Source organism: Thioalkalivibrio sp. ALMg9, from assembly GCF_000380625.1.
Classification (GTDB): Bacteria; Pseudomonadota; Gammaproteobacteria; order Ectothiorhodospirales; family Ectothiorhodospiraceae; genus Thioalkalivibrio; species Thioalkalivibrio versutus.
The window spans coordinates 1-54,720 of sequence record NZ_AQYC01000005.1; the positions used below are offsets into that span (position 1 = coordinate 1).

Annotated in this window: 55 protein-coding genes and 1 pseudogene (1 of these 56 only partly in view); 38 read left to right on the top strand and 18 right to left on the bottom strand. The window is 67.9% G+C overall.

Annotated elements, in window-relative coordinates:
* Positions 1-300 precede the first annotated feature (300 nt).
* Positions 301-1,146: an SDR family oxidoreductase gene (locus tag F792_RS0101230; protein ID WP_018168053.1), complete on the bottom strand. Its 846-nt coding sequence runs from the start codon at positions 1,144-1,146 to the stop codon at positions 301-303.
* Between the two features lie 130 nt (positions 1,147-1,276).
* On the opposite strand from F792_RS0101230, the gene F792_RS0101235 reads away from it, so the two are divergent.
* Positions 1,277-1,684, top strand: coding sequence for a YchJ family protein (locus F792_RS0101235; RefSeq protein ID WP_018168054.1), 408 nt, complete (start codon positions 1,277-1,279; stop codon positions 1,682-1,684).
* Positions 1,681-2,286: a DNA-J related domain-containing protein gene (locus F792_RS0101240; RefSeq protein WP_026305874.1), complete on the top strand. Its 606-nt coding sequence runs from the start codon at positions 1,681-1,683 to the stop codon at positions 2,284-2,286. The genes F792_RS0101235 and F792_RS0101240 overlap by 4 nt, the downstream gene beginning before the upstream one ends.
* Positions 2,287-2,289: 3 nt before the next feature.
* On the opposite strand, the gene F792_RS0101245 is transcribed toward F792_RS0101240, so the two are convergent.
* The 3 genes from F792_RS0101245 to queG all read right to left on the bottom strand — a co-directional run bounded on the left by F792_RS0101245 (position 2,290) and on the right by queG (position 6,948).
* Positions 2,290-3,081, bottom strand: a complete 792-nt coding sequence (locus tag F792_RS0101245; RefSeq protein ID WP_018168056.1) for a ferredoxin--NADP reductase — start codon at positions 3,079-3,081, stop codon at positions 2,290-2,292.
* A gap of 110 nt (positions 3,082-3,191) precedes the next feature.
* On the bottom strand, positions 3,192-5,636 hold the full coding sequence (locus tag F792_RS0101250) for an EAL domain-containing protein (RefSeq protein ID WP_018168057.1): 2,445 nt from the start codon (positions 5,634-5,636) through the stop codon (positions 3,192-3,194).
* Between the two features lie 142 nt (positions 5,637-5,778).
* Positions 5,779-6,948 carry a tRNA epoxyqueuosine(34) reductase QueG gene (gene queG, locus F792_RS0101255; protein WP_018168058.1) on the bottom strand — a complete coding sequence of 390 codons (1,170 nt, stop codon included), beginning with the start codon at positions 6,946-6,948 and terminating at the stop codon, positions 5,779-5,781.
* Between the two features lie 18 nt (positions 6,949-6,966).
* On the opposite strand from queG, the gene F792_RS0101260 reads away from it, so the two are divergent.
* From F792_RS0101260 to hflX, 7 genes are all read left to right on the top strand, one after another.
* Positions 6,967-8,451 carry a bifunctional ADP-dependent NAD(P)H-hydrate dehydratase/NAD(P)H-hydrate epimerase gene (locus F792_RS0101260; protein WP_018168059.1) on the top strand — a complete coding sequence of 495 codons (1,485 nt, stop codon included), beginning with the start codon at positions 6,967-6,969 and terminating at the stop codon, positions 8,449-8,451.
* On the top strand, positions 8,448-8,933 hold the full coding sequence (tsaE, locus tag F792_RS0101265) for a tRNA (adenosine(37)-N6)-threonylcarbamoyltransferase complex ATPase subunit type 1 TsaE (protein ID WP_018168060.1): 486 nt from the start codon (positions 8,448-8,450) through the stop codon (positions 8,931-8,933). The genes F792_RS0101260 and tsaE overlap by 4 nt, the downstream gene beginning before the upstream one ends.
* 191 nt (positions 8,934-9,124) lie before the next feature.
* Positions 9,125-10,429 (top strand): N-acetylmuramoyl-L-alanine amidase, encoded by a 1,305-nt coding sequence (locus tag F792_RS0101270; protein ID WP_051080694.1) that lies wholly within the window; start codon positions 9,125-9,127, stop codon positions 10,427-10,429.
* 120 nt (positions 10,430-10,549) lie between these two features.
* Entirely contained in the window at positions 10,550-12,427 is a 1,878-nt protein-coding gene (mutL, locus tag F792_RS0101275) for a DNA mismatch repair endonuclease MutL (RefSeq protein ID WP_018168062.1), read from the top strand.
* Entirely contained in the window at positions 12,427-13,395 is a 969-nt protein-coding gene (gene miaA, locus F792_RS0101280; protein ID WP_018168063.1) for a tRNA (adenosine(37)-N6)-dimethylallyltransferase MiaA, read from the top strand. The genes mutL and miaA overlap by 1 nt, the downstream gene beginning before the upstream one ends.
* Positions 13,396-13,523: 128 nt before the next feature.
* Entirely contained in the window at positions 13,524-13,784 is a 261-nt protein-coding gene (gene hfq, locus F792_RS0101285) for an RNA chaperone Hfq (protein ID WP_018168064.1), read from the top strand.
* Positions 13,785-13,808: 24 nt separating this feature from the next.
* Positions 13,809-15,149 carry a ribosome rescue GTPase HflX gene (hflX, locus tag F792_RS0101290; protein ID WP_018168065.1) on the top strand — a complete coding sequence of 447 codons (1,341 nt, stop codon included), beginning with the start codon at positions 13,809-13,811 and terminating at the stop codon, positions 15,147-15,149.
* Between the two features lie 81 nt (positions 15,150-15,230).
* Here hflX and F792_RS0101295 read toward each other — a convergent pair whose 3' ends face one another.
* Entirely contained in the window at positions 15,231-16,811 is a 1,581-nt protein-coding gene (locus F792_RS0101295; protein ID WP_018168066.1) for a LysM peptidoglycan-binding domain-containing protein, read from the bottom strand.
* Between F792_RS0101295 and F792_RS0101300 the strand changes: the two genes are divergently transcribed.
* Genes F792_RS0101300 through dnaQ form a run of 3 tightly spaced genes read left to right on the top strand, consistent with a single transcriptional unit; the run spans position 16,810 to position 18,747 of the window.
* Positions 16,810-17,571 (top strand): hypothetical protein, encoded by a 762-nt coding sequence (locus tag F792_RS0101300; RefSeq protein WP_018168067.1) that lies wholly within the window; start codon positions 16,810-16,812, stop codon positions 17,569-17,571. The genes F792_RS0101295 and F792_RS0101300 overlap by 2 nt on opposite strands.
* Positions 17,564-18,025, top strand: a complete 462-nt coding sequence (gene rnhA, locus F792_RS0101305) for a ribonuclease HI (RefSeq protein WP_018145389.1) — start codon at positions 17,564-17,566, stop codon at positions 18,023-18,025. The genes F792_RS0101300 and rnhA overlap by 8 nt, the downstream gene beginning before the upstream one ends.
* 11 nt (positions 18,026-18,036) lie before the next feature.
* Complete coding sequence (dnaQ, locus tag F792_RS0101310; RefSeq protein WP_018168068.1) at positions 18,037-18,747, top strand: DNA polymerase III subunit epsilon; 711 nt, start codon at positions 18,037-18,039, stop codon at positions 18,745-18,747.
* Positions 18,748-19,015: 268 nt separating this feature from the next.
* On the opposite strand, the gene F792_RS14955 is transcribed toward dnaQ, so the two are convergent.
* Together F792_RS14955 and smpB are read right to left on the bottom strand one after the other, a co-directional pair.
* Positions 19,016-19,222 carry a hypothetical protein gene (locus F792_RS14955; protein WP_038084186.1) on the bottom strand — a complete coding sequence of 69 codons (207 nt, stop codon included), beginning with the start codon at positions 19,220-19,222 and terminating at the stop codon, positions 19,016-19,018.
* 295 nt (positions 19,223-19,517) lie between these two features.
* Positions 19,518-19,997: an SsrA-binding protein SmpB gene (gene smpB, locus F792_RS0101315; RefSeq protein ID WP_018168069.1), complete on the bottom strand. Its 480-nt coding sequence runs from the start codon at positions 19,995-19,997 to the stop codon at positions 19,518-19,520.
* A gap of 197 nt (positions 19,998-20,194) precedes the next feature.
* Here smpB and F792_RS0101320 point away from each other — a divergent pair, with 197 nt between their 5' ends.
* Genes F792_RS0101320 through F792_RS0101330 form a run of 3 tightly spaced genes read left to right on the top strand, consistent with a single transcriptional unit; the run spans position 20,195 to position 22,375 of the window.
* Complete coding sequence (locus F792_RS0101320; protein WP_018168070.1) at positions 20,195-21,553, top strand: sodium-dependent transporter; 1,359 nt, start codon at positions 20,195-20,197, stop codon at positions 21,551-21,553.
* Positions 21,553-21,993 carry a type II toxin-antitoxin system RatA family toxin gene (locus F792_RS0101325; RefSeq protein WP_018145393.1) on the top strand — a complete coding sequence of 147 codons (441 nt, stop codon included), beginning with the start codon at positions 21,553-21,555 and terminating at the stop codon, positions 21,991-21,993. Before F792_RS0101320 ends, F792_RS0101325 begins: the two co-directional genes overlap by 1 nt.
* A gap of 28 nt (positions 21,994-22,021) precedes the next feature.
* Positions 22,022-22,375 carry an RnfH family protein gene (locus tag F792_RS0101330; RefSeq protein ID WP_018145394.1) on the top strand — a complete coding sequence of 118 codons (354 nt, stop codon included), beginning with the start codon at positions 22,022-22,024 and terminating at the stop codon, positions 22,373-22,375.
* 41 nt (positions 22,376-22,416) lie between these two features.
* On the opposite strand, the gene F792_RS0101335 is transcribed toward F792_RS0101330, so the two are convergent.
* On the bottom strand, positions 22,417-22,779 hold the full coding sequence (locus tag F792_RS0101335; RefSeq protein WP_018145395.1) for an outer membrane protein assembly factor BamE: 363 nt from the start codon (positions 22,777-22,779) through the stop codon (positions 22,417-22,419).
* A gap of 98 nt (positions 22,780-22,877) precedes the next feature.
* Between F792_RS0101335 and fur the strand changes: the two genes are divergently transcribed.
* Entirely contained in the window at positions 22,878-23,303 is a 426-nt protein-coding gene (gene fur, locus F792_RS0101340; protein WP_018145396.1) for a ferric iron uptake transcriptional regulator, read from the top strand.
* 351 nt (positions 23,304-23,654) lie between these two features.
* Here the strand turns inward: fur and F792_RS0101345 are convergent, their stop codons facing one another.
* On the bottom strand, positions 23,655-24,344 hold the full coding sequence (locus tag F792_RS0101345) for a glutathione S-transferase family protein (RefSeq protein WP_018168072.1): 690 nt from the start codon (positions 24,342-24,344) through the stop codon (positions 23,655-23,657).
* A gap of 106 nt (positions 24,345-24,450) precedes the next feature.
* Here F792_RS0101345 and F792_RS0101350 point away from each other — a divergent pair, with 106 nt between their 5' ends.
* From F792_RS0101350 to F792_RS0101405, 12 genes are all read left to right on the top strand, one after another.
* On the top strand, positions 24,451-24,891 hold the full coding sequence (locus F792_RS0101350) for an RNA-binding S4 domain-containing protein (protein ID WP_018168073.1): 441 nt from the start codon (positions 24,451-24,453) through the stop codon (positions 24,889-24,891).
* On the top strand, positions 24,888-25,358 hold the full coding sequence (locus F792_RS0101355) for an NUDIX hydrolase (protein WP_018168074.1): 471 nt from the start codon (positions 24,888-24,890) through the stop codon (positions 25,356-25,358). The genes F792_RS0101350 and F792_RS0101355 overlap by 4 nt, the downstream gene beginning before the upstream one ends.
* Positions 25,359-25,410: 52 nt before the next feature.
* Complete coding sequence (pcnB, locus tag F792_RS0101360) at positions 25,411-26,850, top strand: polynucleotide adenylyltransferase PcnB (RefSeq protein ID WP_018168075.1); 1,440 nt, start codon at positions 25,411-25,413, stop codon at positions 26,848-26,850.
* The gene (folK, locus tag F792_RS0101365) at positions 26,847-27,392 is read left to right on the top strand and encodes a 2-amino-4-hydroxy-6-hydroxymethyldihydropteridine diphosphokinase (RefSeq protein ID WP_018168076.1); all 546 of its coding nucleotides are present in this window, start codon (positions 26,847-26,849) and stop codon (positions 27,390-27,392) included. Before pcnB ends, folK begins: the two co-directional genes overlap by 4 nt.
* Positions 27,389-28,039, top strand: coding sequence for a deoxynucleoside kinase (locus tag F792_RS0101370; RefSeq protein WP_018144144.1), 651 nt, complete (start codon positions 27,389-27,391; stop codon positions 28,037-28,039). The genes folK and F792_RS0101370 overlap by 4 nt, the downstream gene beginning before the upstream one ends.
* Positions 28,040-28,073: 34 nt before the next feature.
* Positions 28,074-28,868, top strand: coding sequence for a 3-methyl-2-oxobutanoate hydroxymethyltransferase (panB, locus tag F792_RS0101375; protein ID WP_018168077.1), 795 nt, complete (start codon positions 28,074-28,076; stop codon positions 28,866-28,868).
* A 30-nt stretch (positions 28,869-28,898) separates the two neighbouring features.
* Positions 28,899-29,777 carry a pantoate--beta-alanine ligase gene (gene panC, locus F792_RS0101380; RefSeq protein WP_018168078.1) on the top strand — a complete coding sequence of 293 codons (879 nt, stop codon included), beginning with the start codon at positions 28,899-28,901 and terminating at the stop codon, positions 29,775-29,777.
* Positions 29,778-30,099: 322 nt separating this feature from the next.
* Positions 30,100-30,480, top strand: a complete 381-nt coding sequence (panD, locus tag F792_RS0101385; protein WP_018144141.1) for an aspartate 1-decarboxylase — start codon at positions 30,100-30,102, stop codon at positions 30,478-30,480.
* A gap of 68 nt (positions 30,481-30,548) precedes the next feature.
* Positions 30,549-31,709, top strand: a complete 1,161-nt coding sequence (sucC, locus tag F792_RS0101390; protein ID WP_018168079.1) for an ADP-forming succinate--CoA ligase subunit beta — start codon at positions 30,549-30,551, stop codon at positions 31,707-31,709.
* Positions 31,706-32,584 (top strand): succinate--CoA ligase subunit alpha, encoded by an 879-nt coding sequence (gene sucD / locus F792_RS0101395; RefSeq protein WP_018168080.1) that lies wholly within the window; start codon positions 31,706-31,708, stop codon positions 32,582-32,584. Before sucC ends, sucD begins: the two co-directional genes overlap by 4 nt.
* Before the next feature lie 7 nt (positions 32,585-32,591).
* On the top strand, positions 32,592-34,286 hold the full coding sequence (locus tag F792_RS0101400; protein WP_018168081.1) for an NAD+ synthase: 1,695 nt from the start codon (positions 32,592-32,594) through the stop codon (positions 34,284-34,286).
* 320 nt (positions 34,287-34,606) lie between these two features.
* Positions 34,607-34,945 (top strand): P-II family nitrogen regulator, encoded by a 339-nt coding sequence (locus tag F792_RS0101405; protein ID WP_017940393.1) that lies wholly within the window; start codon positions 34,607-34,609, stop codon positions 34,943-34,945.
* A 264-nt stretch (positions 34,946-35,209) separates the two neighbouring features.
* On the opposite strand, the gene F792_RS0101410 is transcribed toward F792_RS0101405, so the two are convergent.
* Positions 35,210-36,052, bottom strand: coding sequence for an outer membrane protein assembly factor BamD (locus F792_RS0101410; RefSeq protein WP_018168082.1), 843 nt, complete (start codon positions 36,050-36,052; stop codon positions 35,210-35,212).
* A 79-nt stretch (positions 36,053-36,131) separates the two neighbouring features.
* On the opposite strand from F792_RS0101410, the gene rluD reads away from it, so the two are divergent.
* The 3 genes from rluD (at position 36,132) to clpB (ending at position 40,719) form a co-directional block, all read left to right on the top strand.
* Positions 36,132-37,091 carry a 23S rRNA pseudouridine(1911/1915/1917) synthase RluD gene (gene rluD / locus F792_RS0101415; RefSeq protein ID WP_018168083.1) on the top strand — a complete coding sequence of 320 codons (960 nt, stop codon included), beginning with the start codon at positions 36,132-36,134 and terminating at the stop codon, positions 37,089-37,091.
* Positions 37,084-37,866, top strand: a complete 783-nt coding sequence (gene pgeF / locus F792_RS0101420) for a peptidoglycan editing factor PgeF (RefSeq protein ID WP_018168084.1) — start codon at positions 37,084-37,086, stop codon at positions 37,864-37,866. Before rluD ends, pgeF begins: the two co-directional genes overlap by 8 nt.
* A 270-nt stretch (positions 37,867-38,136) precedes the next feature.
* Complete coding sequence (clpB, locus tag F792_RS0101425) at positions 38,137-40,719, top strand: ATP-dependent chaperone ClpB (RefSeq protein WP_018168085.1); 2,583 nt, start codon at positions 38,137-38,139, stop codon at positions 40,717-40,719.
* 119 nt (positions 40,720-40,838) lie between these two features.
* Here clpB and F792_RS0101430 read toward each other — a convergent pair whose 3' ends face one another.
* Positions 40,839-41,318: a cupin domain-containing protein gene (locus tag F792_RS0101430; protein WP_018168086.1), complete on the bottom strand. Its 480-nt coding sequence runs from the start codon at positions 41,316-41,318 to the stop codon at positions 40,839-40,841.
* Positions 41,319-41,562: 244 nt separating this feature from the next.
* Here F792_RS0101430 and F792_RS0101435 point away from each other — a divergent pair, with 244 nt between their 5' ends.
* The 4 genes from F792_RS0101435 (at position 41,563) to F792_RS0101450 (ending at position 46,456) form a co-directional block, all read left to right on the top strand.
* Positions 41,563-42,864: an alpha/beta hydrolase gene (locus F792_RS0101435; RefSeq protein WP_018168087.1), complete on the top strand. Its 1,302-nt coding sequence runs from the start codon at positions 41,563-41,565 to the stop codon at positions 42,862-42,864.
* Positions 42,865-42,974: 110 nt separating this feature from the next.
* Complete coding sequence (locus F792_RS0101440) at positions 42,975-44,126, top strand: putative zinc-binding metallopeptidase (protein ID WP_018168088.1); 1,152 nt, start codon at positions 42,975-42,977, stop codon at positions 44,124-44,126.
* A 68-nt stretch (positions 44,127-44,194) separates the two neighbouring features.
* A complete protein-coding gene (locus tag F792_RS0101445; protein ID WP_018168089.1) occupies positions 44,195-45,853 on the top strand; it encodes a BCCT family transporter in 1,659 nt (552 codons plus the stop codon).
* A 318-nt stretch (positions 45,854-46,171) separates the two neighbouring features.
* Positions 46,172-46,456: a hypothetical protein gene (locus F792_RS0101450; protein ID WP_018168090.1), complete on the top strand. Its 285-nt coding sequence runs from the start codon at positions 46,172-46,174 to the stop codon at positions 46,454-46,456.
* Positions 46,457-46,531: 75 nt separating this feature from the next.
* On the opposite strand, the gene F792_RS0101455 is transcribed toward F792_RS0101450, so the two are convergent.
* From F792_RS0101455 to F792_RS0101480, 6 genes are all read right to left on the bottom strand, one after another.
* Complete coding sequence (locus tag F792_RS0101455) at positions 46,532-47,110, bottom strand: hypothetical protein (protein ID WP_018168091.1); 579 nt, start codon at positions 47,108-47,110, stop codon at positions 46,532-46,534.
* 99 nt (positions 47,111-47,209) lie between these two features.
* Positions 47,210-48,202, bottom strand: a complete 993-nt coding sequence (locus tag F792_RS0101460) for an NAD(P)H-dependent glycerol-3-phosphate dehydrogenase (RefSeq protein WP_018168092.1) — start codon at positions 48,200-48,202, stop codon at positions 47,210-47,212.
* Between the two features lie 15 nt (positions 48,203-48,217).
* The gene (gene secB / locus F792_RS0101465) at positions 48,218-48,745 is read right to left on the bottom strand and encodes a protein-export chaperone SecB (RefSeq protein WP_018168093.1); all 528 of its coding nucleotides are present in this window, start codon (positions 48,743-48,745) and stop codon (positions 48,218-48,220) included.
* Positions 48,746-48,856: 111 nt separating this feature from the next.
* Positions 48,857-49,147 carry a glutaredoxin 3 gene (gene grxC / locus F792_RS0101470; protein WP_018168094.1) on the bottom strand — a complete coding sequence of 97 codons (291 nt, stop codon included), beginning with the start codon at positions 49,145-49,147 and terminating at the stop codon, positions 48,857-48,859.
* On the bottom strand, positions 49,147-49,575 hold the full coding sequence (locus F792_RS0101475) for a rhodanese-like domain-containing protein (RefSeq protein ID WP_018144124.1): 429 nt from the start codon (positions 49,573-49,575) through the stop codon (positions 49,147-49,149). The genes grxC and F792_RS0101475 overlap by 1 nt, the downstream gene beginning before the upstream one ends.
* A gap of 28 nt (positions 49,576-49,603) precedes the next feature.
* Positions 49,604-49,939, bottom strand: coding sequence for a helix-turn-helix transcriptional regulator (locus F792_RS0101480; protein WP_026182005.1), 336 nt, complete (start codon positions 49,937-49,939; stop codon positions 49,604-49,606).
* A 74-nt stretch (positions 49,940-50,013) separates the two neighbouring features.
* On the opposite strand from F792_RS0101480, the gene F792_RS0101485 reads away from it, so the two are divergent.
* The 3 genes from F792_RS0101485 to F792_RS0101495 all read left to right on the top strand — a co-directional run bounded on the left by F792_RS0101485 (position 50,014) and on the right by F792_RS0101495 (position 53,161).
* Positions 50,014-51,195: a murein hydrolase activator EnvC gene (locus F792_RS0101485; protein WP_038084196.1), complete on the top strand. Its 1,182-nt coding sequence runs from the start codon at positions 50,014-50,016 to the stop codon at positions 51,193-51,195.
* A gap of 126 nt (positions 51,196-51,321) precedes the next feature.
* Positions 51,322-52,596, top strand: a complete 1,275-nt coding sequence (locus F792_RS0101490; RefSeq protein ID WP_018168096.1) for a S41 family peptidase — start codon at positions 51,322-51,324, stop codon at positions 52,594-52,596.
* A 22-nt stretch (positions 52,597-52,618) separates the two neighbouring features.
* The gene (locus F792_RS0101495; RefSeq protein ID WP_018168097.1) at positions 52,619-53,161 is read left to right on the top strand and encodes a DJ-1 family glyoxalase III; all 543 of its coding nucleotides are present in this window, start codon (positions 52,619-52,621) and stop codon (positions 53,159-53,161) included.
* A gap of 324 nt (positions 53,162-53,485) precedes the next feature.
* On the opposite strand, the pseudogene recG reads toward F792_RS0101495, so the two are convergent.
* A pseudogene (recG, locus tag F792_RS0101500) lies at positions 53,486-54,720 on the bottom strand (ATP-dependent DNA helicase RecG); its annotated part runs 859 nt beyond the window's last position; the annotation flags it as partial.

The window sequence follows — 54,720 nt, forward strand, 5'->3', positions numbered from 1 at the left end:
GTGTCGCCCCGGCGCACAAGTCGCGGCGCGTTACAAAACCCCGGCCCGCGCAGCGGGCCGGGGTCGCGGCAGTCGGGCGTGTTTCTTGGGTACTTCTTTGCACGAGCAAAGAAGCCAGTTTTTGATCAACAACGGGCGCGGTGCGCTCGCGAGAGAGCGCGTGGCAGGCGGCGGACCGGAGGCACCGTAAACACCGGATGGCGAACCGGGACCAGCCACAACAAGGCAGGCGGTGGACCGGAGGCAATGTAGACACCTGAGGCCGAACTGCGCCCGGGCCCGACGCTGCGAGGACCCTGGTCAGGTGGTGGCGATGTGGTCGAGCAGGGCGCGGTAGCCGGTGCGGTAGTCGGGATACTGGAGGCGATAGCCACTGGCATGCAGGCGCTTGTTGCAGCAGCGCTTGCCGGAGACTTCGCCCTCGGGCATCGGCGGTGTGCCGGGCGGATCGATCTCCATCGCCTGTGCCAGCCAGGCGAGCAGCTCGTGGCGCAGGGCGGGCTCGTCATCCACGCCCAGATAAATCGGGTCGGGGTCATCCAGATGGAACAAGTGGGTCAGCAGGCCCACGCAGTCATCGCGGTGGATGCGGTTGGTCCAGACCGGCGCTTCGTGCTGACCACGCACGCCCTCGCGTACCTTGCGCAGGTGGTACTCGCGGCCCGGGCCATAAATGCCGCCAAAGCGCACGACCACGCCGGGAAACGGACTGTCGGCGAGCAGCTGCTCGGCTTCCCGCAGGGCGCGCCCGGAGAACCGGGTGGGTTCGGTGGGGCTGGCCTCGTCCACCCAGCGGCCGTCGTCGGCGCCGTACACCGAGGTGCTGGAGACGAATACAACGCGGCGCGGCTGCTGGCTGGCCCGTTCCAGGGTGGTCAGGGTGTTGCGCAGGCCGTCAACATAGGCGCGACGATAGGCGGGCTTGGTGAACTCGCCCGGGGTGGCGATGAAATAAACGGTGTCGAGCGCCGGCGGCAGCTCCGGCAGGCCGTCCGCGACGCCGAAGTCGCCGGCCAGGGGCTGGATCGGCTTGGGGATGTGCTCCGGCCGGCGGCGCAGGCCCCAGACGGAGTGTCCGCCGTGGGCAAGTTGCTGGCCAACGGCACCGCCGAGATCGCCGCAGCCCATGATCAGGATGTTGGCCATTGTTCCCTCCGGGATCGTGATTCGCACGCTACCGATTTCGCTGGCGAAAGACCAGTGCCAAAATGAGGGTTCGACCGTGGGCGATAGCTCGGGCATGCTGACTGGAACGCAGATGAACGGGAGATGGGGCTTGGGCAAGGCGAGCCGAAAGAAGGTCGACACGTGTGTCTGCGGGTCCGGGCAGGACCGTGCCGCCTGCTGTGGGCCGTATCTGGATGGTACGGCCTCGGCGCCCACGGCGGAGGCGCTGATGCGCTCGCGTTATGCCGCGTTTGTGGAAGGGCGTGAGGACTATCTGCTGGCGACCTGGGCGGCCGCGACACGCCCGGCATCCATGGAGCTGGACCCGGAACAGCGCTGGCTGGGGCTCGCGATACGTGCGACCGAGGCGGGTGGGCCGGACGACGAGTCAGGCTGGGTCGAGTTCATTGCCCGGTCACGGGTGCGCGGTCAGGGCGTACGCCTGCACGAGCGTAGTCGTTTTCGCCGCGAAGATGGGCGCTGGGTGTATGTCGACGGGGAGTTTCCGGGCGCATGACAGCCGCTTCGGATGCGGTCGCGTCACCGGTCCATCCGGCATTGCTGGATCGGGTGCTGGAGTGCCTGCGCATGCAGTCGGACGGGCTGACCGAGCACGCCCTGATCACGCAGTTGCGCGACGCGGGCGTGGAGCCGTTTTCCGGGGCGCGGCTGCAGGAGCCCTTGAGCCTGTTTCAGGCGCACTTTGTGCTGTTCCACTGCCTGTACCGGCTGCGCGACCGCCTTGCGGAGGGCGGCGAAGGCTTGCGTATCCACTGCCTGGATATCGGGGTCGAGCCGCTGCGGGAAGGTGGCGCGGTGGATGGGCTTCTGGCGATGCACGATCCGTTGCGCGCCTATTACCTTGACCTGGCGCAGCTGGAAACCATGGATGCGGCGGCGGTGGAGGCGCTTCTGGGTGAGTTCTGGTCGCAGCTGGGGCGTGACCAGCAACGCGAGCAGGCGCTGGAGGTGCTGGAGCTTGCGGACCCGGTGGATGCGGATACGATCCGCCGACAGTACCGCCGGATGGCGCAGCGCCACCACCCGGACCGGGGTGGCGACACGGCCAAACTGCAGCGGATCAACGCGGCCCGCTGGATCCTGCTGGTCCGGGGCTGAGGTTCAGTCGTCCGAGTCCGACATGGTGGTCACGAAGGCCTGTTCCACGGTGAAGGTACCCACGCCCTTGTAGTTGGTCTGGGTCCAGCCGTGTTCGGTGAGCCACTCGCTCATCTCGCGGTTCATCGCCGGGTTGCCGCACAGCATTACGCGGTCGTGTTCCGGATCCGCGGGCGGCAAATCGAGGATGCGGCTTAGCTCGCCGGAGCGGAACATGTCAGCGCCACGCTGGTTGTTGTCGTAGGGCTGCTGCGCGATCGGGCAGGCGAAGTCGTGGTTCTCGCGGGTCACGGTCGGCACGTAGCGCAGGCGGTCGCTGATGCGCGACTCGATCTCCTGGCGGTAGGCCAGTTCCTCGACGGTACGAACGCTGTGTACCAGCACTGCATTGTCGAAGTGCTCGAACAGCTCCGGGCTGCGGATCAGCGAGATGAACGGGGCGAGCCCCGTGCCGGTGGCCAGCATGTACAGGGTGCGACCCGGCTGCACGTAGTCGAAGGTGAGCGAGCCGGTGACCTTGGTGTTGATCCAGATCGAATCACCCGGTCCAGCCTCGGCCAGGCGGCTGGTCAGGGCGCCATCCGGCACGTGGATGCTCAGGAACTCCAGTTCCTCGGCCTCGGGTTCGGAGACGATCGAATACGCACGCGGAATCAGCTTGCCCTCGGGGCGCAGCCCCAGGGTCACGAACTGCCCGTTCTTGAATTCCAGACCCTCCGGGCGCGTGGTGGTGAAGCTGAAGGTCTTGTCCGACCAGCGGCGCGTGGAGGTGATGCGTTGTTCCGAATACGGCATAAGTGCGTGGTTTTCCGATTATTGTTCGGTCCTACGCTAGCAAGTCCTGGTGCCGGAAGCGAAAGCGCCGGCAAAAACCAAGGAAAACACTCGGAAATGGGTGCCGCTCGTCAGTGGACGTTGCTGTCGATGGGCGTGAGGTGTTGCTCCAGCGGTGCCGGTTCCGACAGGTAGAAGCCCTGCACGAAGTCCAGGCCGATCTCTCGCAGGCGGTCCATGGTCGCGGCTGATTCGACACACTCGGCGATGGTGCGCAGGCCGAGGACATGACCCACGCGATGAATGGCCGTGACCATGGCCGAGTCCACCGCGTTGTGGGCAATATCGCGCACGAAGCTACCGTCGACCTTGATGAAGTCCACCGGCAGGTTCTTCAAGTACCCGAATGACGACAGACCGCTGCCGAAGTCGTCCAGGGAGAAACGACAGCCCATGTAGCGCAGGGTGCGGATCAGGCTCTGGGCACGTTCGTGGTGGCTGATGGCTGCGGTCTCGGTGATCTCGAAGATGATGCAGCGCGGCGGGATCGCGTAGTGCTGCAGGCGCTCGGTGACGAACTCCAGCATGCTCTCCTGCGCCAGCGACTGGCCCGAGAGGTTGATCGCCAGGGTGGGGTCGCAGTGGGAGGGGTTCTCGCGCGGCGCACGATGCCGGGCGAGCATGGCGAAGGCGTTGTCGATGATGTGGCGGTCGATATCCGGCATCAGGTGGTAGCGCTCCGCGGCCGGGATGAAGCTGCCCGGCGGGATCAGCCGGCCATCCTCGTCGCGCAGGCGCATCAACACCTCGACATGGGCAAGGTCCGGGTCGACCGGGCCCAGCGGGTGGACGGCCTGGCCGAACAGCGCGAAGCGCCCTTCCTCCAGCGCCGAGCGGATGCGGCCGACCCATTCCATCTCCCCGCGTCGGCGGCGCAGGGCCTGGTCGCTGGGCTGCCAGACGTAGACCTGGTTGCGGCCGTTTTCCTTGGCGGCGTAGCAGGCGGAGTCCGCCTGGCTGAGGATCTCGGGCAGGGTCTGTTCCGGGCCGCTGACCGGCACCAGACCGATGCTGACGCCGACATCGAAACGCCGGCCCTCCCATGCGAAGCGCAGGGACTGCACGGTCTCCAGCATCTTCCGGGCAATCGCCTCGGCGCGTTCGGGCGGGCAGTGGCACAGCAGCACGCCGAATTCGTCGCCACCTAGTCGAGCCAGGGTGTCGTTCTCGCGGATCAGGTGCCGCAGGCGCTCGGAGAGTTCCCGCAGGAGCTCGTCGCCGGCCTGGTGACCGCAGGTGTCGTTGATGATCTTGAACTGGTCGAGGTCCATGTAGAACACCGCATGCGGCGTCTCGCCCTCCTCCTGAATGTGCAGGGCCTGGTCCAGCCGCCGCTCGAATTCGCGGCGGTTGCACAGGCCGGTGAGGTCGTCATGGGTCGCCTGATGGTTGAGCTGCTGGGTCATCTGCCACAGCTCGGTGTGGTCGTGCAGCACGACCACCACACCCTGGGCCTCGCGGTTCGGGCGTTGCAGGGGCGAGGCCAGCATGCGCACCACGCGGGTTTCGCCGTCGGCGCGATGCAGTATGCGTTCGGGCGATTCCACGGTACCGCCCAGGTTCAGGCAGTGTTCCACCGGGCGGAGCACGCTGGTCCCCGTCCGGGTGTCTTCCAGGTCCAGCAGTTCGTCCACCAGGCGGCCCTGGGCGCTGGTGGCATCCAGCCCCAGCAGTACCTGGGCGGCGGGGTTCAGGTAGGTCAGGCGCCCGTGGGTGTCTGCGGTGATGACCCCGTCGCTGATCGATTGCAGCGTGGTTAGCAGGCGGTCCCGTTCGGCACCCGTGGCGGCCTCCGCGGCCCGCAGCGAGGTGACGTCCCAGGCCACGCCGAGTACGCCTGGGCGGCTGGATTCGCCATCGGTCAGCGGCATCCATGAGACGCGTAGATGGGTGTCACCAATACGGACCTCGTCGTCGAAGCTATCCCCCCTCAGAGCGCGTTCCACGGCATCGATCACGTTGGGCTGGTCGGCGTAGACTTCCCGGGCGTCGCGGCCCAGGACATCGCCTGGCTTTAATCCCAGGGTCCGGAGGCCGGCTCCCTCCGATAGCGTGAAGCAGCCTTCAGCATCTAGCGCGAACAGGATCAGCGGGGCATGGCGAATGGTCGCGCCCAGCTGGGTCTCCAGGCTCTTCAGCGCCTGCTCCGACTGACGCTCGCGGGTGATGTCGCGCACGGTCGCGAAGACCTCGAGCTCGCCGTCCGTGCGGATCGCGTTGATGTGCACCTCGGCCGGAAATTCGCCACCGTCACGGCGCCGGTAGCGGCTCTCGAAGTGCGCGGGGAGGCGCTGTTCGGGGTTGGAGTGGGCCTGGTCCACGTCGTCCTGAGTGGCCTGCAGGTCCAGCTCGGTGATGTGCACGCCGCCGGTCAGTTCGGCGCTGGTATAGCCCAGCAGTTCGCAGGCGGCGTAGTTGGCCGCGACGATCCCGCCCTTGCGGTCGAGGACCAGATGAGCCTCGGGCGCCTGTTCGAAGATCCGCTGATAGCGCGTGGTGTCCGGGTGATCGGGCATGGCGGCGGGCTGAACCTTTGGTGGCGGGCCGGGCCCCGCGTCGGGGCGTGATTCGGCACCGGAGTGTCGCCGGTTGCGTCGGCACTGGCAACCTTGGGAGGTGCGGATTTGCCTCTTCCGCGGCGGTTTCTGCTTGCCCGGCTTACCCGGGCGCTTGGGTGAGCCGGGACAGGTTTTCCGTGGACAGGGGCGCGCTGGGCGGGGGGTTGCGCAGTTGTTCGCGCGCCCAGGCGGCGTGTTCGCGCACCAGCTCGGAAGGGTGCTCGGCGCGGGCGGCCAGGGCTGCGTCCGCCTCGGGTGTGGCCGGACCGTTGCCGAGGGCCACAGCGAGGTTGCGTAGCCACTGCGCATGGCCGATTCGGCGAATGGCCATGCCCTCGGTGCGGGCGAGGAAGGTTGCCTCGTCCCAGGCGAACAGCTCGACCAGGCTGGCGCTATCCAGACCGTGGCGGGCGATGAAGTCGGGTTCCGCCGTGACCTCGGCAAAGCGGTTCCAGGGGCAGACCAGCTGGCAATCGTCGCAGCCGTAGATGCGGTTGCCGATCAGCGGGCGCAGGTCCTCGGGGATCGCACCCTTCAGTTCGATGGTCAGGTAGGAGATGCAGCGGCGGGCGTCCAGGTCGTATGGCCCGCGGAACGCCCGGGTCGGGCAGACATCGAGACAGGCGGTGCACTGGCCGCAGTGCTCGTCCACGGGTTCATCCAGTGGCAGTGGCAGGTCGGTAAACAACTCCCCGAGGAAGAACCAGGAGCCGCTCTCGCGCGCCAGCAGATTGGTGTTCTTGCCAATCCAGCCCAGCCCGGCGCGGGCGGCCAGGGCCTTTTCCAGGATTGGCGCGCTATCGGTGAAGGCGCGATAACCGAACGGCCCGACCTCCGCCTCGATCCGGCGCGCGAGGGTGGTCAGGCGCTTGCGCAGCAGCTTGTGGTAGTCGCGGCCCAGGGCATAGCGCGAGACATAGGCGTGATCGCGTTCGGCCAGCTGGATCGCCGGGCGCCGGGTGGCCGGCGGGAAGTAGTCCATGCGCACGCTGATGATGCGCTGCACGCCGGGCACCAGGGCATCCGGGGCGTGGCGCAGGGGGGCGCGGTCGGCCATCCAGTCCATGTCGCCGTGTGAGCCCTGGGCCAGCCAGTCGTCCAGATGCCGGCGATCCGCCTCGGGCACCTCGGCGGGGGCGATGCGCACGGCCTGGAAGCCGAGCTCGCGTCCCCAGTCGCGGATGCGTTCGGCAAGCTCGATGGATTGGCGTGGATCGAGGCGCTGAGGCACGATTTCGGCTTCCGCGACGGAGGTGATGGCGTGAATCATGAACCCGACCCACAAGCATTGACCAGCGCACTGTTCGATAACGCGGGCATGCGGGCCCTGGATGCCGCCGGCCTGGCCCTGCCGGGGATGGCTCCGGGCGAGCTGATGGAGCGTGCCGGGCAGGCCCTGTTGACGGTGGTGCGCCGCGACTGGCCGCAGGCCCGCCGCATCGGGATCCTGTGCGGGCCCGGCAACAACGGCGGGGACGGCTACGTGCTCGCGCGGCGGGCCGCCGAGGCCGGGCTGGAGGTCCGGGTTCATGGCGGCCCTTCGCGGGCGCGCCCCGAGTCCGATGGTCGCCAGGCCCATCGGCGCTGGCAGGCGGGCGGCGGCGAGGTCCATGCCCTGGAAAGTTTCGACCCGGCGGCCGCGGACCTGTGGGTGGATTGCCTGTTCGGGATCGGCCTGGAGCGGCCGCTGACCGATGCCTACGGCGCGGTGATCGAGTCGCTGAACGCGAGTGGGCGACCGGTGCTGGCGGCCGATGTGCCCTCGGGCGTGGATATCGATCGCGGCCGGGTCCTGGGGGAGGCGGTCCGGGCCAGTCACACCCTGACCATGATCGCCGACAAGCTGGGCCTGCATACCGGGGCCGCGGTCGACCGGGTTGGTCGGGTGGAGGTGGCCCCGCTCGATCTCCCTGCCTCGGTGACCCATGGCATCGCGCCGGTTGCGCGTCGGATCGGGCCAGCGGACTGGCGGCAGCGCCTGCCGGTGCGGCGCCCGGGGGTGCACAAGGGCGACTGTGGGCATGTGCTGATCGTGGGCGGCGCGCCCGGCTACTCGGGGGCCGCGCGGCTGGCGGCGACGGCCGCCCTGCGCGCCGGGGCCGGCCGTGTGACCCTGGCCACGCACCCCGAACACGCGGCCTGGGCGAACCTGGAACGACCCGAGTTGATGGTGCGTGGCGTGGCGGATGCCAGCGAGTTGCAGGCCCTGATGCGTCGCGTCGATGTCGTCGCGGTGGGGCCGGGATTGGGACAGGACGCCTGGGGTCGTGGCCTGTGGCTGGCGGTGGCGGATGCCGACCTGCCCCGGGTGGTGGATGCCGATGCCCTGAACCTGCTGGCCGAGGCCCCGCGCCGGGGCGAGGACTGGGTGCTGACCCCGCACCCAGGCGAGGCCGCCCGTCTGCAGGGGCAGGATGTGGCCACCATCGAGGCCGATCGCCCCGGGCAGGTGCGGGCGCTGGCCGCGCGCCTGGGTGGAGTGGTGTTGCTGAAGGGGGCGGGCACGCTGGTCGCCAGTTCGGGTGCGGAGCCGCTGGCCTGTGTCACCGGCGGCCACCCCGGTATGGCCACCGCCGGCAGCGGGGACGTGCTGACCGGCATCATCGCCGCGCTGCGCGGGCAGGGCGCGGATGCGCGCAGTGCCGCGGAGATCGGGGCCGCCTGGCACTGCGCCGCAGCCTGCATCGCGCGTGATCGTCTGGGCGGGGCGCGCGGGATGCTGGCCGGGGATCTGGCCGAAGCCCTGCCGGCCGCGGCTGGGGGTGGGGCATGACGGTAGCAGCGGCCCCTCTGATCCTCCCGCACCTGGAGGCAACCGAGGCGGCCGGGGCCGCGCTGGCGGCGCTCGACGCCCCGCATATCGTGTTCCTGGAGGGTGATTTGGGTGTCGGCAAGACCACCTGGGTTCGGGGTCTGCTGCGCCGGCTCGGGCATGAAGGCGCGGTCCGCAGTCCGACCTACACCCTGGTGGAGCCGTATGCGCTGGCGGGGCGCGAGGTCCTGCACTTCGACCTTTACCGCCTGGGTGATCCCGAAGAACTCGAGTACCTGGGGGTGCGCGAGGCCTTCGGGGGCGATGTCCTGTGGCTGGTGGAGTGGCCGGAGCGCGGTGCGGGCTGGCTGCCGGCGCCGGATCTGGTGGTGCGCCTGGCGCATCGCGAGGGCACAGCCGAAGGCCGGGAGCTGTGGCTGGAGGGGCCGCTGGCGGCGGCCTACCACCGGGTGCTTCGGGGCCAGGAGATCGTGACAGGGTGACACGCCGGGGCTGCCCCGGAGTTGGCCCGCCACGCGCACAATGCGCGATATCTCGCTCATAAAGAAAGAAAATTGCTATTGCTTTTCCAGAAAAAGCGTCCACAATGTAGTCAGAACCCCTGATTACAAAGGGAAACGCCGTGGGCCAATCAACATCGCCGGATCTGCGCCGCCGCCAGCTGCTGCGCGCCATGACTGCCCTCGGGCTGGTCGGGGTGCCTTTGCCGGCCCTGGCTCGCACGGACGTCCGGCGCGTGCGCATGTCCGTGGATGGCGGAACCACCCGTCTGGTCTTCGACATGGACGGCGAGGCGGAATACTCCATGTTCCACCTGCAGTCTCCCGACCGCCTGGTGGTGGATCTGGAGAACGCGCGGGCCGTGGAAGACCTGACCATCAGCGATAACCCGCGCTCGGCGATCAAGGCCGTGCGCCATGCCGCACGCAATGGCTCCGATCTGCGCGTGGTGTTCGACCTGCGCAAGCCGGTGGAGCCGAGCAGTTTCGTGCTGATGCCGGCACAGGGTGCGCCGCACCGCCTGGTCCTGGATCTGGCCAGCGGCGAGGCACCCGCCGCGCCGCGCTCGGCGGAGAACAACGGCTCCCGCCGTGGGCGCTCGCAGGAGGACCTGCGCGATGTCGTGGTCGCCATCGATGCCGGTCATGGTGGGCATGATCCGGGTGCCATCGGCCCCGCCGGCACCCGCGAGAAGGACGTGGTCCTGCAGATCTCGAAGCGTCTGGCCGAACGCGTGAACAGCGAGCACGGCATGAAGGCCGTGATGACCCGCAGTGGCGACTATTTCCTGCCCCTGCGCGAGCGCATCGAGCGGGCGCGCAAGGCGGACGCCGATATCTTCGTGTCCATCCACGCCGACGCGATCGCCAATCGCAGTGTCCAGGGTTCGTCGGTGTACATGCTGTCCGAGCGCGGGGCCTCCAGCGAGGCGGCGCGCTTCCTCGCCCAGCGCGAGAACCAGGCGGATCTGAGCCTGGGCGGGGTGCCGATCAACGGCAAGGACGATTCCCTGACCAACGTGCTGCTGGATCTGGCCCAGAGCGGGAGCCTGGAGGCCAGCAACACCCTGGCCGAGCGGATGATCGCGGAGCTCCACCGGGTGGGCAAGGTGCGCAAGCCGGAGGTAGAGCGCGCGAACTTTGCGGTCCTGCGCTCGCCGGACGTGCCGTCGGTCCTGGTCGAGGCGGCCTTCATCTCCAATCCCTCCGAGGAGCGCAAGCTGCGCAGCACGACCTTCCAGAACTCGCTGGCGGACGCCCTGCTGACCGGGTTGCGGTCGTACTTCTCCACCCATGCCCGTCCGGGCACGCTGATCGCCGACGGCCAGCCCGACCAGCACATCATCCGCCCGGGCGAGACCCTCTCCGGGATTGCCGATCGCTATCGCCTGTCGCTGGCGGACCTGCGTTCGGCCAACGATGTCCGCGACGACCGCATTTACGCCGGCCAGGTCCTGCGTATCCCCCGCGACTCCTGAGCCCGGCACCTCCGGGCAGCCCGTCACGTCTTGCAGGCGTTGTTCGGCCGCCGGCTAGGCACTCCGGCGCTGCCCCGGTTAGGCTAGGCACCCGGTTCTCGTCTCTCCCAGGTGTCGCGCGTGGCGATCGCAAAGCTCTCCGAACAACTGATCAATCAGATCGCCGCCGGCGAGGTGATCGAGCGTCCGGCCTCGGTGGTCAAGGAGCTGCTGGAGAACGCCCTGGATGCCGGGGCGACGCGGGTGGATGTGCGCCTGGAGCAGGGTGGCATTCGACTGATCCAGATCAGCGACAACGGCAGCGGGATTTATCGCGACGAGATGCCGCTGGCCCTGTCGCGCCATGCCACCAGCAAGATCGCCTGCATGGACGATCTCGAGGCGTTGCATACCCTGGGCTTTCGCGGCGAGGCCCTGCCCTCGATCGCCTCCGTCTCGCGGCTGTCGCTGACCTCCATGGTGGCGGACGAGCGCAACGGCTGGCGCCTGACCGGGGATGGCTCCGATATCTTCCGCGAGGCCGCCCCGGCGTCGCATCCGGTGGGCACGACCGTCGAGGTCCGCGACCTGTTCTTCAACGTCCCGGCGCGGCGCAAGTTCGTGCGTACCGAACGCACCGAATACAACCACTGCGAGAACGTCATCCGCACCCAGGCGGCCGCCTGTCCCGAGGTCGCCTTCAGCCTGCGCCACAATGACCGCGTCACCCTGGACCTGCCGGCGGCCGACGACCCCGGCGAGCGGGTGCGGGCGCTGCTGGGCGATGCCTTCCTGGAGCATGCGACCCCGGTGGACGAACAGCGCGCCGGGCTGGCGCTGTCCGGCTGGCTGGGCTCGCCGACCCAGTCGCGGGCGCAGCCCGATCAGCAGTTCTTCTTCGTCAACGGCCGCGCGATCCGCGACCGCGTGCTGGCGGCGGCCGTGCGCAAGGCCTATCAGGACGTGCTCTACCACGGGCGGCATCCGATGTTCGTGCTGGACCTGGAGCTGGATCCGACCCAGGTGGATGTGAACGCGCATCCGACCAAGCAGGAGGTGCGCTTTCGCGAGTCGCGCATGGTTCACGACTTCATCTTCCACAGCCTGCACAAGGCGCTTGCCGCGTTGCGTCCGGGGGATTCCGGGCATGCCGCGGCGGTACCCGACATGGGTGCGCCGGCCCCCTCCGGTCGCCCCATGCCCATGCCGGCGCAGGCGGATCGGCCGCTGTCCGGGCTGGGTGTGCCGGGTGCGGGCGGTGGGTATGCGCCCCCTCGCGAACCGCGACTTGAGCCGGTCGGGCGCGATCCAGGCTTTGGTGCGGCCTGGGCCGAGTTCCGCGGGACGTCTGCGGTGGCCGAGGTGCGGCCCGCCGCTTATGACACCCCGATGCCATCCGCCACGTCCGGTGCGCCCGCAGCGGACCCGGACGGCATGCCGCCCCTGGGGTTTGCCCTGGGGCAGGTAGCCGAGACCTTCATCCTGGCCGAGAGCCCCCGCGGCCTGATCGTGGTGGACATGCACGCGGCCCACGAGCGCATCACCTATGAACGTCTGAAGCGCGAATGGGAGGGGGCACGGGTGACCTCGCAGCCCCTGCTGGTGCCGGAGACCCTGGACGTCACCCCGGCCGAGGCCGAACTGGCCGAGGAACGCGCGGACCTGCTTGGGGAACTCGGCTTCGAGCTCGACCGCGCCGGCCCCGAGACCCTGACCCTGCGCGCGGCGCCTGCGTTGCTGCGTGGCCAGGACACCGCGCAGCTCGTGCGCGATGTCCTGGCGGACCTCGCGGCCGATGGCTACAGCCATCGGGCCGAGGGGGCGATGAACGCGGTACTGGGAACGATCGCCTGCCACGGTTCCGTGCGTTCGGGGCGACGCCTGACCCTGCCCGAGATGAACCAGTTGCTGCGCGACATGGAGGCCACCGAACGTTCCGGCCAGTGCAACCACGGGCGCCCGACCTGGGTGGAGCTGGACCACTCGGCGCTGGACCGGCTGTTCCTGCGAGGACGCTGATGGCCGGACTGGATGGGGACCGGCCGCCGGTCATCCTGCTGGCCGGTCCCACCGCGAGCGGCAAGACCGCGCTGTCGCTGGCGCTGGCCGAGGCCCTGGACGCGGAGATCGTCAGCGTGGATTCCGCGCTGGTCTATCGCGGCATGGACATCGGCACCGCCAAGCCGGACGCCGCCGAGCGTGCCCGCGCCCCGCATCACCTGCTGGATATCCGCGACCCGGAGGACACCTACAATGCCTCCGACTTTGCCCGCGATGCCCGCGCCGCGATCGATGCCATTCATGCCCGCGGCCGGGTCGCCCTGCTGGCGGGCGGCACGCTGCTCTACCTGCGCGCCCTGCTGGACGGCTTCGATCCGATCCCGCCGGTACCGGATGCGGTCCGCGAGTCCGTGCGTGCCCGTCTGGAACACGAGGGCGCCGTGGCCCTCCATGCCGAGCTGGCCACCGTGGACCCGGAGGCCGCCGCGCGCATCCACCCGAACGACCCGCAACGCATCCTGCGCGCCCTGGAGGTGTACGCGGCCAGTGGCCAGCCATTGTCGGGCTTCCAGAGTGGCGCGGCCGCGACGGTCCCGGCGGGCTGGGTGTCGCTGGCCCTGTGGCCGGCGGATCGCGAGCGCCTGCGTACCCGCATCGCCGACCGCTTCGATGCGATGCTGGAGGCCGGCTTCGTCGACGAACTGATGACCCTGACCCGTCGCCCCGGCCTGACCGCGGAGCACCCGTCGCAGCGGGCGGTGGGGTATCGCCAGGGCTGGCAGTGGCTGGCCGGCGAATGCGACTTTGCGACCTTTCGCGAGCGGGCCATCGCCGCGACTCGCCAGCTCGCAAAACGCCAGCTCACCGGGCTGCGGCGCTTCCCCCTGCATGCCCGGTTGAACGCCGAGAACGCGGATTTGTCGCAGGCTCTGCGGGCAATCCAGGCTGCACGGATGGCGGCCCCCGCAGCGGCGACGTCCGAATAACGCCCGGTGTACGCCTGGAGCGGCGCCGCGAAGCCGGTATGCTACGCTTCAACCTGACCGTGCGGCGGGCCGAACTCGAGCCGCCGGCGCGGGTCGCGAACCAATAATAACGATCAAGGAACGCACCGATGGCCAAAGGGCAAACGTTGCAGGAACCCTTCCTGAATGCGCTGCGTCGGGACCGGATCCCGGTCTCCATCTACCTGGTGAACGGGATCAAGCTGCAGGGGCAGATCGAATCCTTCGACCAGTTCGTGGTGCTGTTGCGCAGTACGGTCTCGCAGATGGTCTACAAGCACGCCATCTCCACGATCGTGCCGGCCCGTCAGGTGAACATGAATCTCGAGGGCGAGGCAGCGGCCCCCGCCTCCGCCGAGGCCGAGTCCTGAACATGAGTGGAGGTCTCTGCCAGCTTGTTTGAGCGTCCGGAGAGTGCCGGCGACGAGCGCGTCGGCAATGGTGCGGTCCTGGTCGCGCTGAATGTCGGGGACAACCCCGATATCGAGGCCCAGGTCCAGGAATTCGACGAGCTCGTGCGCTCCGCCGGGGCCGAGATCATGGCGGTGGTGCGCGGCTCGCGCGACCGGCCGCACCCCAAGCTGTTCGTCGGCGCCGGCAAGGCCGACGAGATCCGGGATGCGGTGGAGGCGTCGGGTGCCGACGTGGTGATCTTCAATCACGCCCTGTCGCCCAGCCAGGAACGCAACCTCGAGGCCCACCTGAAGGCCCGGGTGCTGGATCGCTCCGGCTTGATCCTCGATATCTTCGCCCAGCGCGCCCGCTCCCACGAGGGCAAGCTGCAGGTGGAGCTGGCCCAGTTGCGCCATATGTCCACGCGCCTGGTGCGTGGCTGGACCCACCTCGAGCGGCAAAAGGGCGGGATCGGCCTGCGCGGTCCGGGGGAAACCCAGCTGGAGACCGACCGCCGCCTGCTGGCCGGGCGCATCAAGCACATCGAGCGGCGTCTGGAGAAGGTTGAACGCACCCGCGAACAGGGCCGTCAGGCGCGCCTGCGCAACGAGATCCCCACGGTCTCGCTGGTGGGCTACACCAACGCCGGCAAGTCGACCCTGTTCAATCGCCTCACGCATTCCGACGTCTACCAGGCGGATCAGCTGTTCGCGACCCTGGACCCGACCCTGCGCCGTCTGGACCTGGCCCCGCACCAGTCGCTGATCCTGGCCGACACCGTGGGCTTCGTGCGCGATCTGCCGCACGAGCTGGTCGCCGCGTTCAAGGCGACCCTGACCGAGACCCGCGAGGCGGCGCTGCTGCTGCACGTGATCGACGCCGCCGACCCGGAGCGCGAGGCGCGCATCCGCCAGGTCGAGGAGGTGCTCGAGGAGATCGGCGCCGAGGACGTCCCCTGCTGGCGGGTGTACAACAAGATCGACCAGCTGGAGAACCCGGCCGAGGACCCGGACGACCGTTTCGGAATGGCGGACGATGCCTTCTGGCTGTCGGCGCATACCGGCGAGGGTGCGGAGCGCCTGGAGCAGCGTCTGGCCGAGACCTTCACCGAGTCCATGACCCAGGGCTGGGTCGAGCTCCCGGCCTCGGCCGGGCGCCTGCGCGCCCAGCTCTACGAGGAGAAGGCCGTGGAGGCCGAGCAGACCACGCCGGATGGGTCGATCCAGTTGCGCCTGCATGTGCCGAAGCGGCGTTTCGAGCAGCTCTTCCGGGCGGCCGGGCTGGACCCCGAAACCGTCCGCCTGCAATCGGAAGCACCGGGGGCGGCGGCCGCCGACCACTGAAGCCGGCCGCGGCTCTCTTGCGCACGAAAAAGGCCCCGGGTTCAACCGGGGCCTTTTTCGTGGCGTCGATGTCGTCGCGGTTCAGGCGTCGCTCTGGGCGATCGCCTCTCCGTCGGCGCTGGCCAGGTACAGGGTCAGGGTCTCTCCGGCTCGGATGCCGTCGCCGTTCAGCCCGTTCCAGCGCCGCAGGTCGCCGATGCTGACCTGGTGGCGGCGAGCGATGGTCGACAGCGAGTCGCCGGGGCGGACCTCGTACTCGACGCGCTGGCCGTCGGGCCCACGGTCGGGATCGGCGCGCACCACCTTCAGGGTGTCGCCCGGGCGGAGGATCGCGTCCGGGTCCAGGTCGTTGGCGGCGCGCAGGGCGCCGATGGACATGCCGGTGCGCTGACTGATGTGCCACAGGCTGTCGCCAGCCTGCACCTGATAGTCCTCCGCTAACTGGCTGTTGTCGCCGGCCACCTGCAGCGGAGCCTCTTCGCTCGGGGCGGAGGCCGGCAGGCGCAGGGTCTGACCGGCGCGGATCATGTCGTCGTCGAGGTTGTTCATGTCGCGCAGCACGGCGACGCGGGTGCCGGCGCGCTGGGCAATCTGGCCGAGGTTGTCGCCCGAGCGCACGGTGTATTCGCGGAACCGGAGCAGCGGTTCATCGTTGCGGGTCTCCAGTGCCGCCTCGAGGGTGGGCAGCGCCTCGCGCGGGACGAACAGGTGCTGGGCGCCGCCGGGGTGGGTGGCATGGCGGTGGTAGCCGGGGTTGAGCTGTTTGAGGGTCTCGGTATCCAGGTCGGCGAGCTCCGCGATTAGCGAGAAGTCCGCCTGCTGGCCGGGTTCGATCATCTCCAGCGCCGGTTCGTTGGCGATGGGCGCGATGGCGATGTTGTGGGCATCGGGGTCCAGGAACAGGTGGCGCAGGGCCAGCAGTCGCGGGATGTACGCGGTCGGCTCGGACGGCAGGTCCAGGCTCCAGTAGTCAGTGGGCTCGCCGCGGGCGGCATTGCGGTCGATCGCGCGCTGGATGTTGCCCTGGCCGTAGTTATAAGCGGCCAGGGCCAGGTACCAGTCGTCGAAGCGTCGATGCAGCGCCTGGAGGTAGTCCAGCGCGGCGAGGGTGGATTTGTAGACGTCGCGGCGGCCGTCGTACCAGTGATCGCGCGACAGATCGAAATAGTCGCCGGTGGCGGGCATGAACTGCCAGATCCCCGCCGCGCGGCTGCGCGAGGTCGCCTGGGCGACGAAGCCGCTCTCCACGATCGGCAGCAGCAGGAGCTCGGCGGGCATGTCGCGCGCCTCGATCTCGGACAGGATGAAGTAGGCGAACGGCTCCGCGCGCCGGGTGCTGTACTCGATGATCCGTGGATGGTCACGGTAGTGCCTGATATAGCGATCCACGCGTTCGTGGTCCAGCGCGTCGTTGAAGCCGAAGCCCAGGCGCGCGCGCTCCCACAGGTCGTCGGTCTCGGCGGCACGTTGCGCGGCGTCGCGCTGCTGGCGTTCCATCGCGGCCTGCACGTCCTCGGTCGTGCGCGGTTCCACGATCGGCCGATCCGCCGCCGAGGTGTCCAGCGTGCGCTCGGAGTCGTGTAGGCTACAGGCAGAGGCGAAGATCGCCGTCAGGCCGAGAATCAGGGCGGTGGTCAGTCGTGTGCGGAGGCGTGGTGTCATGGCGCTGGAGGATAAACCAGAGATGGGGGATCACCAAGACCCATTCCTGACTTGGTTGGCGCACTGGTATGCCCAGCCGCAGGGGCGGAGGGTCCGCGAGCGCTTTCTGGAACGCATTCGGCGCTATGGCGATCCGGGCCCCGGGGGGCTGGCGGTGGAGCTGGCGCCGGTGCCGATCCTGGAGGACAGCGATGCCCTGCAGGCCCCGCTGATCCGGATCGCCTCGGCGCGCCCGGCGCTGCGCATGGACCCCGAGGCCTGGCCGCTGGAGTCCGGCTGTGCCGGGCGCATCGTGCTCGCCCATCCCTGCGCCCAGAGCGAGCAACCGGCGGCGGTGGTGGCCGAGGCGGCCCGGGTGCTGGAGCCCGAGGGACGGGTGTTTCTGCTGGAAGGCAACCGCCTGCAACGCGGTGGGCGCAACGGGGTGCGCGCCTCGCCTCTGCCCGAAGGCCTGCGGCGGCGCCAATATCGCGAGTTGCTGGAGGCGGCGGATCTCGAGGTGCTGGATCAGTGGAGCCTGAGCCTGCTCCCACCGGGGCTGCCCGCCGCCTGGCAGAAACGCCTGGCCACCATGGATGCCTGGACCCTGCGCGGTCTGCCGCCGCTGGCCAGCATGATCCTGACCGTGGCCCACAAGCGGGTGAACATGCCCCTGCGTCCGGAGCCGCGTTTCCGCTTCGCCATGCCCAACCCCGCGATGCGTCCGGGGCTGGTATCCTCGCGCTCCTCTCATTCTGGAGCCCGCCGAACGCATGGCTGACGAACGCGTGTACATCTATACCGACGGGGCCTGCCGTGGAAACCCCGGGCCGGGCGGCTGGGGTGCGATCCTGCGCTTCGACGGGCGCGAGCGCGAGCTCTACGGGGCCGAGGCCGAGACGACCAATAACCGCATGGAGATGACCGCGGCCATCCGCGCGCTGGAGACCTTGAAGCGCCCCTGCAAGGTGGAGCTGGTCACGGATTCCAAGTACGTGAAGCAGGGCGTGACCGAGTGGATGCCGGGCTGGAAGCGGCGCAACTGGAAGTCCGCCAGCGGCTCCCCGGTGAAAAACCGTGATCTCTGGGAGGAACTGGATGCACAGGCCCAGCGCCACGATATCGAGTGGTACTGGGTACGGGGCCACAGCGGTCACCCGGAGAACGAGCGCGCCGACGAACTGGCCAATGCGGGCATTGATGCCCTGCTGGCCGGCGAACCGATCGAGAACTGAAGGAAACCACGATGCGCCAGATCGTGCTGGATACCGAGACCACGGGCCTGGACCCCTCCGACGGCCACCGCATTATCGAGATCGGCTGCCTGGAGCTGGACAACCGCCGCCCCACCGGGCGCAAGCTGCACGAGTTTCTGCAACCAGATCGCGAGATCGACGCCGGCGCGATCGCGGTGCACGGGATCACCAACGAGTTTCTGGCCGACAAGCCTCGATTTGCCGATGTCGTCGATGACTTTGTCGACTTCATTCGTGGGGCCGAACTGATCATTCACAACGCGCCCTTCGATGTCGGCTTCATCAACAACGAGCTGCGCCTGTTGGGCGATGTGGCGCCGGCGTCCGAGGTGGCCGAGGTCAGCACCGTGCTGGATTCGCTGGTGATGGCGCGGCGCATGCACCCGGGGGCGCGCAATTCCCTGGATGCCCTGTGCAAGCGCTACGAGGTGGACGGCTCCGGCCGCACCCTGCACGGGGCGCTGCTCGATGCCGAGCTGCTCGCGGATGTCTATCTGGCGATGACCGGCGGGCAGGTGGCGCTGACCCTGGATTCCGGAGGCGACGGCGATGCCGCGGCCGGCCCGGTCAAGGCGCGGCGCTCGGGCAAGCCGCTGCCGGTGATCGAGCCGACGCCCGAGGAGCAGGCGGCGCACGAGGCGCTGCTGCAGACCCTCGACGAGGCGGCCGGCGGCACCTGCCGCTGGCGCGCCAACGCTTGATCCTGGCGCCCGACGCGGGCTCTGCTTCTGCGTTTCGGTGCCTTCGGCCCGTCACCCTGCCTTGTTGTGGCTGGCCATAGTTCTTCCTTCGGTGTTTACGGTGGCTTTGCTCCGCTTACTGCCATGCGCTGTCTCGCCAGCGCGCCGCGAGGTACTTTCTTGCTTGCCCAAGAAAGTACCCAAAGAAGGGCACCCGGATTCCGCCCGGGAACCTTGCTCCAGGGCCCTCGGGCCGGCGGCGCTGAACTCGCTGCGCCTTCGGCTCCGCTCAGACATCCAGCGCCTTCTCCCGGCCCGAGAACCCTTCCGCAAGGGGCTCCATACGGGAGGGGAAAGTCAAAACAGACGGTGTTCCGACCTCGTGGCACAAAAGCAGGCACAGCCGCTCGAACACCCTCGGCGCCCGCTCCGCGGGCGCGGCACGCAACGGCCACAGGCCGAGCGTGCCGAAGATGCCGGAACAGCCTGCCTCCAACCAATGGCGCAGGCCTTCGGATCGCAATTGTCTTGACCTACCTCCCCGGGGTCGCGGCAGTCGGGCGTGTTTCTTAGGTACTTCTTTGCACGAGCAAAGAAGTACCTCGCGGTGCGCTCGCGAGAGAGCGCGTGGCAGGCGGCCAGACGAAGCCACCGTAAACACCGGCGGAGGGCGAACCAAGGCCAGCCACAGCCTGGCAGGCGACGGACCGAAGGCACCGTAAACGGCGAGTGACGGGGCAGGGACATCCGGCGCGAGCCGGAATAGGGATGATGGGCGGGGTGCTGTGGCGTTAGCCGTGCTTCAGGATCCGCGCCCGCTCGCGTTCCCAGTCCTTGTCCTTCTTGTCAGCGCGCTTGTCGTATTCCTTCTTGCCCTTGGCGAGGCCGATCTCGAGCTTGGCTCGCCCGCGCTTCCAGTACAGAGCCATGGGTACCAGGGTGTAGCCCTTGCGCTCCACCGCGCCGACCAGGCGGTTGATCTCCGCGCGATGCAGCAGCAGCTTGCGCGTGCGGCTGGGATCCGGATTGATATGGGTGGAGGCGGTCGGCAACGGGGTGATGTGGGCCCCGAACAGGAAGGCCTCGCCGTTGCGCAGCAGCACGTAGGCCTCGCTCAGCTGCGCGCGGCCCGCGCGCATCGACTTGACCTCCCAGCCCTCGAGCTCCATCCCCGCCTCCAGGCGGTCCTCGATGAAGAATTCGTGGCGCGCCTTGCGGTTGAGGGCGATGGTGCTGGACGGTTCCTTGGCTTGTTTCTTGTTCTTTCCCATAACCCGGGCAGTGTACTGCAGGCGGGCGGCCGAAGCAGTCCGAATGTCCGGGCGCGCGGGGTGAAAGTTGAGCCGGGCGACCCGCTGCCCCACAATTCCGGCGGACCCGGCGATGCGCTTGAGCGACCGGCCCCGGCCGATCCCGGGGGCGGCGGCCCACGGGAGCGCCTCCGTCTCCGTTCAACAAGGAGCCACTGATGCCAGCCACGACCTCGATCCACGGGCAATGGACGACCCGCCTGGCCTTCATTCTCGCGGCCACGGGTTCGGCTGTTGGCCTGGGCAACATCTGGCGTTTCCCCTATATCGCCGGTGAGAACGGGGGTGGCGCCTTTGTGCTGGTTTATCTCGGCTGCATCCTTTTGATCGGCCTGCCGGTGATGATGGCGGAGATCCTGCTGGGCCGGCGCGGGCGTCAGAGCCCGATCAACACCATGTCGGCGCTGGCGCGCGAGGAGGGCCTGACGCGCGCGTGGGGCATGATCGGCTGGATCGGGGTGCTGGCCGGATTTCTGATCCTGTCGTTCTACAGCGTGGTCGCGGGCTGGTCGCTGTCGTATGTCTTCAAATCGGGGACCGGCGGCTTTCTCGGGCTGGATGCGGATGGCTCGGAGTCGATGTTCGGCAACATGCTGGCGGACCCGGAGGCCCTGCTGGCCTGGCACACGATCTTCATGGTGATGACGGCGATGGTGGTCGCGCGTGGGGTGCAGTCCGGCCTGGAGAAGGCGGTGACCATTCTGATGCCGCTGCTGTTCGTGATGCTGGTGGTGATGGTCGGCTATGCGATGGTCGAGGGGCAGTTCCTCGCCGGACTGGAGTTCCTGCTGTATCCGGACTTCTCCGCGCTGTCCGCCAACGCGGTTCTGCTGGCGATGGGCCAGGCCTTCTTTACGCTCAGCCTGGGCATGGGCGCGATCATGATCTACGGCAGCTATCTGCAGAGCGATGCGTCCATCGCGCGCACCTCCGCGGCGGTGGTCGGGGCGGACACCCTGGTCGCGATCATGGCCGGGCTGGCGATCTTCCCCATCGTGCTCGGGGCCGGGCTGTCGGCGGAGCAGGGGCCGGGGCTGATCTTTGTGACCCTGCCGCTGGCCTTTGCCGACATGCCGGGCGGGCTGTATTTCGGCACCATGTTCTTCGTGTTGCTGGTGTTTGCGGCCTGGACCTCGGCGATCTCCATCATCGAGCCGGCGGTCGCCTTCCTGGTCGAGAACATGGGGCTGACCCGGGTGATGGCGACCGCGATGATCGCCATCGGGGCCTGGTTCCTCGGCATCGGCGCATTGCTGTCGCTGAACGTCTGGTCCGACTACACCCTGTTCGACATGGGCATCCTGGACCTGCTGGATTACGTGACGGCCAACATCCTGCTGCCGCTGGGTGGGTTCCTGATCGCGATCTTCGTGGGCTGGCGCATGACCGAGCGCTCGGTGCAGTCCGAGCTGCGCCTCAAGCACCCGGTCCTGTACCAGGTCTGGTACTTTCTGGTGCGTTTCGTCGCGCCGGTCGCGATCCTGTTTGTGTTCCTGCGCGCCGTGGAGTTGATCTGATGGCCTCGAAGATTCGCCGCTACGCGGACGTGCCCTACAGCCGTGAACAGATGTTCAATCTGGTGAATGACGTAGACGCCTATCCGCAGTTCCTGCCCGGCTGCCGCAGTGCCTCCGCGCGCCCGCGTGGCGAGCACGAGGTGGAGGGCACGATCGAGCTGGCCAAGGGGGCGCTGCACAAGTCGTTCACCACCCGGAACACGCTCAAGCGCCCGGAAAGCATCGACATGCGCCTGGTCTCCGGGCCGTTCCGACGCCTGCACGGGACCTGGAGCTTTACCGAGGTTGAGGGCGGCAAGACCCGCATCGCCCTGGAGCTGGAGTTCGAGTTTGCCAACCGGCTCATGGCCTTTGCGATTGGCCCGGTGTTCACTCAGATTGCCAATTCGCTGGTGGATGCCTTTGTCCAGCGCGCGCGCGAGGTCCACGGTGACGGATAGCCACGTGGCACCGGCCGCAGAGGGCGGCATGATCCGGGTGGAGATTGCCTACGCGCGGCCCGACCGGCAGGTGATCCTGCCGCTGGTGGTGCCGGAGGGCACGACGGTCGATACCGCGCTGCGCCAGTCGGAGATTGAACTGCAGTTCCCCGAGATCGATCTGGACAACGCCAAGGTCGGGATCTTCGGCAAGATCACCCGTAGGGACACCGTGCTGCGCCCACGCGACCGCATCGAGGTTTATCGCCCGCTGATCGCGGACCCGAAGGAGGTGCGGCGCCAGCGTGCCGACAAGGGGCGCAAGAAGAAGCCGGGCAAGGGTGACGCCGGCGCCGCCGACGACAAGCCGAAGGAGGCGCCGGCCGACAACGCGAAGGAGTAGCAGGGGCGTGCGGCGGAGGAATATGCCGCCGCACGCGGGTGTCAGTCGTTGTCTCTGTCTACCGGATGCTCGTCCAGCGCCACCGGCTGCGGGATGTCGGCATCCACATGGCTGACTACGCCGTTGTCGAAATGCACGGTCACTCGCTGGCGTTCGGTGGAGCCGAAGCCTGGACGGCGATAGTAGACGTAGTCCCAGCGGTCATCGGCCCGGAAGGCGGGCTCCAGCTGGGGCGACCCCATCAGGAAGCGGACCTGCTGCGGGGTCATGCCGGGCTGGATCTGGGCCACCTGTACGGGGTCGATCACATTGCCCTGCTGGACATCCAGACGGAACTGGTTGAGGCCACCGCAGGCGCTCAGCAGGCTTGCGGCCACGGCGATAGAAATGAGAATCTTGATCATCTGAGCGGGCGGTCCTCGGCGTCTGGTGGGCCGTGAACGCGCATGGTACACCAAAGCGTCCCGCCTCTCTCAAGCGGACGGGACCGGGAAAACGGGCAATGGAAACGAGTAATCTCAAGAAGGCCGGGCTCAAGGTCACGCTGCCGCGGATGAAGATCCTCGAGATCCTCGAGAACTCGGAAACCCGTCACCTGACGGCCGAGGCGATCTATCGCGAGCTGCTCGATTCCGGCGAGGAAATCGGTCTGGCCACGGTGTATCGCGTGCTGACGCAGTTCGAGGCGGCCGGGCTGGTCTGCCGCCTGCACCTGGAGGGCAACCAGGCGGTGTTCGAGCTGGAGCGGGGCGGGCACCATGACCATATCGTCTGCAACCAGTGCGGGCGGGTGGAGGAGTTCTTCGACGAGACCATCGAGCGGCGTCAGCGCGAGGTGGCGCAGCACCACGGCTTTGCCATCAAGGACCACGCGCTGGTCCTGTACGGCGACTGCACCGACAGCGCCTGCCCCCACCGCCCCGCCTGACCACGCGCTTCCCGTAGCCGCTGTCCCAGTCGCGCCCATGCGTCACACACGGCGTGTGATGCCTGCCCGCTTGCGGGCTATTGTTCGCCCAGGAGTGGCTGGTCCCGGTTCGGCGATCGGTGTTTACGGGGGCTTCGTCCGGCCGCCTGCCAGGCGCTGACTCGCCAGCGCCTGGCAGGCGGCCGGACGAAGGCACGTAAACACCAGAGGACAAACCATGGCCAGCCACAACCAGGCAGGCGGCGGACCGAAGCCAGCGAAAACACCAGAAGTCGAACCATGACCAGACTCAACCCGGCGGTTGATGGGCCGAGTCCGACCACTGGGGTAGGCGGTCGGGTGAAGCCTTGGTCAGGCGGGCGCGTCGAGCTGCGCCGCGAAATGCGCCGGCGCAAAGCCGTCCTGCTGGCGCAGGTAGTCGGCCAGTTGTGCCGCAAAGTCGGTCGGGACCGAGTCCCGCACGGCCGGTATCTCGCGCAGCTGGTCCCAGCGGGCCGCAAGGCGCGGAAAGGCCTCGGTCTCCCAGGGGCTGTCCGGATCCTCCAGCAGCGCATAGCGCATCAGGATCGGGGCCAGGGTGGCATCAATCAGCGAGAAGCCGGGCGCGGCCAGGCGGTCGTCTTGCGTCATCTGCTGTTCCAGGCGCTCCAGCCCGCGTGCGGCGGTGTGGCGCGCCAGCTCGAAGGCATCCTCGGTGGTCGCGGTCATCCAGTGGTACTGGGCAAAGGTCTGTTCCGAGAGGTACTCGATCCAGGCCCGGGTCCGCGCCTGTTCCAGCGGGTCGGTCGGCATCAGCGCGGGCGGGGTAATGGCATCGATATATTCGTTGATCACGGCCGACTCGAACAGCACCGTATCGTGGTCGACGATCAACAGCGGAACCTTGCCCAGGGGCGAGCGTTCGCGGAACCAGTCCGGCGGGTTGGCCAGATCGATCAGGCTCAGCTCGAACGGCGCCTCCTTGTATTTCAGTGTGATCACGCTACGCTGAACGAACGGACAGATGGCGAAACTGATCAGGTGCAGATGCGGCAGATTCATGGTGGTCTTCGGCGTCCGCAGGTGGGGCGGGGCCCCGATCCGGGTCGCCGGTTCCTCGCTATTAAAGGGGGCGCATTGTCTCCCCTCGTGATGTCGCGGGAAAGCCTTGGGCAAGGGTAGCGGCCACAACGGGGCGCCCGGCGCCGGGCTGCGGATCGACAAATGGCTTTGGGCCGCCCGTTTTTACAAGACGCGCGGCCTCGCCAGCGAGGCGGTCGGCGGCGGCAAGGTCCACGTGAACGGCGAGCGCTGCAAGCCGGCGCGTCGGGTGCACACCGGTGATCGCCTGACCATCCACCGCGGCCCGCAGGTCTGGGAGCTGGATGTGGTCCATTTGAGCGATCAGCGACGGCCGGCGCGCGAAGCCCAGGCGCTGTACACCGAGACCGAAGAAAGCCAGGCCCGGCGCGCGGCCGAAAGCGAACGCCGACGCAGCGAGCGCGCGGTCGCGGACAGCGCCCCCAGCCGGCGCCCGGACAAGCGCGCGCGGCGCAAGATCCGCCGCTTTATTCGCCAGGACGGCAGCGATAGGAGTGAATCCGAGTGAACAACCCCGAAGGCTCGAGTGGCCCGCCCGTCACACCCCGGCTGGCGGTGGATATGGTCATCCGCCACTCGGCGCAGCCCGGTCGTGTGCTGGTGATCGAGCGCCACAACCCCCCGCACGGCTGGGCCCTGCCGGGCGGCTTCGTCGACGTCGGTGAGTCCACCGAGGATGCCGCGGTACGCGAGGCGCGCGAAGAGACCGGGCTGGAGGTCGAGCTGGAGGCGTTGCTGGGGGTGTATTCCGACCCGCAGCGCGACCCGCGCGGGCACACCGTCAGCGCGGTCTACATCGCGCGGGGCCGGGGCGAGGCCAGGGCCGGGGATGACGCTGCCGACTGCGCCTGGCTGGACCCGGAAGACCCGGGCCAGGTGCTGGTCTTCGACCACCGACGCATCCTCGACGACTATCGGCGCTGGCGCCTGACCGGCGAAACCGCCGCCCCGCGTCCGGTACAAAAAACGGGATGAATCCGGCCAAGCTGTTACCATACGGCGCTTTCGACCACCGATACGGTATCGCGTGACAAAGGCTGACCCCGCAACCCCGTCCCGGCCCGACAGCGAGCTGCCGGAACCGCGCGTCTACGAGCGTGCGGAGCACGGCATCTCGCGCGCGGCGATCGACGACAACGCCCTGAAGGTGCTTTATCGGCTGCGCGAGGCCGGTTATCGCGCCTGCCTGGTGGGCGGCGGCGTGCGCGACCTGCTGCTGGGCCGCGAGCCGAAGGACTTCGATGTCGCCACCGACGCCACCCCCGAGCAGGTGCGTGGCCTGTTCCGCAACTGCCGCCTGATCGGGCGCCGCTTTCGCCTGGCGCATGTGCTCTTCGGACGCGAGATGATCGAGGTGGCGACCTTCCGCGCGCCGCATGACGACGAGTCCGAGGACGAAGGCCAGGTCGCGCTGAGCGAGGAAGGTCGTATCCTGCGCGACAATCGCTACGGCACCATCGAGCAGGATGCGGTGCGCCGCGACTTCACCATCAACGCCCTGTATTACGACATCGAGGATTTCTCGGTGCTGGATTACACCGGTGGGTTCGAGGACCTGCGCGCGGGCGAGCTGCGCCTGATCGGCGACGACGTCGAGACGCGCCTGCGCGAAGACCCCGTGCGTATGCTGCGTGCGGTTCGCTTCGCCGCCAAGCTGGGTCTGACCATCGCGCCGGAGGTCGAGGCCGGCATCCTTGATCTCGCCTCGCTGATGCAGACGGTAGCCCCGGCGCGGCTGTTCGACGAGGTGATCAAGCTGTTCCACAGCGGTGCGGCGGTCACCTGTCTGGACGAGCTGGAACGCCTCGGCCTGTTCGAGCCGATGTTCCCCGAGGCTGCGGCCTGCTTTGCCGATCCGGACGTCGGCCCCGAGCGCCGCCAGTTCCTGGTCGAGTCGCTGCTGAATACCGACAAGCGCATCAATGAGGGCCTGGGTGTGAACCCGGCGTTCCTCTACGCGGCCATCCTCTGGGCCCCGGTGCAGGTGGCCGCGGCCAAACGGATCGCGGCCGACGAACAGGAGATTCCGGCCTGGCAGCAGGCGATGGCCGAGGTGTTGGATCGTCAGGTAAAGACGGTGTCCATTCCCAAACGCTTCAGCCTGATCGTGCGCGAGATCTGGGAACTCCAGGCGCGGCTGGAGCGCCATCGTGGTGGCCGTGCGCTGCGCCTGCTGACGCATCCGCGCTTTCGCGCCGGTTATGACTTTCTCTGCCTGCGCGCCCGCGCCGGCGATGCCGACCCCGAGCTGTGTCGCTGGTGGACCGAGATCCAGGAGCTGGACGAGGACGCACAGAAGGCCATGGCGGGTGCCCAGGGCAAGGGTGTTCCCAAAGGGGATGGCAAGGCTGGAGCCAAGAGCAAGTCACGCCGTGGCGGCCGGCGCCGGCGTCGGGGACGCAAGGGCGGCGCCGGCGCGAGCGCCGATGCGGGCGCAAACCCGGAATCGGGGGGTGGCGGCGAATGAGCAGCGAGCCTGCCCGCGGCGTGCACGCGTTCATCGGGATCGGCGCCAACCTGGGTGACCCCGAGACGCAGGTGCGGGACTCCTTTGCCCGGCTGGCGCATGAGTTGCCGCAAACGCGTCTGATCGGGCGCTCGCGGCTGTTCCGTAACCCGCCGATGGGCCCGCAGGACCAGCCCGACTACGTGAACGCCGTGGCCCGTCTGCACACCCGGCTGGAGCCGCTGGACCTGCTGGCGGAGCTGCAGGCCATCGAGTGCGCCTGCGGGCGCGAGCGGGACGGTACCCGCTGGGGGCCGCGCCTGCTGGATCTGGACCTGCTGCTGTTCGGCGAGCAGTCGCTGGATCTGCCGGGACTGAAGGTGCCGCACGCCGGGATCGCCGAGCGCGACTTCGTGATCCTGCCGCTGCTGGAGCTGGCGCCGTCGCTGCAGATCCCGGGAGTGGGGTCGCTGGATCGGCTGGCGCAGCGCTTCGACGGTGCGAGCCTGATCCCGATCGCGGAACCGCAGGAGGCCGTGGCGACTGCGGAGGGACGCGGATGAGCCTTGCCGATTTCGATTTCATCGCGGTAGAGGGACCGATTGGGGTCGGCAAGTCCAGCCTGGCCAAGCGCCTGGCCGAGCACCTGCAGGCGGAGGGCATCTTCGAGGCCCCGGACGAGAACCCTTTCCTGGATCGCTTCTATCAGGAACCGGACAAGCACGCCCTGGCGACCCAGTTGCACTTCCTGGTGCAGCGCGTGCGCCAGCTGACGCCGCTGGCGCAGAAGGGCCTGTTCGAGCAGCGCCATGTGTCCGACTACCTGATGGACAAGGACCCGCTGTTCGCCGAGCTGAACCTGCATCCGGACGAGCTGGAGATCTACCGCGAGATGTTCCGGCATCTGCGCGGGGGGCTGCCGCGCCCGGACCTGGTGGTCTACCTGCAGGCGCCGGTGGAGGTGCTGCAGGAGCGCATCCGCCGCCGGGCGCGACCGTACGAACGTCACATCGAGGCCGGTTATCTGGAGCGCTTGAACGCGGCCTATGCGGAATTCTTCTATCATTTCGAAGGACCGGCGCTCGTGATTGTGAACGCCACCGAGATCGACTGGGTGAACAACCCGGCCGACTTTGACCAGCTGGTGCAGTTCCTGGAGCCGATCCAGGGCGGGCGGCACTACTTCAACCCGTTGCCGATCTCGCTTTGAGGCTGGCAAGCCGGACTGCCCGGGAGGCATGAGCATGCGTCCGATTACCGTGAATACCCTGGCCCAGCGCAAGCAGGCGGGCGAACCCATCGCTTGCCTCACGGCCTATGATGCAGCCTTCGCCGGGTTGCTGGATCGCTGTGGGGTCGACGTGATCCTGGTCGGCGATTCCCTGGGCATGGTGGTCCAGGGGCATGCGACCACCCTGCCAGTGACGCTGGAGGACATGGTCTACCATGTAGCCAACGTGGCCCGCGGCAGTGAGAACGCGCTGATCATGGCCGACATCCCGTTCCTTGGCGATGTCGATCCCGCTACCGCGCTGGTCCAGTCCGGGGCGCTCCTGCGCGCCGGGGCTCACATGGTCAAGGTGGAATGCGGCGCGATGGAGGTCCCCGTGGTCGAGCGCCTGGTCGCCGCCGGGATTCCCGTCTGTGCCCATCTGGGCCTGACCCCGCAGGCGGTGCACCGTCTCGGCGGGCACCGCGTGCAGGGGCGCGACCCGAAGGCTGCGGCGGAGCTGGAATCCCTGGCCGCCCAGCTGGAGAACGCCGGGGCCCAGGCCCTGCTGCTGGAGGGTATCCCCGAGAGCCTGGCCGATGTCATCGTGCGCAGTGCAGGGGTCCCGGTGATCGGGATTGGCGCCAGCCCGCGTTGCGATGGTCAAGTGCTTGTCTTGACCGACGTGATCGGCCTGACGCCCGAGCCGCCGCGCTTCGCGCGCGATTTCCTTGCCGAGGGCGGTTCCCTGGAGGGCGCCGTCCGCGGATACTGTGACGCGGTGCGGGCGCGAGCCTTCCCCGAATCCGGCGTGCATACCTTCAGTTAACTGCGTTTCCCAAAGGATGGATCCTGGCCCATGAGAATCCTGCGTGATCGGCCGCAACTGGTGGCCATGCATCGAGAGTGGTCCCGCAAGGGGCGCGGTACCGTGGCGCTGGTGCCCACGATGGGCAACCTCCACGAGGGCCATATGACCGTGATCCGGCATGCCCGGGCGCGGGCCCAGCGGGTGGTGGTGTCGATCTTCGTCAATCCACTGCAATTCGACCGCGCCGAGGATCTGGAGCGCTATCCGCGCACCCTCGACGAGGACGCCCGGCTGGCGACGAATGCCGGTGTGGACGCCTTGTTCTGTCCCAGTGAAGAGGACATGTACCCTGCCGACGGCCTGCCCCCGGTGCAGGTCGTGGTGCCGGTGCTTTCCGAGATCCTGGAGGGTGCCTATCGCCAGGGGCACTTTGAGGGCGTGGCCACCGTGGTGACCAAGCTGTTCAACCTGGTGCGCCCGGATCTGGCCCTGTTCGGCGAGAAGGATTACCAGCAGTTCAAGTTGATCGAGCGCATGGTGCAGGGGCTCGACATCCCCACCCGGGTGGAGGCAGTCCCGACCGTGCGCGAGCCGGACGGCCTGGCCTTCAGTTCACGCAACAGCCAGCTGTCGGAAGAGGCGCGGGCCGTGGCACCCGAGCTCAAGCGGGTGCTGGATGAGGTGGCGACCGTCTGCCGCACGGCCACCAAATTCGACGCCGACCGCATCGCCGAGGTGGAGGCCCGCGCCAGCGAGCGTCTGCGCGAGGCCGGCTTCGAGCCCGAATACCTCTCCATCCGCCGTGCGGAAGACCTGATGGAGCCGGCAACCGATGTGCCCCTGGCCGAGCAGGACCTGGTGGTCCTGGCCGCCGTCTGGCTGGAAGGCGTCCGCCTGATCGACAACGTCCGCACCCGTACCGACTGACGCTGCTTGTTTCGGCTACCCCGAAGTACAACGAAGAAATTCAAGAGTCATCCACAGAAGACGGGCAGGTTAAAGGGTGAGGGTGGTGCTGCAGGGCGCTGACAATCGGTAACGTTCTTGCTGGCCCCCGAACGCCGGGTCCTTTCTTTATTTTGCCACTCGTTCCGTCTTCCAGCCTGCCTGTAAATCGCCCTTGAATTTCTCCGTGTCTTCGCGCGCTTCACGGTGAAAAACCATCGACTCGAGAAGGCGCGTTTGCCGTATCCGCCGGGATCGCGGATAATTTTCCGCCCTTCCGAGGTTCAAGCCGGGAATTCGCCGTATGTTTGTCACTATGCTGAAAGGCAAGCTGCATCAGGGCCGGGTCACGCATTGCGAGCTGGAATACGAGGGCTCCTGTGCCATCGACACGCGTCTGCTGGACGCCGCCGGCATCCTGCCGTTCGAGCAGATCCAGATCTACAACGTCGACAACGGCGAGCGCTTTACCACCTACGCGATCGAGGGCGAGGCCGGCTCCGGGATCATTTCGGTCAACGGCGCGGCCGCACACAAGGCCGCGGTGGGCCATCGCGTGATCATCTGTGCCTATGGCCAGATGGAGGCCGCCGAGGCCCGCGAATTCACTCCCGACCTGGTCTATCTCGACGCCGGCAACCGCATCGTGCGCACCGGTAACGGCATTCCGGTCCAGGCCGCTTAAGAACACTCTCCTTCGCGCGCGCCTCCCGCAGTTGTCGGGCCGGGGCTGCGCCGCTATCCTCGACGCCCATGAATCTCCACGAATTCCAGGCCAAGGCGCGCTTTCGCGACGCCGGTATCCCCGTCCCCGAAGGTCAGGTGATCGACGCCGTCGAGCAGGTCTCCGGGGCCTGGCAGGCGCTGGGTGCCGAGCGCGCGCTGGTCAAGGCCCAGGTGCACTCCGGCGGCCGCGGCAAGGCCGGTGGCGTGGTGATGGCGGATTCCGCCGATGCTGCGCGCGAGGCGGCGCAAAAGCTGCTGGGTTCGCGCCTGGTGACCGGCCAGAGCGGCCCCGACGGACTGCCAGTGGACCAGCTTCTGCTGGAGCCGGCGGCGGACATCGCCCGCGAGTTCTATTTCGCGATGCTGGTGGATCGTTCGCGCGAGCGCCTGGCGCTGGTGGTCTCCGCCGAGGGCGGCATGGACATCGAGACCCTGGCGGCGGAGCGCCCCGAGGCCGTGGTGACCTTGCCGATCCATCCGGCCACCGGCGTGATGCCCTTCCACGGCCGCCGGGTCGCCGCCACCCTGGGCCTGTCCGGCGACGCGGCGAAGGCGATGGCGCAGCTGGTGACCAATGCCCATGCCCTGTTTCAGCAGCTCGACGCGCAGCTCCTCGAGATCAACCCGCTGGTGCTGACCCATGAGGATCAGCTGCTGGCGATCGACGCCAAACTGACCATCGACGACTCCGCGGCCTACCGCCAGAAGGCGCTGTTCGCGGAGCGTGACGTGCGCCAGCGCGACCCTGCCGAGGAGCAGGCACACGAGCACGACCTCAACTACATCCGCCTGGACGGCTCGATCGGCTGCATGGTCAACGGCGCCGGGCTGGCAATGGCGACCATGGACCTGATCCAGCACCACGGCGGCTCGCCGGCCAACTTCCTCGATGTGGGTGGCGGCACCACGGTGGAACGGGTGACCGCAGCGTTCAAGCTGATCCTGTCGGACCCATCGGTGAAGGCGGTGCTGGTGAATATCTTTGGCGGCATCGTGCGCTGCGACCTGATCGCCGAGGGCATTATCGCCGCGATCCGCGAGATCCAGGTTCAGGTACCGGTGGTGGTGCGCCTGGAGGGCACCAACGCCGAGCAGGGCCGCGCCGCGCTGGCCAACTCCGGCCTGGACGTGATCCCGGCCGCCGATCTGGACGCGGCGGCGCGCGCCGTGGTGGAGGCTGTGGCATGAGCATCCTCGTCGACCGCGACACCAAGGTGATCTGCCAGGGCTTCACCGGCAAGCAGGGCAGTTTTCACTCGGAGCAGGCCATCGCCTACGGCACGCGCCTGGTAGGGGGCGTGACCCCGGGCAAGGGCGGCCAGACCCACCTGGACCGGCCGGTGTTCGACACCGTCGCCGATGCCGTGGCGCAGACCGGCGCGAGCGTCAGCATGATCTACGTCCCGGCCCCGTTCGCGGCCGACGCGATCTGCGAGGCGGCGGATGCCGGGATCGAACTGGCCGTTTGCATCACCGAGGGCATCCCGGTCCAGGACATGGTGCGGGTCAAGCAGGTACTGGCCGGCAGCCCCACGCGCCTGATCGGCCCGAATTGCCCGGGCATCATCACCCCGGATGCCTGCAAGGTCGGGATCATGCCCGGCTATATCCACAGCCGCGGGCGCATCGGCATCATCTCGCGCTCGGGCACCCTGACCTACGAGGCGGTCAAGCAGACCTCGGACCTCGGGCTTGGTCAGAGCACCTGCGTGGGCATCGGCGGTGACCCGATCCAGGGCCTCGACTTTGTCGACTGCCTGCGCCTGTTCCGCGATGACCCGGAGACCGACGGCGTGCTGATGGTGGGCGAGATCGGCGGTGATGCCGAGGAACGCGCCGCACGTTACATCGCGGACGAATTCGACAAGCCGGTAGCCGCCTATATTGCCGGCGCCACGGCGCCCCCGGGGCGGCGCATGGGTCATGCCGGCGCGATCATCGCCGGTGGCCAGGGTACCGCGGAGCAGAAGATGACGGCCCTGCGCGAGGCCGGCGCGACCGTGGCGGAGAGCCCGGCCGAGCTGGGCGCCGCGATGCAGTCCGCGCTCGCCCGCCGCGCCTGAGTCGCCGATGACCCCTGACCAGCCTCTGCGTCTGGCCCTGGCCCAGATCAATCCGGTCGTGGGCGGGCTGGACGACAATCGCCACCAAATCCTCGAGGCTATCGAGCAGGCCCGTGCCGGTGGCGCCCGCGCGGTGGTTTTCCCCGAACTCGCGGTCACGGGCTATCCCCCCGAGGATCTGCTGCTGCGCCCGGCCTTCCTGCTGGGCGTGGAGCGCGCGGTGGTGGCGATCACCAGGGCGGCGCGGGATATCGACGTGATCCTGGGTGCCCCGGTGCAGGGAGATGGCGGCCTGATCAATGCGGCCCTGTGGCTGCGCGACGGGGCCTGTATCGCGCGCTACGCCAAGCAGGTTCTGCCTAACTATTCGGTATTCGACGAGCAGCGCTATTTCGTTGCTGGCGATGCCCCCTGCGTGGTCGAGCTGGATGGCTGGCAGATCGGGCTGACCGTCTGCGAGGACATCTGGCAGCCGGGTCCGGCCGCCGGGGCGCAGGCTGCCGGGGCCGAGATCCTGCTGAATCTCAACGCCTCGCCCTACCACCGCGGCAAGGCCGAGGAACGCCTGCAGGTGGTCGGGGCGCGGGTGGCCGAGACCGGCTGTCCGGTGGTCTACGTGAACCAGGTGGGCGGGCAGGACGAACTGGTGTTCGATGGCCGCTCGTTCGTGCACGACCCGGTCAACGGGGCCCGCGCCGTGCTGCCCGCCTGGGCCACCGGCCAGGGCCAGGTAGAGGCGAGTCGCAGTGCGCAGGGGCCGGTCCTGCGGTCCCGCGACGAGCACATGCACCTGTCCGCCTGCGGCATTCTTCCGACCCTGACCGACCCCGGCCCGGAACCGGACGAGGCGGACGCCCGTGACCTCTATCAGGCGCTGATGATCGGCATCCGTGACTACGTGAGCAAGAACGGCTTCCCGGGGGTATTGCTGGGCCTGTCTGGCGGCATCGACTCCGGCCTGACCGCGGCCTTGGCGGCGGATGCGCTGGGCCCGGCGGCGGTGACCGCCGTGATGATGCCCTATCGTTACACCGCCTCTATGAGCATCGAGGATGCGGAGGCGCAGGCGCGGCTTCTGGGCCTCGAATACCACGAGATCGCCATCGAGCCGATGGTGGAGAGCTTCATGGCCGGGCTGGGGGATGCCCTGGCGGCCTACCCGGCCGGGGCGGGGGATGTGACCGAACAGAACCTGCAGGCGCGCGCTCGCGGCGTGCTGCTGATGGCGCTGTCCAACCGCAGCGGCAAGCTGCTGCTGGCCACCGGCAACAAGTCCGAGATGGCGGTGGGCTATTCCACGCTGTACGGCGACATGAATGGCGGTTTCGCGCCACTGAAGGACGTCTCCAAGCAGTGGGTGTACCGCCTGGCACGCTGGCGCAACACGTGCGGCGCGGCGATCCCGCCGCGGGTGATCGAGCGCCCGCCCAGCGCCGAGCTGGCGCCGGACCAGCAGGATGCCGACTCGCTGCCGCCATACGATGTGCTGGACGCGATCCTCGAGGCCTTCGTTGAGCAGGAGCGGTCGGTCGCCGAGATCGTCGCCCAGGGCTTCGACCGCCCCACGGTGGAGCGCATCGCGCGCATGGTGTTCATCGCCGAGTACAAGCGCCGCCAGGCCGCGCCGGGGGTGCGGGTCAGCCCGCGCGCCTTCGGCCGCGACCGGCGCTACCCGATTACCTCGGGGTATCGTCCGGATTGAGCGATACGCGACGGCGGACGCGGGCACCGTCATTGCGAGGAGGCGAAGCCGACGCGGCACAAAAGCAGCGAAGCTGCGTTGAACGGCCGCAGGCCGGCCCGAAGGGCGAGCGTAGCGAGTAACCTCCGTCCGGAACCACCGATGTCCGCCTTGGCCGGCATCGGGGCCACCCACGGAGATCGCCACGGCGCTGCGCGCCTCGCAATGACGGGGGCCTCGGACCGCGCCGGGGCGGATCGGCCAGCGCAGCGCCGGGGGTTTGATACACTTCCAGATGTGAGACAAGCGCCCGCGCAGCGGGCTCAACCAAAGGGATTCGCATGAAGAAGATCGAGGCGATCATCAAGCCGTTCAAGCTGGAAGATGTCCGCGAGGCCCTGACCGAGATGGGTATTGCCGGCATGACCGCGACCGAGGTTCAGGGTTTCGGGCGCCAGAAGGGCCACACGGAACTCTACCGGGGCGCGGAATATGTGGTCGACTTCCTGCCCAAGGTGAAGCTGGAACTGGTGGTGGACGACGACCGTGTCGATCCCTGCATCGACGCGATCGTGAAGGCCTCGCGCACCGGCAAGATCGGGGACGGCAAGATCTTCGTGTCCGACATGTCGCGCGTGGTCCGCATCCGCACCGGCGAAGAGGGCAGCGAGGCCCTCTAGCAGGGCGGAGTTACGGGCATCGTCATTGCGAGGCCCCGCAGGGGCCGTGGCACAAAAGCAGCGAAGCTGCGTTGAACGGCCGCAGGCCGGCCCGAAGGGCGAGCGTAGCGAGTAACCTCCGTCCGGAACCACTGGATCCCGGCGCTCTGCGAACATCAAGAGGTTGCCCACGTCGGCTTCGCCTCCTCGCAATGATGGTGCCACCCCCAAGGTGGTGCGGGGCGCCGGCCGGGGATGGCTTTACGGTTGCGCCGCTTTCCCCGCTTAATTCGTCAGGAAGGGGATGCGGTCCATCACGCGCCACAGGCCGCGGCGTTCCTCGCCTTCCAGTTCCACCGGTTCGCCGGCGCGCACGGCGACGGCGGCATCCGGGTAGTTCAGTTCCAGCACCGTCATGGTGTTCTCGGCATGGTCTTCCAGGCCGAGTTCGGTGTAGGCGCGGTGCAGCACGGCCAGGGCCTTCGGCATCACCTCGGCCCCGGGATAGGTGGCCACCACGTTGCGCGCGCGCTGGGCCGCGGCGACCCAGGCGGTACGTTCCATGTAAAACTCTGCCACGCGCAGCTCGTAGGCGGCCAGTGCATTGCGGATGTAGAGCATGCGCTGGTAGGCGTCCGGGGCGTAGCGGCTGTCCGGGAATTCGCGGATCAGGCGGTCGAAGTCCTGGAAGGCCTGGTCGAAGGGTTCCGGGTCCATCTCGGCCGGGTCGCGCGGGAACAGGTTGGCGAGGAAGCCCTGCTGGCGGTTGAAGTTGATCAGCCCGCGCAGGTAGTACGCATAATCGAGGTTCGGATGCCGCGGATTCAGCTGCACGAAGCGGTCCACGGCCGCCAGGGCGGGCTCCGGCTCGCCGGCCTTGTAGTAGGCATAGGGAATCTCGATCTGCGCTTGCTGGGCGTAGCGCCCGAACGGGTAGCGCGCCTCGAGTTTTTCGTAGTATTCGACGGCCTGATCGTAATTGCCCTCGTTCAGGGCGTTCTTGGCCTCGCCGTAGAGCTGACTGGCGGACCAGCCGAGCGTGGGGTCTTCGCGCCCGGCGCAGCCGGCGACCACGAGCGCCACGAACAGAACGACGAGCAGGCGCGACAGGTGCGGGACAGAAATCACGGCGAGGCCTCACAGATGAACCAAAGTCCAAGGATTCTACAACATCAAGCCCCGGTGGCGACGAGCGGGAGGCCGCGCAATGAGTGAACCCCGTGAGGCCCATCTGCCGGAGGAGTCGGCTGGGCAGCGCCTGGATGCCGCGCTGGCGCAGCTGTTCCCCGAGTATTCGCGCAGCCAGTTGACCCAGTGGCTGAAGGAGGGCGCGCTGCGGGTGGACGGCGCCTCGCCGCGCCCGCGCACGTCGGTTCGAGGGGGTGAGCGGGTGGAACTGATCGCGCCGGATGCCCCGGTGCTGGCGGCGCAGCCCGAGGCCATAGCGCTGGATGTCCTGTACGAGGATGCGGCGGTGCTGGTGATCAACAAGCCGGCCGGGCTGGTGGCCCACCCGGCAGCCGGGCATCGCGACGGCACACTGGTCAATGCCCTGCTGCACCACGCGCCGGAACTGGCGCAGTTGCCGCGCGCGGGCGTGGTCCACCGCCTGGACAAGGACACCACCGGACTGATGGTGGTCGCGCGTACCCCGGAGGCGCAGACCGCCCTGGTGCGCCAGTTGCAGGCGCGCAGCGTGCACCGTGAGTACCGCGCGCTGGTCCAGGGTCGGGTGATCAGCGGTGCCACCATCGAGGAGCCGATCGGGCGCCACCCGGTGGATCGCAAGCGCCAGGCGGTGACCGGCGGTGGCAAGCCCGCGGTCACGCATTACCGCGTGGCCGAACGCTTCCCCGCCCATACCCTGCTGAACGTGCGTCTGGAGACCGGCCGCACCCACCAGATCCGCGTACACATGGCGCATATCCGCCACCCGATCGTGGGCGACCTGACCTACGGCGGACGCCCGCGGCCGGTCAAGGGCATGGGTGAGGCGGCCAAGGCCACGGTGGCGGCCTTCAAGCGTCAGGCCCTGCATGCGGCGCGCCTGGAGTTCGAGCACCCGACCAGCGGCGAACCCTGCGCGTTCGAGGCCCCGCTACCGGAGGACTTCGAGGGCCTGCTTGCAGCCCTGCGCGCCGATGCCCGGGAGACCGGTGATGCCTGAGACCCTGCCCCTGCTGGCGCCGTCCCCCGGCGAACTGCCGGCCGGCGTGCGCGCGGTCCAGACCACGCGGGTGGGCGGCGTCAGTGCCGGGCCCTGGGCCGCGCTGAACCTGGCGCTGCACACCGGCGATGACCCGGAACATGTGGCGGAGAATCGGCGTCGGCTGGAACAGTCTTTGGGGCTGGCCGCGCCGATCGCCTGGCCGCGCCAGGTCCACGGCACCGGCGTGACCAACGCCGACACCCTGCACGCGGCGCTGGAGGCCGGCGACGCGGCCGAGGCCGATGCGGTGGTCAGCAATCAGGCCGGGGTTGTCTGTGCGGTGCAGACCGCCGACTGCCTGCCGGTGGTGCTGGCGACCGCCGATGGCGCGGCAGTGGGGGTGGCGCATGCGGGCTGGCGCGGGCTGGCCGATGGGATGCTGGAGGCCAGCGTGGAGGCCCTGAAGACGCTGCGTCCGGGGATGCCGATCCAGGCCTGGATCGGGGCGGCCATTGGCCCCGCGGCCTTCGAGGTGGGCCCCGAGGTTCGCGAGGCCTTTGTCGCGCACGACCCGGAGGCCGTAGCCGCGTTCCGCCCCGGCGTCGAGGGGCGCCTGCTGGCGGATCTCTACCTGCTGGCCCGGCAGCGCCTACAGCGGGCCGGGGTGGCGCAGGTCGCCGGTGGCGGACGCTGCACCTTCAGCGAGGCGGATACCTTCTTTTCCTACCGCCGCGATGGCGAGACCGGCCGCATGGGCACGCTCGTCTGGGTTGCCCCCGGCCACCTGCGATAACCCCGGCGCTCGGTCCGGCGCGTGGGTTGCCCATGGAGATCGCTGCTTCGCTGCGCGCCTCGCGATGACGGTGCTTTTTCCTGCCCCCGTCATTGCGAGGCCCCGCAGGGGCCGTGGCGACCTCCGCGCGCAACCCCGACGTTCGTTCGTGACGGTGTTGGCGTTTGTCTGATGCGGGCGGTTGCGTCCGTCTATCCTTGAAGGTCGGGGGATTGTCCCCATCATTGGTGTCAGTTCACCCAGATTTGACCGAGGGGTTTCCCAATGCGAATGGATCGCCTGACGACCAAGTTCCAGTCCGCCATCGCGGATGCACAATCGCTCGCGGTAGGCCGCGATCACCAGTTCATCGAACCGGCCCACCTCCTGCTGGCCCTGCTGGACCAGGAGGGCGGTACCATCCGCCACGTGCTCGACCGCGCCGGCGCCAACGTGCGCCAGCTGCGCTCCGCGCTGGGCGAGGCGCTGGACCGCCTGCCCAGGGTGGAGGGTGCCGCGGGCGAGGTGCATGTCTCCAATGACCTGGGGCGCATGCTGAATGTCTGCGACAAGCTTGCCCAGGAGCGCAAGGACCAGTACATCCCCAGCGAGCTGTTCCTGCTCGCGGCGATCGCCGAGAAGGCCGGTGTGGGCGAGATGCTGCGCAACGCCGGCGCCAACAAGGACTCCCTGGAGAAGGCCGTGGAAGACATGCGCGGCGGTGCCCAGGTGGACGACCCGAACGCCGAGGAGAACCGCCAGGCGCTGGACAAGTACACCATCGACCTCACCGAGCGCGCCGAGCAGGGCAAGCTCGATCCGGTGATCGGGCGTGACGAGGAGATTCGCCGTTCGATCCAGGTCCTGCAGCGGCGCACCAAGAACAACCCGGTGCTGATCGGCGAACCCGGTGTCGGCAAGACCGCGATTGTCGAGGGCCTGGCCCAGCGCATCATCAACGGCGAGGTGCCCGAGGGCCTGAAGGACAAGCGCGTGCTTGCGCTGGATCTGGGCGCCTTGCTGGCCGGGGCCAAGTACCGCGGCGATTTCGAAGAGCGGCTGAAGTCCGTGCTCAAGGAGCTGTCGCAGGAAGAGGGTCGCGTGATCCTGTTCATCGACGAGATCCATACCCTGGTGGGCGCCGGCAAGGCCGAGGGCGCGATGGACGCCGGCAACATGCTCAAGCCGGCGCTGGCACGTGGCGAGCTGCACTGCATCGGCGCGACCACGCTGGACGAATACCGCCAGAACATCGAGAAGGACGCCGCGCTGGAACGCCGTTTCCAGAAGGTGGTGGTCGACGAGCCCACGCTGGAAGACACCATCGCTATCCTGCGCGGTCTGAAGGAGCGCTACGAGGTCCACCACGGGATCGAGATCACCGACCCGGCGATCGTCGCCGCGGCGCAGCTGTCGCAGCGTTACATCACCGATCGCCAGCTGCCGGACAAGGCGATCGACCTGATCGACGAGGCCAGCTCGCGGATCCGCATGGAGATCGACTCCAAGCCCGAGTCCATGGACCGCCTGGAGCGGCGCCTGATCCAGCTCAAGATCGAGCGCGAGGCGTTGAAGAAGGAATCCGACGACGCCTCGAAGAAGCGGCTGGATACCCTGGAGGGCGAGATCGATCGCCTGGGGCGCGAGCTCTCCGATCTGGAAGAGGTGTGGAAGTCCGAGAAGGCCTCGGTCTCCGGCGCCGCGCAATTGAAGGAAGAGCTCGAGCGCGCACGTACCGAGCTGGAGACCGCCCGCCGTGCCGGCGACCTGTCGCGCATGTCCGAGTTGCAGTACGGGCGCATCCCGGATCTGGAGAAGTCCCTCGCGATGGCCCACGAGATGGAGAGCCAGGAGACCCAGTTGCTGCGCACCAAGGTGACCGACGAGGAGGTCGCCGAGGTGGTTGCGCGCTGGACCGGCATCCCGGTCTCCAAGATGCTGGAGGGCGAGAAGGACAAGCTGCTGCGCATGGAAGAGGCCGTGGGTGATCGCGTGGTCGGCCAGACGGAAGCCGTGCGCGCGGTGGCCAACGCCATCCGCCGTTCGCGGGCGGGCCTGTCCGATCCGAACCGGCCGAATGGCTCGTTCCTGTTCCTCGGCCCGACCGGGGTCGGCAAGACGGAGCTGACCAAGGCGCTGGCGTCATTCCTGTTCGACACCGAAGAGTCCATGGTGCGCATCGACATGTCCGAGTTCATGGAGAAGCACTCGGTGGCGCGGTTGATCGGGGCGCCCCCGGGCTATGTCGGCTACGAGGAGGGCGGCTACCTGACCGAGGCCGTGCGCCGCAAGCCCTACTCCGTGATCCTGCTGGACGAGGTCGAGAAGGCGCATCCGGATGTCTTCAACGTGCTGCTGCAGGTGCTGGATGATGGTCGTCTGACGGACGGTCATGGTCGCACCGTGGACTTCCGCAACACGGTGATCGTGATGACTTCCAACCTCGGCTCGCAGCAGATCCAGGAGATGGCCGGTGAGGCGAACTACGATGCAATGAAGGCCGCGGTGATGGAGATCGTCGGGCAGCACTTCCGCCCCGAGTTCATCAACCGCGTGGATGATGTGGTGGTGTTCCACCCGCTGGAGCGCGAGCAGATCCGGGCGATTGCCGGCATCCAGCTGCAGTTCCTGCGCAAGCGTCTGGAGGAGCGCGATCTGGGGCTCACCATCACCGACGCCGCGCTCGATCACCTGGGCGCCGCCGGTTTCGACCCGGTGTACGGCGCGCGTCCACTCAAGCGGGCCATCCAGACGCAGATGGAAAACCCGCTGGCCCAGTCGCTGCTGTCCGGCGAATTCGGCCCCGGCGATACCATCGAGGTGGACCTGGCTGGCGACCAGCTTGCCTTTACCCGGGCTGCAGCTGCTGCCTGATCGGGATTTCGCTGTTCCGATCCAACAAGGCCCGCCCCGTGCGGGCCTTTTTTGGGTCCGGGAGCAGCTGCGGGCGAAGGGGCGGGCGGCCGTATCCGGCGGTGGGGACGGTGACGGGGTCAGTCGTCGTGGCTGGCGTGGGCGTCCACCGGTTCCTCGAAGGCGATGAACAGGATGCAGTCCTCGTCCGATGTGCAATGGGTGGTATGTGCCAGCCGGGCCGGTCCGTAGGCATAGGTGCCGGGTCGGAGCACGACCGGGTCCTGGTCGTCGTAGTCGACCTGCATCTCGCCGCTGACGAGCACCATGCGTTCGGCGCTGGTGTGCCAGTGGTGGGGCGCGGTGCTGTTGCCGGGGAGGAGGAAGAAGACGTCGGCATTGGGCTGCGCCGGGTCACCTTGCAGCACGGCGAGCCGGCAGCCATCCGGCATGAAGTCCGGGCACGGGCCCCATTCGAGATCGGGGGAATCGGGTTCGTGGATGAAGGCCGGGCCCTGGTCCGCCGTCGCGACCGTCCAGGCGGCGACCAGCGTGAGGGCGGCGGCGGCCGAGGCAAGGCGGGGTATGGCCCCGGTGGGCGGGATATCGCGTTTGAACATGGTGCACCTCCTGTGGGTCGGCTTTACCCGGCGCGCTCCGGGTGGGCGTGTCGTGGTGTGGCTGACCGGGCGGGTGTCCGTCCGGAGCGGCTTTTGCCTGTAAGTCTGGCTGGTTCACGTGGGGGTGGCTTCCAAGATCTTGCGGCAGGGGGGCGGATGTTGCGGTAGGTGGGCACCAGGCAGCGCCACGATTGCCGGCTCGCTACACTCGGGGTCTGGGAGCTGTCGGATAGGGATGTTCGGAATGGGTGTGTTGCGAGTGTGTGCGGTCCTGGTGGTGGTGATGGGGCTGGTGGGGTGTTCGCTGCTGGATGCGCGCGAGCAGCTGGCGCGGATGGGCGGGGCCTGTGTGATCAGCGGTACGGTAGGATCCAACCAAGGGGCGGATGGGTCGGAACGGACCGGGCCCTATGTGGTGGCGGTGTTCCGCGAGCCGGTCGCCGGCGCCGTTGTGCCCGAACCGGCAGACCACGTGGTGAGCGCGCGCGGCGGGAGCTGGTTTTTTGCCCTGGAGCCTGGTCGTTACAGCGTGCTGGCCTTCCGCGACGAGGATGGTGATCGCGCGCATCCGGCCGGCGCACCGGTCCAGCACGTCGCGCGCGGCGATGCGCTGGATTGTGGCCCTGGCGGACGGCTGACCGGGATCGATATCCGCGTGAACGGGAATGATCGCCTGGCGCACGCCATTCGCCTGCCGGATACGCGGGGTCCTGGGGACGGCGCGGCGCCGGACCCCGCGCCGCTTAGCCTGGGCCGGGTGACGGCCTACGGCGAGATTGCCCATCTGGAGGATCCGCGCTTCGCGACCGAGGTGGCGCGGGGCAGCCAGTGGCGGCCGCTGGATTTCGTGCTGTCGGGGTATGCCGGGGTGTACTTTCTTGAGCCATACGATCCCGCACGGACGCCCGTGCTGTTCGTGCACGGGATGAACGGCTCGCCGCGTGACTTCGCCGGGTTGCTGGAGGGGCTTGACCGAGAGCGTTACCAGCCATGGTTCTACTATTACGCCTCCGGGCTGCCGCTGCAGTCGGCCGCGGCGCATCTGGCACAGGTGGTCGAGGAGCTGGAGGTGCGCCACGGCGTCGAGTCACTGCCGGTGGTGGCACACAGCATGGGCGGGCTGATCGCGCGCGGCTTCCTGAACGAGCGCGCCCGGCGCGAGGCGGCGGCGACCGTGCCGGCGATGATCACCCTGTCCACCCCCTGGGCCGGACACGAACGCGCCCAGCGGGGTGTCGATCGTTCGCCGGTAGTCATTCCGGTATGGCGCGACATGGCCCCGGGCAGCGATTACCTGGAAGGCCTGTTCGCAGATGCCAACACGGAGGTGACCGAGCTGCACCTGCTGTTTGGCTACCAGCGCGGGGAGGGAGGCGCGCGCGCCACTGCGGACGGGGTGGTCACCCTCGCCAGCATGCTGCACCCGCCCGCGCAGCGCGAGGCGGCCTCGGTCTTCGGGGTGGCGACCACGCACGCCGGCATCCTGTCCCATCCATTGGTGCTGGAGCGAGTGGACGGGCTCTTGTCCGGCGTACAGGGGGACTGACTGGCGTCTGTGTTGGTGCGTGCCGCCGCGACGGCGCAATGGGATCGGCGTAGTCTGAAGGCATGCCTGTCGCCTGGACGTCCTCGGCAGGCCAGTCAACGGGGAGCGCGATGCAGTTGTTCGAGTGCGAGGTCTGTGGACAGGGGGTGTACTTCGACAACACCTTCTGTACCCGCTGCGGCCACCGGCTGGGATTCCTGCCGGACCGTCTGGAGGTCTCCGCCCTGGTGCCGGCGGGGGAGGCTGTGGGCGCCCGCGGGCGCCCGATCCCCGGTGGCCTGTGGCGGGTAGCGGACGAGCCGGACGGGCTGTTTTATCGCCAGTGCCGGCACTATGCGGTGGACGCGGTGTGCAACTGGATGGTGCCCTATGAGGAAGCCGAGCCTTTCTGTCGGGCCTGCCGCCTGAATCGCACCATCCCGGACCTCAGTGTGCCGGGCAATGCGCGGCTGTGGGAGCGTCTGGAGGCCGAGAAGCGACGCCTGGTATATGGCCTGTTGCGCCTGGGCCTGCCGGTGGTGCCGCGGAAAAGCGATCCTGGGGGGATTGCGTTTGATTTCCTGGCCGATCCGGCCCCGGAGTTCCGCGAGGGCGGTGGTGTGGTCACCGGTCATTCGCACGGGCTCATTACCATCAATATCGCCGAGGCCGATCCCGCGGTGCGCGAGCGCATGCGCGAGGCGATGGCCGAACCCTATCGCACCATTCTCGGCCACTTTCGCCATGAGTCCGCGCACTACTACTGGGATCGTCTGATTCGCGGTACCCACTGGCATGCCGATTTTCGCGAGCGTTTCGGCGACGAGCGCGCGGACTACGACGAGGCCCTGCGGCGCCATTACACCGGCGGTCCTCCGGCGGATTGGCAGGCCTCGTTCGTGTCCGCCTATGCCAGCTCCCACCCCTGGGAAGACTGGGCCGAGACCTGGGCCCACTATCTGCACATCGTGGATACGCTGGACACGGCCTCTGCCTACAACATGGACATTGAACCCGTCGCCGGACCGTCGGCGCGGCTGGGGGCACAGGGGAATCTGCCGGCTTTTGATGCCTATGCCACGGCGGACTTCGATCTGCTTCTGGAGCATTGGCTGCCGCTGGTCAGCGCCCTGAACAGCCTGAATCGCAGCATGGGTCATTCGCATGTCTACCCCTTCGTGCTGACCGCTACCGCGATCGCCAAGCTGGCGTTCGTGCATCAGGTCATTCAGGATTTCCGCATGGGCATCCGCGTACAACCGGCGGGCGCCACCGGCCCTTGATCTGCCGGCATGGATCGGCAAAGGTCCGGTCCTGAAATACATCCATCGCGCAAGCGAAAGGACGCGAGATGTACAACGTTGCCACCCGCGGCCCGTTCAAGGGGCTGAACCCGCGTGTTGCGCCGCTGGCGCTGATCCTCGTGGTGATCGTCGCCCTGCTGGGGGTTTATCGAACCGAGCAGCTGGGCGCGGTGGTGGGGGATGCGCGGGCCTTCGTGACGCCGCTGCTGGAATGGTATTACGTGGTGATCATGGCCTTCTTCCTGGTCATGGTGATCTGGCTCGGGGTGGGGCGCTACAAGGATGTGCGCCTGGGACGTGACGACGAAGTGCCCGAGTTCACCACGCTGTCGTGGCTGTCGATGCTGTTCGCCGCCGGCATGGGCGTGGGGTTGCTGTTCTGGGCGGTGGCCGAGCCGCTGTCGCATTACGGCGGCAACCCGTTTCTGGCCGAGAACGGCAACCAGGCGGCCGCCGCCGACATGTCGATGGTGCTGACGTATTTCCACTGGGGGCTGAATGCCTGGGGTGTGTTCGCGCTGCTGGCACTGATCCTGGCCTATTTCAGCTTCCGCAAGGGCCAGCCGCTGGCGCTGCGCTCGGCCCTGCACCCGCTGATCGGCAAGTACAGTCATACCTGGCCGGGCGATCTGGTGGATCTGCTCGCCATCGTGGCCACGGTCTTCGGGATCGCAACGACCCTGGGGCTGGGTATCCAGCAGCTGGAGGCCGGGTTGGCGCATACCGTGGGCCTCTCGCTGGAAGGGGATCGCGGTCTCCTGCTGCTGACGGCGCTGCTGACGGTGACTGCGATCGTGTCGGTGGTGGCCGGGATGCAGGCCGGGGTGCAGCGGGTCAGCCAGGCCAACCTGTGGCTCAGTGTCGCTCTGCTTGGGCTACTGCTGGTATGGGGTCCAACCCAGTACTTGCTGGCTTTGGTGGTGCAGTCCAGTGGCAGTTACATGCAGAACCTGCTGGGGCTGTCGCTGTACACCCATGCTCACCACCTGGACGAGTGGCACTCCGACTGGACGGTCTTCTACTGGGGCTGGTGGCTGGCCTGGGCGCCGTTCGTCGGGCTGTTCATCGCGCGCATCTCGCGCGGGCGTACCCTGCGCGAATTCGTCACGGGGGTGCTGTTGGTGCCGACCCTGATCACCTTCTTCTGGCTCGCACTGCTGGGCGGTACGGCCCTGCACGCCGAGGTCGAGGGCATCGCAAACATTGCCGATCAGGTGGCGGAGGATCTGACCATGGCGACCTTCGCCACCATGGAGACCCTGGAACCCTGGTTGATCGCGAAGAGCGGGGCCGTCCTGATTACGGTGCTGATCGCGACCTACCTGTTGACCTCGGCCAATGCCGGCATCGTGGTCATCAACACCCTGCTGGCCCATGGGTCCACCGAACACCGGGCGATTCACCTGATCCTGTGGGGCGCGATGATCGGGCTGGTGACCGGCGTGCTACTGCTGGCCGGCGGGCTGGAGGTCCTGCAGAACGCAGTCATCCTGGCCGCGCTGCCGTTCTCGCTGGTGATGCTGATGATGGTGGTGGGCCTGATGCGTGCCCTGGAAGACGAGCGCTATGCCCCACGCCCGGGCGAGCATACGGTCGCACCCAGCGAGCCGTGGACAATTCCGCCGGATCGCGTCCACGAGGACTTTGATATGGACGACGATGCCCCCGAGGCCCGTGACGAAGACGACGACCCTCGTCGCTCCTGACGGTCCCAGTTTTTCACCACGAAGCACACGAAGAAGGTCAAAAGCCTTTGCACCACAGAAGGCACAGAGAAAAGAAAGGAACGCGGTAACGCCTGGGTGGCGAAGGCGCCGTTCGATTCGCCTTGCCCTTCAACCCTGATTTTCTCCGTGCCCTCTGTGGTTCAAATCGCTCTTGAACTTACCTTCTTCGAGCCTTCGCGCGCTTCGTGTTGAACACACCAGGGAGGGAAAGGCCCGCGCATCTTGCGTTCACTTTCGGGGTGGCGGGGCTTGCCGTAGCCTGTGCGCAACGATTTCACGAACCGCGAGAGGAACCCCATGAGCGATACCCTGCAGTTGTCCGGCGAGTTGATTCAGAAGGTCCAGGATCTGCTGACCGAGGTGGACCCGAAGGCGCAGCAACCCATCGTGGCCGTGCAGTACCTGAGCGCGATCACCGGGTTCATGGTCGCGCAGATGCCGGAGTCGGTGAACGAGCGCAAGGAGTACCTCAAGCAGCTCTCCGAATTTACCGAGTCGGTGTTCGTGGACGTCGAGAGCCGCAAGCAGACCGCCCCGCCGCCGCAGGATGCCAGTGGCGTGTGGCGCCCCGGCGAGAACTGAGCGCCACGGGCCATGCCGTCGGGCGTGGCCGCAACCGGGGGCGGCGCAACCTCGGTGATCTTGCGAAGGCGGCGGTCAGTTGTTCCCGTCGCCTTTGTTTTTGTCCTTGCGCATCTGGCGCAGCATGGCTTCCTGTTCGTTGAAGCTGGGCATGCGGCGCTTGCCGCCGGCGTCGCGGGCCGGGTCGTTGCGACCGGCCAGGCCTGATTGCCCGGGCTTTTCGGCTTCCTTGATCTGCTGGTATTCGTCCAGTTCGCGGCGGGCGTCTTCGTCGCTGGTGTAGCGGCCACGGTAGTCCTGCGGTGGCTTGTGGCCCTTGCGCAGGAAGAGCTGCTTGCGTAGCTCCTTGTTGTAGTCGGTCACTCGGCGGTCAATCCACCACAGGTCCACCAGCGCCCATGACACGCCAATAATCAGCGGTAGCAACCACCAGGCGGCGGGGCCAAATCCGGCGAGGGCCAGGGTGGCCGCACTGAGTGCCAGGAAGCCGGCGCCGCCCAGCGGCTCGTGCAGGTAGAAGCGATGCAGCCCGAGCGGGAACAGGATCCACGCAGCGTAGGCCGCAGGGCGGGTGCGCATCTCGCGAGCGAGGCGGGCGTTGACCGCCTGCAGGCCGCCACCTTCCAGGTCCAGTTCCTTCCAGGCCTTGCTCATGCGGTTCTCCGTTGCGTTCGCGTGTGAGGGCCACGGTAGTCCGACCGGAGCGTACGGGCGATTGTGCGGGTGTCGCGCGGGGCTTTTGCGGACGCGGCTTCAGTCCTCTTCGCGGGTGGCGTCGCGTTCCAGCAGCCGGCGCACAGTGTCGTGCACCGGGCGGCCCTGATAGAGCACCGCGTGCACCTCGGCGCAGATCGGCATGTCCACTTCCAGTGCTTTCGCCCGCGCCACAGCGACCCGGGCGGTCTCTACGCCCTCCACCGACTGTCCCACCCGCGCGCGGGCGGTGTCGAGATCCAGGCCTTCGCCCAGCATCCGGCCCAGACGCCGGTTGCGCGACTGGTTGTCGGTGCAGGTGAGGATCATGTCCCCCAGTCCGGAGAGGCCGGTGAGGGTGGTCGGACGGGCGCCGACCGCCGCGCCGAAGCGCTGGATCTCGGCCAGCCCGCGGGTCATCAGTGCGGCGCGCGCATTGGCCCCGAACCCGGCGCCGTCGGCAATACCGGTGGCCACCGCGAGCACGTTCTTCAGCGCGCCGCCCAGTTCCACGCCGATCACGTCCGTATTGCGGTACAGGCGCAGCGAGCGCCCGTGCAGGGCCGTAACCAGGCAGTCCATGTGGCCCTCGTCGCTGGAGGCCACGGACAGCGCGGTCGGCTGCTCCTGCGCCACCTCGGCGGCGAAGGAGGGCCCGGAGATCAGAGCGGGCGGGCGCTCGGGCCCCAGTTCCTGTTCGGCAATCTCGTGCAGCCAGGCCCCGGTTGCCGTCTCCAGGCCCTTGGTGGCCCAGGCGACCACCTGGTCGCGTGCGAGGCGCGGGGCGATCCAGCGCAGGGTTTCGCGGAAGGCGCCGGAGGGGACTGCGATCAGGACCAGGTCGCGGCCCTCGATGGTCGCCGGGTCGGCGCTGACGCGCAGGTTGTCCGGGAGGCGCAGACCGGGAAGGTAGCGGGCGTTCTCGCGCTCGCGTTCCAGTTGCCGGGCCGTGGCGTCGTTGCGCACCCACAGGGCGACGTCGGCATGCAGGCGGGCCGCATGCACCGCCAGCGCCGTGCCCCAGCAGCCGCCTCCGAGGACCGCGATACGCATCGGTTGCGCCTCGCGTCAGGCCTGTTGCGTGGGCTCGGCCGGGTCGCCGCCGGCTTGCTGCTTCTGTTCCTGCAGGTGCTGGGCATACAGCGACTCGAAGTTGACCGGCTGTAGCAGGAGCTGCGGGAAGCCGCCCTTCAGTACCAGGTCGGCCACCGTTTCGCGGGCGAACGGGAACAGCACGTTGGGGCAGTAGGCACCCAGCAGGTGGTTGCGCTGATCCTCGGCAAAGTTGCGCAGGATGAACACGCCGGCCTGCTTGATTTCGACCAGATAGGCGGTCTTGCCGTCGGATTCGGTGGTCACGGTCAGGCCCAGTTCCACCTCGAAGGCGCCGGCGGCCTCGTCGATCGGACGTGCGTTGGTGTTCAGCTGGATGTTGGTCTCGCCCTTCCACTCGCGCATGAATACCTCGGGGGATTCCGGCGACTCGAAGGACAGGTCCTTGATGAAGACCTTCTGGATGGAGAAGTCGGGCCGGTCACTCTGTTCGGCCTGGGCCGCGCCGTTGCCGCTCTTCGGGGAATTCTTCTCTTCAGTCATGATGTTGTCTCGCAGTCGTCTGGAATCGGGGCATTGTAAGGGGGGTGAGCGGTGTTTTTCGGGGTCGCCTGGGCGATCCCGTTTGCCGCCCGTTGCCGGCGGCGGCGCGTGTTATCCGGAGGCGTTGTCGGTCGGGGCTTCGAGGCCGGCCTCGCTGGCCAGGCGCGCCAGTTCGCCGTTACTGTCCATCGCCTGCAGTTCGTCGAAGCCGCCGATGTGCGTATCGCCGAGAAAGATCTGCGGGACCGAGCTGCGGCCGGCGGCGCGCTGTTCCATCTCCGCGCGCAGACCGGGTTCGCGGTCGACGGCATACTCCGCGAACGGGTAGCCACGCTGATTGAGCAGGCGCCGCGCGAGCAGGCAGAATGGACAGCGCCCGCTGGAGTAGACCTCGAACTGCATTACTTCTTCTTGATGGGCATGTTGGCCGATTGCCAGGCCTGGATGCCGCCCTGCAGGTTGACTACGTCCTCGAACCCGGCCGCGGTCAGTTGCTGCGCGGCGCTAGCGGAGCGGTTGCCGCTGCGGCAGTACACCACCACCGGCTTGTCCTTGTATTTCTCGATGTCGCCCATGCGCTTTTTCAGGCTGCCGAGCGGGATATGCTTGGCGCCGCCGATGCGCCCGGAGGCGACTTCGTTGTCCTCGCGCACATCCAGCACCAGGGCGTCGTCCTGGTTGATCACGCGCACCGCCTCGACCGGGGAGAGCGAGCGATACTTGCGGTTCAGGCGTCGCAGTTCGACGAACAGGATCATCCCGATCACCGCCAGCAGGGCGCCGGTCAGGATGGGGTGGTTGGCGAGAAATTCGGGCAGGCGTTCAAGCATTCGGGAGACCGGATCGGAGGGGTGGGTGTCAGGAACTGCAGAAAACGTCCTGCATCATACCGATCAGGCGCAGGGTCCGGGAGTCCCCCACCCGGTAGTAGACCCGGTTGGCGTCCTTGCGCGTGGCAAGGATGCCCTTGTCGCGCAGGATGCCGAGATGCTGCGAGATGTTGCTCTGCGACGTCCCGACCTGATCGACGATTTCCTGTACGCTGATTTCGCGATCGCCGAGAATGCAGAGGATCTTCAGACGCAGCGGGTGGGACATGGCCTTGAGCGAGCGCGAGGCCCGCTCGATGTCTTCGTCCTGGGACATCAAACCGTCTTCGACGTACATTTCGTCTTCAACCGTTTCGTTGCTCACGGCATGCCTCTCTTGCTTGCGAGGGAAGGCCCTCGCAACTGGGTCAGAATATAAGAACCTAAACGTACCCCGATATGCGAATTTGCGCAATCTTGAGTCATCCAAGCGTTTCACGCGCCCTTTTGAGGTGCGGTGTGTTGCTCTGTCTTCTGTTGCCGGTCAGCGCCGTGGCGCTGGAACCGGAGGCGGAGCTGCGCGAGACGCGCGAGGCCATCCAGGACCTGGAGCGCAGCCAGGAAGAGCGCTACGCGGCCCTGCAGCAGCTGGAAGGGCTGCTCGCGGAGGCCGCTCGCGGGACCGAGGCCTCGCGCCAGGAGCTGCGCGAGCTGGCGCGGGCGCGTTCGCGTCAGGAGGCGGTGGTCGCCGACCAGGAGGACCGTGTGGACGAGGCCCGGGCGCAGCTGGAGGCAGAACGCCGCGCCGCGGCCCGCCTGGTGCGCGATCAGTGGCAGCGCGAACGCCATCCCGGACGCAGCGACGGTCAGGCCGCGGAGCACCGCCATCAGGCCGCGTTTGCCGCGCGCATCCGCGAGGCGCGCGAGCAGGCCCTGGTCGTGTTGCGCGACCGTATCGAGGCGCTGGAGACGGCGCGCGAGGAACTCGCGCGGGAGCGGGCGGTGCTGGCAGAACGGGAAGAGCAGGCCCGCGCGGCGGTCTCGGATCTGGAGCGCGAGGAGGCGCACCAGCGCCAGGCGATGGCGGAGCTGGAGGCGGCGATCGAGGACGAGTCGCTGGAACTGGAGCGCCTGGCGCGCAATGCCGAAACCCTGGAGGCGGTGATCGAGGAGGTCGAGGCACGCAGCGCGGCGCGTGCCGCGGCACCCCGCGAGGCCACCCCCGAACGGCCGGACGTCGGCTTCGTGGAATTGGAGGGCGAACTCCCGCGTCCGGCCGAAGGCCGCGTGATTCGCAGTTTCAACGAGTCCCGTGGTAGCCGCCTGCGTTCACGCTGGCGCGGCGCCGTGCTGGAGGTCGATAACGGCACTGCGGTACGCGCGGTGCACTTCGGCCGGGTGGTCTACGCCGACTGGATGCAGGGTTACGGCTTCCTGGTGATCGTTGATCATGGGGAGCGCTACCTGACGCTCTACTCCAATGTAGAGGAGATCCTGGTGGCGGAAGGCGAGACCGTGGGCGCCGGCGAGCAACTGGCCGTGGCGGGCGAGGGCAGCGAGGCGATCGCGCCCGGGCTTTACTTCGAGATCCGTCACAACGGCGGGCCATTGAACCCCGAAAGCTGGTGGCCCTCTCAGTAGAGGGAAAAAGATGGAATGCGCCCATGCCCCGGCAAAAGGCCGATCGGTGGCGTGCATTCAGGCAGCCGTCACATTGCGGGTGCTACCATCTTCACACGAATCACCTCAAGTGAACGAGGAAAGGTAATGAGCAAGTCTTGTCGCACCGGATACTCCCTGATCGTCGGACTGGTTGTCGGGGTCATGCTGAGTGTTTCGGTGGCCGTCTACGCCGACCGCGACAATGGCGCGCAATCCGCTTTGCCAGTAGAAGATCTGCAGCGCTTCACTGACGTATACATGCGCATCAAGCGCAATTACGTTACCGAGGTCGAAGACAAGGATCTCCTGGACAATGCGATCCAGGGGATGCTGTCCGGCCTTGACCAGCATTCGGCCTATCTGGACGAACAGGACTTCGAGGACATGCAGGTCGGGACCTCCGGCGAGTTTGGCGGTCTGGGCATCGAGGTTGGCATGGAAGACGGCTTCGTCAAGGTCATCGCGCCGATCGATGACACCCCGGCCAGCCGTGCCGGGGTCGAGGCCGGTGACCTGATCATTCGCCTGGATGGCGAATCGGTGAAGGGTATGTCCCTGTCCGACGCGGTCGCCAAGATGCGCGGCGAGAAAGGCTCGGACATCACCTTGACCATCCTGCGTGATGGCGAGGACCGCCCGAAAGAAATCACCATCACCCGCGACGTGATCCAGGTGCAGAGCGTGCGCTCCGAGATCCTGGAGGACGGCTTCGGCTACGTACGCATCAGCAATTTCCAGCAGCGCACGGCACGCGACCTGGTGCGGGCAATCGAAGACCTGCAGGAACAGGGCGAGCTGCAGGGGCTCGTGCTGGACCTGCGCAACAACCCCGGCGGCATCCTGACGGGCGCTGTGGGCGTCTCGGACGCCTTCCTCGAAGAAGGCCTGATCGTCTACACCGAAGGTCGGCTGGAGGATTCGCAGTTCCGCTACCAGGCCTCGCCGGGGGATGTTCTCAAGGGCGCGCCGATGGTCGTCCTCGTCAATCGCGGTTCTGCCTCCGCCTCCGAGATCGTGGCGGGTGCGCTGCAGGACCACAGGCGGGCCGTGGTTATGGGTCAGAACACCTTCGGCAAGGGTTCGGTGCAAACCATCCTGCCGCTGACCCAGAACACCGGGATCAAGCTGACCACCGCGCGTTACTTCACGCCTGATGGCCGTGCCATCAACGAGGACGGGATTGACCCGGACATCCGCCTGCAGCAGCTCGTGGTGCAGCGCTCCGACAGCGAAAATGGCGGTGCCCGCATGGGCCGTGACGGTCTGCCGGAATCTGTGGATGCGGATGAAGACAATGGCGAGACGTTGGCCGAGCGCGATTACGGTATGAACGAGGCGCTGAATCTCCTGAAGGGCCTGAACTTCTACAACCGCCGCTGAGCGCGGTGGACAGGGAGGATTGATGCCGAACGTACTGGTGCCCCTGGCCGCCGGGGCCGAGGAACTGGAGGCGGTCACGATCATCGACCTGCTGCGCCGGGCGCAATTCGAGGTCACCGTGGCCGGGCTAGAGCCCGGGCCGGTGACCTGTTCGCGGGGCACCGTCATCCAGCCGGATACCACGGTTGATCAGGTGCTGGATCGGTCCTTTGACCTGATCGTCCTGCCGGGTGGCCTGCCCGGCGCCAATCACCTGCGCGACGACGCCCGGGTGCAGGGTTTGCTGCGGGCGCAGGCCGAACGCGATGGCCACTTGGCCGCGATCTGCGCTGGGCCCAAGGCGCTGGCCGAGGCCGGGCTGCTGGAGGGCCGCACCGTGACGGCCTTCACCGGCGCGCTGGACGAGGCGGGAATCCCGTCCACCGGCGCCCCGGTGGAGATCGACGGGCGCCTGATCACCGGCCGTGGCCCGGGTGCCGCGATGGACTTCGCCCTGACCCTGATCGAACAGCTCGCCGGCCGCGAGGCCCGCGACGCCGTCGAGGGCCCGCTGCTAAGACCCTGATGGCCTTAGCCACGAAGCGCACGAAGACACGAAGAAAGTCAAAAGCGAGACCTTCAACGGGTAGGATGTGTTGAGCTATGCGAAACGCATCGGGGCCGGACCATTCCGCGAGGCCGATGCGATTCGCATAGCTCATCCGCATCCGACCCGCTGCAAAACGATCGTGGCCTTTCCGATGCGCTTCAAAAGATCCGATGGAGGTCGTCAACACCCGCTGTTTCCTGCGCGATAGCGCGTCGTCCCCGGACGGGGCGCCAACTCTGTGGTGGAAAGCTTACGACCTTCCTCGTGCGCTTCGTGGTGGATTCGCCCTTCGTTTTTGGGCTATCCCACGGTCGCGTAGCGGGTGGCGGTGCCCAGCCAGCGCTCGATCAAGGCGGCGGCGCGCGCCGGGTCCTTCTCGATGCGTGCGGCAAGGGTGGTGGCCTCGTCGAGCAGGTCCTGGTCGCGTGACCAGTCGGCGACGCGGAAGCTGCGATCGCCAGTCTGGCGCGTGCCCAGCAGTTCGCCCGGACCGCGCAGCTTGAGATCCACCTCCGCAATCTCGAAGCCGTCGTCGGTGCGGCGCATCGCCTCGAGGCGCTCGCGTGCGGTATCGCCCAGTGGCGGACGGTAAAGCAGCACGCAGGCCGAGGCGGCACTGCCGCGCCCGACCCGGCCGCGCAGCTGGTGCAGCTGCGACAGCCCCATGCGTTCGGCATTCTCGATGATCATCAGGCTGGCGTTGGGGACGTCGACGCCGACCTCGATCACGGTAGTCGCCACCAGCAGGTCGATCGCGCCCGCGCGGAAGCGCTCCATCACCGCATCGCGCTCGGGTCCCTTCATGCGTCCGTGGGCCAGTCCGATGGTCAGCTCCGGCAACGCCTCGCGCAGGCGTTCGGCGGTGGCCTCGGCCGATTCCGCCTCCAGTTGTTCCGATTCCTCCACCAGCGGGCAGACCCAGTAGGCCTGGGTGCCGGAGCCGCAGGCGGCGCGGATGCGTTCGATGACCTCGTCACGGCGCTCGTGGCTGATCAGCGCGGTGCGTACCGGGGTGCGCCCGGGCGGGCGTTCGTCGATGACCGAACTGGCCAGTTCCGCGTACAGGGCCATGGCCAGGGTGCGCGGGATCGGGGTGGCGGTCATGATCAGCTGATGCGGCATCCGGCCGTTGCCCTTGTCGCGCAGGGCCATGCGCTGGTGCACGCCGAAGCGGTGCTGCTCGTCGATGATTGCGAGCCCCAGATGATGAAACCGCACCTCCTCCTGGAACAGGGCGTGGGTCCCGATCGCGACCTGGCGCTGCCCGCTGGCCAGTTCCGCGAGCAGTTGGCCGCGCTCGCTGGCCGTCTGGCGCCCGCCCAGCCAGGCGATCGCGACGCCCAGTGGTTCCATCCACTGGGCAAGATTGCGCCCGTGCTGGCGGGCGAGTAGTTCGGTCGGGGCCATGAACGCCACCTGATAGCCGGCCTCTACCGCCGCCAGCGCGGCTGCGACCGCGACCAGGGTCTTGCCGGAGCCGACATCGCCCTGGACCAGACGATTCATCGGCTGCGGGCGCGCGAGGTCGGCCAGGA

Excerpts from the sequence above, each read along its gene's own strand:
- F792_RS0101230 (WP_018168053.1), bottom strand. The coding sequence starts at position 1,146 with ATGGCCAACATCCTGATCATGGGCTGCGGCGATCTCGGCGGTGCCGTT.
- F792_RS0101240 (WP_026305874.1), top strand. The coding sequence starts at position 1,681 with ATGACAGCCGCTTCGGATGCGGTCGCGTCACCGGTCCATCCGGCATTG.
- F792_RS0101245 (WP_018168056.1), bottom strand. The coding sequence starts at position 3,081 with ATGCCGTATTCGGAACAACGCATCACCTCCACGCGCCGCTGGTCGGAC.
- F792_RS0101250 (WP_018168057.1), bottom strand. The coding sequence starts at position 5,636 with ATGCCCGATCACCCGGACACCACGCGCTATCAGCGGATCTTCGAACAG.
- queG (WP_018168058.1), bottom strand. The coding sequence starts at position 6,948 with ATGATTCACGCCATCACCTCCGTCGCGGAAGCCGAAATCGTGCCTCAG.
- tsaE (WP_018168060.1), top strand. The coding sequence starts at position 8,448 with ATGACGGTAGCAGCGGCCCCTCTGATCCTCCCGCACCTGGAGGCAACC.
- F792_RS0101270 (WP_051080694.1), top strand. The coding sequence starts at position 9,125 with ATGACTGCCCTCGGGCTGGTCGGGGTGCCTTTGCCGGCCCTGGCTCGC.
- miaA (WP_018168063.1), top strand. The coding sequence starts at position 12,427 with ATGGCCGGACTGGATGGGGACCGGCCGCCGGTCATCCTGCTGGCCGGT.
- hfq (WP_018168064.1), top strand. The coding sequence starts at position 13,524 with ATGGCCAAAGGGCAAACGTTGCAGGAACCCTTCCTGAATGCGCTGCGT.
- F792_RS0101300 (WP_018168067.1), top strand. The coding sequence starts at position 16,810 with ATGGCGCTGGAGGATAAACCAGAGATGGGGGATCACCAAGACCCATTC.
- F792_RS0101295 (WP_018168066.1), bottom strand. The coding sequence starts at position 16,811 with ATGACACCACGCCTCCGCACACGACTGACCACCGCCCTGATTCTCGGC.
- rnhA (WP_018145389.1), top strand. The coding sequence starts at position 17,564 with ATGGCTGACGAACGCGTGTACATCTATACCGACGGGGCCTGCCGTGGA.
- dnaQ (WP_018168068.1), top strand. The coding sequence starts at position 18,037 with ATGCGCCAGATCGTGCTGGATACCGAGACCACGGGCCTGGACCCCTCC.
- smpB (WP_018168069.1), bottom strand. The coding sequence starts at position 19,997 with ATGGGAAAGAACAAGAAACAAGCCAAGGAACCGTCCAGCACCATCGCC.
- F792_RS0101320 (WP_018168070.1), top strand. The coding sequence starts at position 20,195 with ATGCCAGCCACGACCTCGATCCACGGGCAATGGACGACCCGCCTGGCC.
- F792_RS0101325 (WP_018145393.1), top strand. The coding sequence starts at position 21,553 with ATGGCCTCGAAGATTCGCCGCTACGCGGACGTGCCCTACAGCCGTGAA.
- F792_RS0101330 (WP_018145394.1), top strand. The coding sequence starts at position 22,022 with ATGATCCGGGTGGAGATTGCCTACGCGCGGCCCGACCGGCAGGTGATC.
- F792_RS0101335 (WP_018145395.1), bottom strand. The coding sequence starts at position 22,779 with ATGATCAAGATTCTCATTTCTATCGCCGTGGCCGCAAGCCTGCTGAGC.
- fur (WP_018145396.1), top strand. The coding sequence starts at position 22,878 with ATGGAAACGAGTAATCTCAAGAAGGCCGGGCTCAAGGTCACGCTGCCG.
- F792_RS0101345 (WP_018168072.1), bottom strand. The coding sequence starts at position 24,344 with ATGAATCTGCCGCATCTGCACCTGATCAGTTTCGCCATCTGTCCGTTC.
- folK (WP_018168076.1), top strand. The coding sequence starts at position 26,847 with ATGAGCAGCGAGCCTGCCCGCGGCGTGCACGCGTTCATCGGGATCGGC.
- F792_RS0101370 (WP_018144144.1), top strand. The coding sequence starts at position 27,389 with ATGAGCCTTGCCGATTTCGATTTCATCGCGGTAGAGGGACCGATTGGG.
- panB (WP_018168077.1), top strand. The coding sequence starts at position 28,074 with ATGCGTCCGATTACCGTGAATACCCTGGCCCAGCGCAAGCAGGCGGGC.
- panC (WP_018168078.1), top strand. The coding sequence starts at position 28,899 with ATGAGAATCCTGCGTGATCGGCCGCAACTGGTGGCCATGCATCGAGAG.
- panD (WP_018144141.1), top strand. The coding sequence starts at position 30,100 with ATGTTTGTCACTATGCTGAAAGGCAAGCTGCATCAGGGCCGGGTCACG.
- sucC (WP_018168079.1), top strand. The coding sequence starts at position 30,549 with ATGAATCTCCACGAATTCCAGGCCAAGGCGCGCTTTCGCGACGCCGGT.
- sucD (WP_018168080.1), top strand. The coding sequence starts at position 31,706 with ATGAGCATCCTCGTCGACCGCGACACCAAGGTGATCTGCCAGGGCTTC.
- F792_RS0101400 (WP_018168081.1), top strand. The coding sequence starts at position 32,592 with ATGACCCCTGACCAGCCTCTGCGTCTGGCCCTGGCCCAGATCAATCCG.
- F792_RS0101405 (WP_017940393.1), top strand. The coding sequence starts at position 34,607 with ATGAAGAAGATCGAGGCGATCATCAAGCCGTTCAAGCTGGAAGATGTC.
- rluD (WP_018168083.1), top strand. The coding sequence starts at position 36,132 with ATGAGTGAACCCCGTGAGGCCCATCTGCCGGAGGAGTCGGCTGGGCAG.
- pgeF (WP_018168084.1), top strand. The coding sequence starts at position 37,084 with ATGCCTGAGACCCTGCCCCTGCTGGCGCCGTCCCCCGGCGAACTGCCG.
- clpB (WP_018168085.1), top strand. The coding sequence starts at position 38,137 with ATGGATCGCCTGACGACCAAGTTCCAGTCCGCCATCGCGGATGCACAA.
- F792_RS0101430 (WP_018168086.1), bottom strand. The coding sequence starts at position 41,318 with ATGTTCAAACGCGATATCCCGCCCACCGGGGCCATACCCCGCCTTGCC.
- F792_RS0101435 (WP_018168087.1), top strand. The coding sequence starts at position 41,563 with ATGGGTGTGTTGCGAGTGTGTGCGGTCCTGGTGGTGGTGATGGGGCTG.
- F792_RS0101440 (WP_018168088.1), top strand. The coding sequence starts at position 42,975 with ATGCAGTTGTTCGAGTGCGAGGTCTGTGGACAGGGGGTGTACTTCGAC.
- F792_RS0101445 (WP_018168089.1), top strand. The coding sequence starts at position 44,195 with ATGTACAACGTTGCCACCCGCGGCCCGTTCAAGGGGCTGAACCCGCGT.
- F792_RS0101450 (WP_018168090.1), top strand. The coding sequence starts at position 46,172 with ATGAGCGATACCCTGCAGTTGTCCGGCGAGTTGATTCAGAAGGTCCAG.
- F792_RS0101455 (WP_018168091.1), bottom strand. The coding sequence starts at position 47,110 with ATGAGCAAGGCCTGGAAGGAACTGGACCTGGAAGGTGGCGGCCTGCAG.
- F792_RS0101460 (WP_018168092.1), bottom strand. The coding sequence starts at position 48,202 with ATGCGTATCGCGGTCCTCGGAGGCGGCTGCTGGGGCACGGCGCTGGCG.
- secB (WP_018168093.1), bottom strand. The coding sequence starts at position 48,745 with ATGACTGAAGAGAAGAATTCCCCGAAGAGCGGCAACGGCGCGGCCCAG.
- grxC (WP_018168094.1), bottom strand. The coding sequence starts at position 49,147 with ATGCAGTTCGAGGTCTACTCCAGCGGGCGCTGTCCATTCTGCCTGCTC.
- F792_RS0101475 (WP_018144124.1), bottom strand. The coding sequence starts at position 49,575 with ATGCTTGAACGCCTGCCCGAATTTCTCGCCAACCACCCCATCCTGACC.
- F792_RS0101485 (WP_038084196.1), top strand. The coding sequence starts at position 50,014 with ATGCGAATTTGCGCAATCTTGAGTCATCCAAGCGTTTCACGCGCCCTT.
- F792_RS0101490 (WP_018168096.1), top strand. The coding sequence starts at position 51,322 with ATGAGCAAGTCTTGTCGCACCGGATACTCCCTGATCGTCGGACTGGTT.
- F792_RS0101495 (WP_018168097.1), top strand. The coding sequence starts at position 52,619 with ATGCCGAACGTACTGGTGCCCCTGGCCGCCGGGGCCGAGGAACTGGAG.